Origin of the sequence: Kordia periserrulae, from assembly GCF_003054265.1 — a bacterium.
GTDB classification, from domain to species: domain Bacteria; phylum Bacteroidota; class Bacteroidia; order Flavobacteriales; family Flavobacteriaceae; genus Kordia; species Kordia periserrulae.
In genome coordinates this window covers 57,672-115,342 of record NZ_QBKT01000003.1, presented here as the reverse complement: position 1 = coordinate 115,342, position 57,671 = coordinate 57,672, and the positions used below count along the sequence as shown (strand labels likewise).

At 36.1% G+C, this 57,671-nt stretch carries 57 protein-coding genes and 1 tRNA gene (2 of these 58 cut by a window edge); 34 read left to right on the top strand and 24 right to left on the bottom strand.

Annotation, left to right across the window (positions count from 1 at the left end; translation table 11 throughout):
- Positions 1–165, bottom strand: the 5' portion of a protein-coding gene (locus tag C8N46_RS07390) for a hypothetical protein (protein ID WP_108114248.1). 642 nt of this gene lie to the left of the window's left edge; only the first 165 of its 807 coding nucleotides appear in the window; the start codon lies at positions 163–165; the stop codon falls past the left edge of the window.
- 116 nt (positions 166–281) lie between these two features.
- The gene (locus C8N46_RS07385; RefSeq protein WP_108114247.1) at positions 282–665 is read right to left on the bottom strand and encodes a hypothetical protein; all 384 of its coding nucleotides are present in this window, start codon (positions 663–665) and stop codon (positions 282–284) included.
- A gap of 182 nt (positions 666–847) precedes the next feature.
- Here C8N46_RS07385 and C8N46_RS07380 point away from each other — a divergent pair, with 182 nt between their 5' ends.
- Entirely contained in the window at positions 848–3,034 is a 2,187-nt protein-coding gene (locus C8N46_RS07380; RefSeq protein WP_108114246.1) for an RICIN domain-containing protein, read from the top strand.
- Positions 3,035–3,322: 288 nt separating this feature from the next.
- On the opposite strand, the gene C8N46_RS07375 is transcribed toward C8N46_RS07380, so the two are convergent.
- Positions 3,323–3,397: transfer RNA gene (locus C8N46_RS07375), tRNA-Pro, on the bottom strand.
- Positions 3,398–3,531: 134 nt separating this feature from the next.
- Between C8N46_RS07375 and udk the strand changes: the two genes are divergently transcribed.
- Genes udk through scpA form a run of 4 tightly spaced genes read left to right on the top strand, consistent with a single transcriptional unit; the run spans position 3,532 to position 7,968 of the window.
- Positions 3,532–4,140 (top strand): uridine kinase, encoded by a 609-nt coding sequence (udk, locus tag C8N46_RS07370; protein WP_108114245.1) that lies wholly within the window; start codon positions 3,532–3,534, stop codon positions 4,138–4,140.
- Between the two features lie 46 nt (positions 4,141–4,186).
- Positions 4,187–4,495, top strand: coding sequence for an FtsB family cell division protein (locus tag C8N46_RS07365; RefSeq protein WP_108114244.1), 309 nt, complete (start codon positions 4,187–4,189; stop codon positions 4,493–4,495).
- Positions 4,488–5,849 carry a methylmalonyl-CoA mutase subunit beta gene (locus C8N46_RS07360; protein ID WP_108114243.1) on the top strand — a complete coding sequence of 454 codons (1,362 nt, stop codon included), beginning with the start codon at positions 4,488–4,490 and terminating at the stop codon, positions 5,847–5,849. The genes C8N46_RS07365 and C8N46_RS07360 overlap by 8 nt, the downstream gene beginning before the upstream one ends.
- Positions 5,842–7,968, top strand: a complete 2,127-nt coding sequence (scpA, locus tag C8N46_RS07355; RefSeq protein ID WP_108114242.1) for a methylmalonyl-CoA mutase — start codon at positions 5,842–5,844, stop codon at positions 7,966–7,968. The genes C8N46_RS07360 and scpA overlap by 8 nt, the downstream gene beginning before the upstream one ends.
- Positions 7,969–8,134: 166 nt before the next feature.
- On the opposite strand, the gene C8N46_RS07350 is transcribed toward scpA, so the two are convergent.
- Both C8N46_RS07350 and C8N46_RS07345 read right to left on the bottom strand, forming a co-directional pair.
- Positions 8,135–8,689: a hypothetical protein gene (locus C8N46_RS07350; protein WP_108114241.1), complete on the bottom strand. Its 555-nt coding sequence runs from the start codon at positions 8,687–8,689 to the stop codon at positions 8,135–8,137.
- Between the two features lie 339 nt (positions 8,690–9,028).
- Complete coding sequence (locus tag C8N46_RS07345; RefSeq protein WP_170110071.1) at positions 9,029–9,583, bottom strand: 1-acyl-sn-glycerol-3-phosphate acyltransferase; 555 nt, start codon at positions 9,581–9,583, stop codon at positions 9,029–9,031.
- Positions 9,584–9,937: 354 nt separating this feature from the next.
- On the opposite strand from C8N46_RS07345, the gene C8N46_RS07340 reads away from it, so the two are divergent.
- Positions 9,938–11,143 (top strand): outer membrane beta-barrel protein, encoded by a 1,206-nt coding sequence (locus tag C8N46_RS07340; protein ID WP_158269100.1) that lies wholly within the window; start codon positions 9,938–9,940, stop codon positions 11,141–11,143.
- 93 nt (positions 11,144–11,236) lie between these two features.
- On the opposite strand, the gene C8N46_RS07335 is transcribed toward C8N46_RS07340, so the two are convergent.
- From C8N46_RS07335 to C8N46_RS07305, 7 genes are read right to left on the bottom strand one after another with little or no spacing between them, the layout of a single operon-like run.
- Positions 11,237–12,760 carry a bifunctional GNAT family N-acetyltransferase/carbon-nitrogen hydrolase family protein gene (locus C8N46_RS07335; RefSeq protein ID WP_108114238.1) on the bottom strand — a complete coding sequence of 508 codons (1,524 nt, stop codon included), beginning with the start codon at positions 12,758–12,760 and terminating at the stop codon, positions 11,237–11,239.
- 23 nt (positions 12,761–12,783) lie between these two features.
- Positions 12,784–13,197 carry a VOC family protein gene (locus C8N46_RS07330; RefSeq protein ID WP_108114237.1) on the bottom strand — a complete coding sequence of 138 codons (414 nt, stop codon included), beginning with the start codon at positions 13,195–13,197 and terminating at the stop codon, positions 12,784–12,786.
- Positions 13,163–13,615, bottom strand: a complete 453-nt coding sequence (locus C8N46_RS07325; protein WP_108114236.1) for an NUDIX hydrolase — start codon at positions 13,613–13,615, stop codon at positions 13,163–13,165. The genes C8N46_RS07330 and C8N46_RS07325 overlap by 35 nt, the downstream gene beginning before the upstream one ends.
- Positions 13,616–13,630: 15 nt before the next feature.
- Positions 13,631–13,948, bottom strand: coding sequence for a hypothetical protein (locus C8N46_RS07320; protein ID WP_108114235.1), 318 nt, complete (start codon positions 13,946–13,948; stop codon positions 13,631–13,633).
- Between the two features lie 20 nt (positions 13,949–13,968).
- Positions 13,969–14,946 carry a deoxyhypusine synthase family protein gene (locus C8N46_RS07315; RefSeq protein ID WP_108114234.1) on the bottom strand — a complete coding sequence of 326 codons (978 nt, stop codon included), beginning with the start codon at positions 14,944–14,946 and terminating at the stop codon, positions 13,969–13,971.
- Positions 14,933–15,877, bottom strand: a complete 945-nt coding sequence (speB, locus tag C8N46_RS07310) for an agmatinase (RefSeq protein ID WP_108114233.1) — start codon at positions 15,875–15,877, stop codon at positions 14,933–14,935. Before speB ends, C8N46_RS07315 begins: the two co-directional genes overlap by 14 nt.
- A 51-nt stretch (positions 15,878–15,928) precedes the next feature.
- Positions 15,929–17,389, bottom strand: coding sequence for an arginine decarboxylase (locus C8N46_RS07305; RefSeq protein WP_108114232.1), 1,461 nt, complete (start codon positions 17,387–17,389; stop codon positions 15,929–15,931).
- Between the two features lie 868 nt (positions 17,390–18,257).
- Between C8N46_RS07305 and C8N46_RS07300 the strand changes: the two genes are divergently transcribed.
- The 8 genes from C8N46_RS07300 (at position 18,258) to C8N46_RS07255 (ending at position 25,973) form a co-directional block, all read left to right on the top strand.
- The gene (locus C8N46_RS07300) at positions 18,258–18,560 is read left to right on the top strand and encodes a hypothetical protein (RefSeq protein WP_108114231.1); all 303 of its coding nucleotides are present in this window, start codon (positions 18,258–18,260) and stop codon (positions 18,558–18,560) included.
- A 106-nt stretch (positions 18,561–18,666) separates the two neighbouring features.
- Positions 18,667–20,094, top strand: a complete 1,428-nt coding sequence (locus C8N46_RS07295; protein ID WP_108114230.1) for an ATP-grasp domain-containing protein — start codon at positions 18,667–18,669, stop codon at positions 20,092–20,094.
- Positions 20,094–21,101 (top strand): ATP-grasp domain-containing protein, encoded by a 1,008-nt coding sequence (locus tag C8N46_RS07290; protein WP_108114229.1) that lies wholly within the window; start codon positions 20,094–20,096, stop codon positions 21,099–21,101. Before C8N46_RS07295 ends, C8N46_RS07290 begins: the two co-directional genes overlap by 1 nt.
- The gene (locus tag C8N46_RS07285; protein ID WP_108114228.1) at positions 21,091–22,068 is read left to right on the top strand and encodes a succinylglutamate desuccinylase/aspartoacylase family protein; all 978 of its coding nucleotides are present in this window, start codon (positions 21,091–21,093) and stop codon (positions 22,066–22,068) included. The genes C8N46_RS07290 and C8N46_RS07285 overlap by 11 nt, the downstream gene beginning before the upstream one ends.
- Positions 22,069–22,519: 451 nt before the next feature.
- Positions 22,520–23,902 carry a tetratricopeptide repeat protein gene (locus C8N46_RS07275; protein WP_108114226.1) on the top strand — a complete coding sequence of 461 codons (1,383 nt, stop codon included), beginning with the start codon at positions 22,520–22,522 and terminating at the stop codon, positions 23,900–23,902.
- A 587-nt stretch (positions 23,903–24,489) separates the two neighbouring features.
- Positions 24,490–24,855: a hypothetical protein gene (locus C8N46_RS07265; protein WP_108114224.1), complete on the top strand. Its 366-nt coding sequence runs from the start codon at positions 24,490–24,492 to the stop codon at positions 24,853–24,855.
- 175 nt (positions 24,856–25,030) lie between these two features.
- Positions 25,031–25,219: a hypothetical protein gene (locus C8N46_RS07260; protein WP_108114223.1), complete on the top strand. Its 189-nt coding sequence runs from the start codon at positions 25,031–25,033 to the stop codon at positions 25,217–25,219.
- A gap of 181 nt (positions 25,220–25,400) precedes the next feature.
- The gene (locus C8N46_RS07255) at positions 25,401–25,973 is read left to right on the top strand and encodes a hypothetical protein (protein ID WP_146169753.1); all 573 of its coding nucleotides are present in this window, start codon (positions 25,401–25,403) and stop codon (positions 25,971–25,973) included.
- 270 nt (positions 25,974–26,243) lie between these two features.
- Here C8N46_RS07255 and C8N46_RS07250 read toward each other — a convergent pair whose 3' ends face one another.
- From C8N46_RS07250 to C8N46_RS07230, 5 genes are all read right to left on the bottom strand, one after another.
- Positions 26,244–27,326 (bottom strand): iron-containing alcohol dehydrogenase family protein, encoded by a 1,083-nt coding sequence (locus C8N46_RS07250; RefSeq protein ID WP_108114221.1) that lies wholly within the window; start codon positions 27,324–27,326, stop codon positions 26,244–26,246.
- Between the two features lie 60 nt (positions 27,327–27,386).
- Positions 27,387–28,082, bottom strand: coding sequence for an HAD family hydrolase (locus C8N46_RS07245; RefSeq protein WP_108114220.1), 696 nt, complete (start codon positions 28,080–28,082; stop codon positions 27,387–27,389).
- A complete protein-coding gene (gene kdsB / locus C8N46_RS07240; protein ID WP_211314489.1) occupies positions 28,079–28,792 on the bottom strand; it encodes a 3-deoxy-manno-octulosonate cytidylyltransferase in 714 nt (237 codons plus the stop codon). Before kdsB ends, C8N46_RS07245 begins: the two co-directional genes overlap by 4 nt.
- A 103-nt stretch (positions 28,793–28,895) precedes the next feature.
- Entirely contained in the window at positions 28,896–29,795 is a 900-nt protein-coding gene (locus C8N46_RS07235; protein WP_108114218.1) for an ABC transporter permease family protein, read from the bottom strand.
- A gap of 149 nt (positions 29,796–29,944) precedes the next feature.
- Positions 29,945–31,369: an ATP-dependent DNA helicase gene (locus C8N46_RS07230; RefSeq protein ID WP_108114217.1), complete on the bottom strand. Its 1,425-nt coding sequence runs from the start codon at positions 31,367–31,369 to the stop codon at positions 29,945–29,947.
- 190 nt (positions 31,370–31,559) lie between these two features.
- Here C8N46_RS07230 and C8N46_RS07225 point away from each other — a divergent pair, with 190 nt between their 5' ends.
- From C8N46_RS07225 to C8N46_RS07215, 3 genes are read left to right on the top strand one after another with little or no spacing between them, the layout of a single operon-like run.
- Entirely contained in the window at positions 31,560–32,432 is an 873-nt protein-coding gene (locus C8N46_RS07225; protein WP_108114216.1) for a hypothetical protein, read from the top strand.
- Positions 32,398–33,246 (top strand): DUF3822 family protein, encoded by an 849-nt coding sequence (locus C8N46_RS07220; RefSeq protein ID WP_108114215.1) that lies wholly within the window; start codon positions 32,398–32,400, stop codon positions 33,244–33,246. The genes C8N46_RS07225 and C8N46_RS07220 overlap by 35 nt, the downstream gene beginning before the upstream one ends.
- The gene (locus C8N46_RS07215; RefSeq protein ID WP_108114214.1) at positions 33,247–33,807 is read left to right on the top strand and encodes an RsmD family RNA methyltransferase; all 561 of its coding nucleotides are present in this window, start codon (positions 33,247–33,249) and stop codon (positions 33,805–33,807) included.
- A 26-nt stretch (positions 33,808–33,833) separates the two neighbouring features.
- On the opposite strand, the gene ribH is transcribed toward C8N46_RS07215, so the two are convergent.
- Both ribH and C8N46_RS07205 read right to left on the bottom strand, forming a co-directional pair.
- A complete protein-coding gene (gene ribH / locus C8N46_RS07210) occupies positions 33,834–34,319 on the bottom strand; it encodes a 6,7-dimethyl-8-ribityllumazine synthase (protein WP_108114213.1) in 486 nt (161 codons plus the stop codon).
- Positions 34,320–34,322: 3 nt separating this feature from the next.
- On the bottom strand, positions 34,323–35,144 hold the full coding sequence (locus C8N46_RS07205; protein WP_170110070.1) for a tetratricopeptide repeat protein: 822 nt from the start codon (positions 35,142–35,144) through the stop codon (positions 34,323–34,325).
- A 111-nt stretch (positions 35,145–35,255) separates the two neighbouring features.
- Here C8N46_RS07205 and recF point away from each other — a divergent pair, with 111 nt between their 5' ends.
- Both recF and C8N46_RS07195 read left to right on the top strand, forming a co-directional pair.
- A complete protein-coding gene (gene recF, locus C8N46_RS07200; RefSeq protein WP_108114585.1) occupies positions 35,256–36,335 on the top strand; it encodes a DNA replication/repair protein RecF in 1,080 nt (359 codons plus the stop codon).
- 6 nt (positions 36,336–36,341) lie between these two features.
- Positions 36,342–36,638: a DUF721 domain-containing protein gene (locus tag C8N46_RS07195; protein ID WP_108114211.1), complete on the top strand. Its 297-nt coding sequence runs from the start codon at positions 36,342–36,344 to the stop codon at positions 36,636–36,638.
- Positions 36,639–36,917: 279 nt separating this feature from the next.
- Here the strand turns inward: C8N46_RS07195 and C8N46_RS07190 are convergent, their stop codons facing one another.
- Positions 36,918–37,337, bottom strand: a complete 420-nt coding sequence (locus C8N46_RS07190) for a nucleoside-diphosphate kinase (protein ID WP_046744242.1) — start codon at positions 37,335–37,337, stop codon at positions 36,918–36,920.
- Positions 37,338–37,523: 186 nt separating this feature from the next.
- Here C8N46_RS07190 and C8N46_RS07185 point away from each other — a divergent pair, with 186 nt between their 5' ends.
- The 4 genes from C8N46_RS07185 to C8N46_RS07170 all read left to right on the top strand — a co-directional run bounded on the left by C8N46_RS07185 (position 37,524) and on the right by C8N46_RS07170 (position 40,762).
- Positions 37,524–38,549: a DHH family phosphoesterase gene (locus tag C8N46_RS07185; protein ID WP_108114210.1), complete on the top strand. Its 1,026-nt coding sequence runs from the start codon at positions 37,524–37,526 to the stop codon at positions 38,547–38,549.
- Positions 38,542–39,108, top strand: a complete 567-nt coding sequence (gene gldI / locus C8N46_RS07180; protein ID WP_108114209.1) for a gliding motility-associated peptidyl-prolyl isomerase GldI — start codon at positions 38,542–38,544, stop codon at positions 39,106–39,108. Before C8N46_RS07185 ends, gldI begins: the two co-directional genes overlap by 8 nt.
- A 1-nt stretch (position 39,109) precedes the next feature.
- Positions 39,110–40,360, top strand: a complete 1,251-nt coding sequence (locus C8N46_RS07175; RefSeq protein WP_108114208.1) for a peptidylprolyl isomerase — start codon at positions 39,110–39,112, stop codon at positions 40,358–40,360.
- A gap of 189 nt (positions 40,361–40,549) precedes the next feature.
- Positions 40,550–40,762, top strand: coding sequence for a hypothetical protein (locus C8N46_RS07170; RefSeq protein WP_108114207.1), 213 nt, complete (start codon positions 40,550–40,552; stop codon positions 40,760–40,762).
- Between the two features lie 171 nt (positions 40,763–40,933).
- Here the strand turns inward: C8N46_RS07170 and C8N46_RS07165 are convergent, their stop codons facing one another.
- Positions 40,934–42,397, bottom strand: coding sequence for an aminoacyl-histidine dipeptidase (locus C8N46_RS07165; RefSeq protein WP_108114206.1), 1,464 nt, complete (start codon positions 42,395–42,397; stop codon positions 40,934–40,936).
- Positions 42,398–42,591: 194 nt separating this feature from the next.
- Here C8N46_RS07165 and C8N46_RS07160 point away from each other — a divergent pair, with 194 nt between their 5' ends.
- The 5 genes from C8N46_RS07160 (at position 42,592) to C8N46_RS07140 (ending at position 49,370) form a co-directional block, all read left to right on the top strand.
- Complete coding sequence (locus C8N46_RS07160; RefSeq protein ID WP_108114205.1) at positions 42,592–43,665, top strand: DUF3810 domain-containing protein; 1,074 nt, start codon at positions 42,592–42,594, stop codon at positions 43,663–43,665.
- 109 nt (positions 43,666–43,774) lie between these two features.
- Positions 43,775–44,482 (top strand): hypothetical protein, encoded by a 708-nt coding sequence (locus C8N46_RS07155; protein WP_146169752.1) that lies wholly within the window; start codon positions 43,775–43,777, stop codon positions 44,480–44,482.
- Positions 44,483–44,619: 137 nt separating this feature from the next.
- Entirely contained in the window at positions 44,620–47,598 is a 2,979-nt protein-coding gene (locus C8N46_RS07150) for an amidohydrolase family protein (protein ID WP_170110069.1), read from the top strand.
- A gap of 14 nt (positions 47,599–47,612) precedes the next feature.
- On the top strand, positions 47,613–48,911 hold the full coding sequence (locus C8N46_RS07145; protein ID WP_108114203.1) for an amidohydrolase family protein: 1,299 nt from the start codon (positions 47,613–47,615) through the stop codon (positions 48,909–48,911).
- Between the two features lie 45 nt (positions 48,912–48,956).
- Positions 48,957–49,370: a hypothetical protein gene (locus C8N46_RS07140; protein WP_146169751.1), complete on the top strand. Its 414-nt coding sequence runs from the start codon at positions 48,957–48,959 to the stop codon at positions 49,368–49,370.
- Between the two features lie 88 nt (positions 49,371–49,458).
- Here C8N46_RS07140 and C8N46_RS07135 read toward each other — a convergent pair whose 3' ends face one another.
- Both C8N46_RS07135 and C8N46_RS07130 read right to left on the bottom strand, forming a co-directional pair.
- Positions 49,459–50,271, bottom strand: coding sequence for a DUF6503 family protein (locus tag C8N46_RS07135; protein ID WP_108114201.1), 813 nt, complete (start codon positions 50,269–50,271; stop codon positions 49,459–49,461).
- 99 nt (positions 50,272–50,370) lie between these two features.
- Positions 50,371–51,102, bottom strand: coding sequence for an SGNH/GDSL hydrolase family protein (locus C8N46_RS07130; RefSeq protein WP_108114200.1), 732 nt, complete (start codon positions 51,100–51,102; stop codon positions 50,371–50,373).
- Between the two features lie 126 nt (positions 51,103–51,228).
- Here C8N46_RS07130 and C8N46_RS07125 point away from each other — a divergent pair, with 126 nt between their 5' ends.
- Positions 51,229–52,035: a TrmH family RNA methyltransferase gene (locus C8N46_RS07125; RefSeq protein WP_108114199.1), complete on the top strand. Its 807-nt coding sequence runs from the start codon at positions 51,229–51,231 to the stop codon at positions 52,033–52,035.
- A 145-nt stretch (positions 52,036–52,180) separates the two neighbouring features.
- Positions 52,181–54,394, top strand: coding sequence for a RelA/SpoT family protein (locus C8N46_RS07120; RefSeq protein WP_108114198.1), 2,214 nt, complete (start codon positions 52,181–52,183; stop codon positions 54,392–54,394).
- A gap of 156 nt (positions 54,395–54,550) precedes the next feature.
- Here the strand turns inward: C8N46_RS07120 and C8N46_RS07115 are convergent, their stop codons facing one another.
- Positions 54,551–54,784 (bottom strand): class I lanthipeptide, encoded by a 234-nt coding sequence (locus C8N46_RS07115; protein WP_108114197.1) that lies wholly within the window; start codon positions 54,782–54,784, stop codon positions 54,551–54,553.
- A 405-nt stretch (positions 54,785–55,189) separates the two neighbouring features.
- Here C8N46_RS07115 and C8N46_RS07110 point away from each other — a divergent pair, with 405 nt between their 5' ends.
- From C8N46_RS07110 to mutL, 4 genes are all read left to right on the top strand, one after another.
- Positions 55,190–55,630: a Fur family transcriptional regulator gene (locus C8N46_RS07110; protein ID WP_108114583.1), complete on the top strand. Its 441-nt coding sequence runs from the start codon at positions 55,190–55,192 to the stop codon at positions 55,628–55,630.
- A 29-nt stretch (positions 55,631–55,659) separates the two neighbouring features.
- A complete protein-coding gene (locus tag C8N46_RS07105; protein WP_108114196.1) occupies positions 55,660–56,931 on the top strand; it encodes an adenylosuccinate synthase in 1,272 nt (423 codons plus the stop codon).
- A 275-nt stretch (positions 56,932–57,206) separates the two neighbouring features.
- Positions 57,207–57,464, top strand: coding sequence for a hypothetical protein (locus C8N46_RS07100; protein WP_108114195.1), 258 nt, complete (start codon positions 57,207–57,209; stop codon positions 57,462–57,464).
- A gap of 3 nt (positions 57,465–57,467) precedes the next feature.
- On the top strand, positions 57,468–57,671 hold the start of the coding sequence (mutL, locus tag C8N46_RS07095) for a DNA mismatch repair endonuclease MutL (protein ID WP_108114194.1). The gene runs 1,659 nt beyond the window's last position; the window shows 204 of its 1,863 coding nt (coding positions 1–204); its start codon is at positions 57,468–57,470; the stop codon falls past the right edge of the window.

Below are 57,671 nucleotides of genomic sequence, written 5' to 3'. Positions count from 1 at the left end.
CAGCTCTCTTTTAAAACTTACCATCGTTTCATCTGAAACACCTTTAGAAATTCCTTTTGGCGGCTCGTTTGCAGTTTGTTTTTTGGAAATAGGATTTGCTTTCTTCTTAGATGTAGAAGTGCTTTCAGGCGTAGCACTTGTCGGTTTTGGGTCTGAAGTAGCCATGTAATCAATAGTTTTGGTCAGTTATTCAAACATACAATTTAAAATGCGTATTTGAAAACAAACCTGAAAATCGAGGGTTTGTACGTAGTTTATTTTTTTTGAACATGAAAACTCTTTTACTCTTTTTCGTAGGTTAACGTATTTCCACGATCTAAATAGCTCAATACCATCGTTTCTTCTGAATATTCAAGTAAACCGTAAATCATTTCATCGCCTTCTGCATTTTTCAAATTCAAATACTCAATACCGTCTTTTTCCGTTAATTCATACTCATAAATACTGTTTGAACTCGTTTCTGTCCCCTTGTAAAACATAATAAATTTGCCGTCTTTAATTTGTACACCAGCGTTGGAATCGCTCGTGCTAATCCAGCGTCCGTTGTCTAAACCGACCTTTGTAGTTTGATCCGTTTTGGTATCAGTTTGAGTTTTCTTTGGATTGTTTTCGCAAGCAAATAAAAAAGAAATTACGATAATGATTATTGGAAATTTTAGTTTCATGTAAATAATTATTGGATGAGCAACAAGATATTGATTTTTATCAAATTAAGAGAATGAAATAGCTTTTCAAACATGCTTTTACACGTAGTAAAATCAAGCATTTATCTGAAAATCATAAAATTGGCAATGTTTTTGAAAATATATAATTCTATATTTACAACTCAGAAAAACATTTTTTCCCGATGAAATCACTTTCCCATACTTTAAAACAGTATTGCTTCACGCTATTATTTTGCATCATTTCAACATCAATATATGCACAAAATCCTGTGCAAAAAGGACAATGGTACGTCATTGAAAGTTATGAAAAAGGACGTGTATTACAAGTACAGCCACCGTATGAAAACAATGGTGTTGCTGTAGTTTTGGCACAACAAACCAATCAAAACAACCAGCTTTTTCGCTTTGAAGAAATTGGCAATGGATTTTATATTATTCGTTCCAAAGAGCAAAACAAAGTATTGGATATTCGTGGAGGAAGTCAGGAAAACAATGCAGTTGTACAAGTTTGGAATCAGGCAAATGTGGAAAATCAAAAATTCAAACTCGTCTTGGCTACAGGAGACGGACATTACTACATCACTGCAAAACACAGTAACAAGTCCATTTCCGCTGCAGCGGGATTTCCTGTCGGAAGTACTATTGTTCAAAAATATGCGGACGGACTCGCCAATGCGATGTTTAAATTTATTCCTTATACTCCAAAAAAGGAAAAACCGAAACCAGCACCAAAACCGCAACCTATAGTAAACTCTTCGATTCCAACATTAACTGCGCCTGCAAGCAATTTTATAGTGGAAAATAAAAAAGGAAGTGTGATAACATTTAATTGGAGTCGAGTGGCGAATGCTTCTTCCTATCAAATTATCATCCAGCATGAAAATCAAAAAAATACCCTGCTCAACACAACCGTAAACGCTACCAATTACAGATTCGTCATGAACACAACCATTGATGCAACATTGATAAATGATACTTGGAGATGGTGGGTTAGAGCTAAGGTAGGAAATGAATGGAGCAAATGGAGTCAGTCAAGAATCTTAGATTTTAAACAACCGATTCCATCAACTATTACCTTAATTTACCCGCAATCCAACGCAACACTAGCGAATGGAATTGTAAATACTAACAAAACATACGTATGGAATTTTGATTGGGCAGATGTGCCAAATGCTGAACAATATGAAATTTACATCATACATCCCAACAATAACAAAAAGTCATTTATACAAAATACGCCTGTATCTAACTATCAATTAGTGCAGCGCCAACACCGTACAAACAATGAACTCAACGGTTGGCAATGGAAAGTACGTGTATTTATCAACGGTTCGTACAGCGCATGGTCAACAACGAAAACCTTTAATGTTGCACCAGCCAAAAAACAACAAACTCCTGTAAATCCTACGCCAATAGTAGTTACTAACGATAATTTTATCACACAAAGCAGCTCCAATTTTAACAAAGCTGTCAAAAATAATTTTGCCGTCGAATTGACCAATAAAATTAATAACAGAACCACTTCATTAGGATATAATGTTCAAAAAAATCATTTCAAAATGGGCGAATTTTTCAAAAATTGGCGCATTAAACGTGTGAGAAACGGTATCTATCAATTACAAGTAGAAATTGATGGCAAATTTTGGTCACTAGCTTCCGAAGGAAACCAAAGAGGCGATGTAAAACTTACCGTTGACGATAGAAACGACAATTATCAACTTTGGAAAATCATACAACAAGCAGATGGCTATTATAAAATTGTCAATGTAGGAAACGAAAATGAAACAACGATTTCGGCAGACACACTATTCTACAGTATTAAAAGTCAGGATTTCTTTCTGTCAAGTTGGAAACCAAATAAAACCAATAACGGACGTTGGTATTTTGATGCAAAAAATCCTATAAATGTCAAGCCTAAACCCATAGAAGACAGGATATTTAGAATGAATGCTTCCAACGGCAAACGTGTGTGTTTAAACTATATCATGACTTCAGATGTTACTGGATACAACTCTTTAAACATTTGTGGTAAATACGATGATAATAACACCTTGTTCAAATTTGAAAGAACAACCAACGGAAATTACCTGATCAAAGTAAAGTCCTCCAAGTTGGCAAGAAATGAATGGCATTATTTAACGGGGGACATAGAACTTCAAGAAATTGAACGCTACAAAGACGCGCCCGTAAAAGGCGAATACGGTATGTATTGGCATATCATTTCGAAAGGGAACGGAAATTACACATTTTACAATGTTGACACCAAACGAGCCTTTGAATTTGTACAACGCTCGTATGGATTTCCGCGTGAATTTATAGAATCCAGAAAATTGGCAAATAAGCGAGAACAATATTTTAAGTTGTATTAAAATTTAAATTTGGAAATTTCTTTTTGAAGGAATTTAAGATTATTGGCATGAATCTATTACTTCTAGAAAGTTAAAATTTGTGTGAAAAAATTCATTACTTCTTTAGAAAAAACTTTTAAGCGAGCTAGAAAAATAGGATTACTAGCGTGATCCTGAGATGGGTTCGTTGCAAAGTCTAAGCCCTGCATTTGCTATCGCAAATCAGTTCTTTTTTTATAAAACAAATTAATGAGCAAGCTCAGATTTGTTTTATAAAAAAAGCCCTGCGAAAGCAAGGCTTTGATTTTGTCGGGGTGGCAGGATTCGAACCTGCGACCTCCGCGTCCCAAACGCGGCGCGATAACCGGGCTACGCTACACCCCGAAAAGGTTATCTAAATTTGGATTGCAAATATATGACTTTTCTTGAAACGGAAAAGCAAAAACAATTTATTTTTTGAAAATAATTTTCATCAATAAATTACTTAATTTTGTCCTGCAATTCAAAAGACAAACAATATGCTTATTATTGGTATTGGTGGCGGAACGGGAAGCGGAAAAACAACCGTTGTCAACGAAATTATCAAACAACTTCCCGAAAATGAAGTCGGGATTATTTCTCAAGATTCGTATTACAATGATACGTCACATTTGAGTTACGAAGAACGTACACGTATCAACTTTGATCATCCACGCTCTATTGATTTTAACCTGATTTGTCAACATTTGCGCGAATTGAAAAAAGGAAATCCCATCGATCAACCTGTATATTCGTTTGTAAAACACAATCGTACAGGCGATACGATTCATACCTTGCCCAGAAAAGTAATGATTGTGGAAGGCATTCTGATTCTTACAAATCCAGAATTAAGAGATATGTTCGACATCAAAATTTTTGTCCATGCCGATTCTGACGAACGTCTTATCCGAAGAATCAAACGCGATATTACCCAACGCGGACGCGATATCGACGAAGTTTTGGCACGATACCAAACCACACTCAAACCGATGCACGAACAATTTATTGAGCCTACAAAAGAGTTTGCCGATATCATCATTCCAAACAATCGCTACAATACCGTAGCAGTCGATATTGTTCGTACAATTATTAGTGAGCGATTAGCCTAATATTTAGTACATTTACACATAAAAATTTTGCATCGTGTTCAAAAGCATGAAACTAGAAAAGTTTAAAAACATATACATCATCACCTCTGCCATATTTATTATATGGATGCTCTTTTTGGATGCAAATTCATGGTTTTACACACACAGAGAACTCAATAAGCAAATTGAGCTTTTAAAAGATGAAATTACCACGCTAAAACGCGATATCAAAAAAGACAAAATAAGTATCAAACGTTTTTCTAGCATGGAAGAACTTGAAAATTACGCGCGTGTTCACTACTTTATGAAGAAAGAAAATGAAGAAATTTATATCGTTGAATACGCCGATAGCCTAAAAACATCTGACAATGAATAATTCATTATTTGACGAATTTGATGCAGTTTCTGCTGCACAATGGAAACAAAAAATACAAGTCGATCTCAAAGGAGCCGATTACAACCAAACTCTGGTCACAGCTACGCAAGAAGGCATTGACATTACACCTTTTTACCATCGTGAGAATTTTGGAGATGTACATAAAATCGCTACCAAAACTACCGAATGGAAAGTTACACAACGTATCGTCGTGACTGATGCCAAAGAAGCCAACGAGAAAATAAAAGACACCTTAGAAAGAGGTGCAGAAAGTATTGTGCTATTCATTACAGATGAAAAAATCGAGTTTTCAGATATTATTGTAGATGTCGATACCAACGTGCCGATGCATGTCGAAATGGACTTTTTATCGGTTTCGTATTGTGAAACGATTCACGCTTTCGCGAAAGCAAACGCTGCTAGTATCACGCTTGGAATTGATTTGATAGGAAACCTAGCCTCCACAGGAAATTGGTTTGAAAATCTTACGTCAGATCATGAAGCGTTAGCAAAAATCCTGAAGTTTGATGGTTTTAAAAGTGTGCTATCTGTACGATTGGATGTCTACCAAAACGCAGGTGCAACCATGGTACAACAACTGGCATACGCGCTCGCACACGTGAATGAATATTTGAATCATTACGGTGCTGAAATTACAAATACCATCACGTTTAACGTATCGGTTGGCTCGCATTATTTCTTTGAAATAGCCAAACTAAAAGCATTACGTTTGTTGTGGAATACCTTGGCAAACGAATACAATGTTGCTGCTGAATGTAGCATCATTGCGTCACCTTCTACACGAAACAAAACCTTGTACGATTACAATGTAAATATGTTGCGAACTACGACCGAATGCATGAGTGCCGTGTTAGGTGGAGCCGATTTTGTGTACAATCTTCCGTATGATGCTTTGTACCATCACGCAAACGAATTTGGCGACCGAATTTCTCGAAATCAACTGCGCATTTTAAAAGACGAAAGCTATTTTGACAAAACGGACAATCCCACAGAAGGTGCGTATTATATTGAAAGTATCACACAACAATTAGCCGAAAAAGCATTGGCTCTTTTCAAAGATATTGAAGCAAATGGCGGATTCTTAAAGCAATTGAAAGAAGGTACAATTCAGCGAAAGATAAAAGAAAGTGCTGCCAAAGAGCAAGCATTGTTTAACGAAGGAAAAGAAGTTTTATTAGGAACGAATAAATATCCAAATCCTGAAGACCGCATGAAACACGATTTGGAAATTTCTCCTTTTGCTAAAAAAGAAACGCGAAAAGTACTATTAGCACCTATTTCGCCAAAAAGACTTGCGGAAACGCTAGAAAAAGAACGACTTGACAATGAGTAGAAAAAATATCCAACATATCACACTCGACCAAACTTCGAAAACGTTTGAAAAAGAGCAAACAACGTCTTTCAATACCGCAGAAGACATCAAAATACAATCGTCGTACAGCAAAGCAGCGATTGAAAACCTAGAACATCTGGATTTTGTGGCTGGAATTGCACCTAATCTTCGCGGTCCGTATTCAACGATGTACGTTCGCAGACCTTGGACTATCCGACAATACGCAGGATTTTCAACAGCAGAAGAAAGTAATGCGTTTTACAGAAGAAATTTAGCGGCGGGACAAAAAGGCTTATCCGTAGCGTTCGATTTGGCAACGCATCGCGGATATGACAGCGACCACGAGCGTGTAGTTGGCGATGTTGGAAAAGCAGGCGTTGCAATTGATTCGGTAGAAGATATGAAAATTCTCTTCGACCAAATTCCGCTAGATAAAATGTCGGTTTCCATGACCATGAATGGTGCAGTGTTACCAATTATGGCGTTTTATATCGTTGCTGCAGAAGAACAAGGCGTGAAACCTGAGCAATTAGCAGGAACAATTCAGAATGATATTTTGAAGGAGTTCATGGTGCGAAATACGTACATCTATCCGCCAACACCTTCTATGAAAATCATTTCGGATATTTTTGAATACACTTCGGCAAACATGCCTAAATTCAACAGTATTAGTATTTCTGGCTACCACATGCAAGAAGCTGGTGCCACCTGCGATATTGAACTCGCATACACATTGGCTGACGGTTTGGAATACATACGCAAAGGACTTGCCGCAGGCATGGATATTGACACCTTTGCCCCTCGCCTATCGTTTTTCTGGGCAATTGGAATGAATCACTTTATGGAAATTGCTAAAATGAGAGCCGCACGAATGTTGTGGGCAAAATTGGTAAAACAATTCCATCCGAAAAATCCAAAATCGTTGTCGCTCAGAACACATTGTCAAACGAGTGGTTGGAGTTTAACAGAGCAAGATCCATTTAATAATGTAGCACGAACTTGTATTGAAGCTGCTGCTGCTGCTTTTGGTGGCACGCAAAGTTTGCATACCAATGCCTTGGATGAAGCCATTGCATTGCCTACAGACTTCTCAGCACGAATTGCTCGAAATACGCAAATTTATCTGCAAGAAGAAACCAAAATTACCAAAACGGTAGATCCCTGGGCGGGAAGTTATTATGTGGAAAAACTGACACATGAAATCGCGCACAAAGCCATGAAACTCATCGAAGAAGTGGAAGAATTGGGCGGAATGACCAAAGCAATTGAAGCAGGAATTCCCAAAATGCGCATTGAAGAAGCCGCAGCACGCAAGCAAGCACGCATCGATTCTGGACAGGATGTGATTGTAGGTGTAAACAAATACCGACTCGAAAAGGAAGATCCGTTACATATTTTAGAAGTTGACAATCAAACTGTTCGCAATGCGCAACTGGCACGTTTGGACGAATTGAAGAAAAACAGAAATGCTTCTGAAGTCAACGAAGCATTGGCAAAATTAACAGCCGCAGCAAAATCTGGAACAGAAAATCTCTTAGCATTAGCTGTTGACGCAGCTCGTAAACGTGCGACTTTGGGAGAAATTTCAGATGCCTTAGAAGCTGTTTTTGGCCGATATAAAGCACAAATTAAATCATTTTCAGGCGTGTATAGTAAAGAAATTAAAGACGATAGTTCGTTCCAAAAAGCGAAAGAACTGGCGGCAAAATTTGCTGAAATGGAAGGTCGCCAACCGCGAATCATGATTGCTAAAATGGGACAAGACGGACACGATCGCGGCGCAAAAGTAGTCGCAACAGGCTATGCCGATGTTGGTTTTGATGTAGATATAGGTCCTTTATTCCAAACGCCAGCAGAAGCTGCCAAACAAGCCATGGAAAACGATGTGCATATTTTAGGTGTCTCTTCCTTAGCGGCAGGACATAAAACGCTCGTTCCGCAAGTGATTGAAGAGTTAAAAAAATACGGTCGTGAAGATATTATGGTGATTGTTGGTGGTGTAATTCCACATCAAGATTATGAGTTTTTATTTGATGCTGGCGCCGTAGCTGTTTTTGGTCCTGGCACTAAAATTAGTGAAGCCGCAATTCAGTTACTGGAGATTTTGATTGATGAATAGATTTTTTTTAGAATCAAGATTCTAGAGTCAAGAGTCTAGAGTCAAGAGTCTAGACTTTTGAAAATATTGACTCATAAAAAAAAACAGAAAAATAAAATCTTCTATTTTATTTTTCTGCCCTTTCGTATTTCCATTACTGGAAATTACTTTTTTGTTTTATAATAATTTAGAAAACATCGCTACTAATGTCTGTTTTCGTACATTCTCCTCCATTTTCACATGGAGAACAGTATGGCAATCCTGTGTTACCATTATCGTATTTTACAGCACATCCTAAAGGCTCAGAAGAACATTCGGAAGTAGTACATGTTATTTTACGTGATGCTACTAATGTCGTAGAAGTTCCTGTAGTTGCAAGTTTAGATGAAGTTGTAATGGCTTCTACATAAAATGAAGTACGATACTTTTTTCCTTCAAAAACTAAATTATACGCTTGGTCGGTACTCACAATATATACAAACGTATAATCCTCAGTAATATTGACCTTTTCTTTCATGCTTGCACTCAAAGCTTTCAAGGCTTTTTTGGTATCGATTGTAAGGATTGGTTCCCCATCTTTTAAATATCCTATTTCTTCCCATTCCGTTTCGAAACTAGGTAATTTTGACTTGGTTAAATTGTCATTGTCAACGTCAGAAGTAGCTTGATCGTTTGTACAACCGACTAATAAGAAACTTAGGGCTAGTACAATTACTGATAGGTTTTTAATTATTTTTTTCATGGTTTTTTGGTTATTTTCTGTTCTACTAAAAAGAACATGGTTGGTATTCAACTCACTACGCATTTCAGAATATGCTTAAAGCTCGGAATGCTTTTTAGTTTTACTTGGTGATGAATTCAATTCCACCATTTTTCATACTGTGAGGCGTCAACACACGCATTTTCGACAATTGTATAGCTTTAAGTTTATATAAAAGTACAGTATTCAAATTTGAATACTCCTAAAGCTACAAAACATATACTAATAATCAAACAGTTATGTAAGAATTAACGTTTAAAATTTTAGAGTTTTTCTATAGAAAATTACGAAGTTTTAAGCAACTATATTTGAAAAATGGCTTTACACTGAATATCCAAAACTTTTTTCAGGAATTTTACCGACCACGCCTTCGTAGAATTTATGAATGTAGGCAAAGTCTGCTTTTATATTGTCTGTCGGATAAAATGGTGTACCAATTTTAACTTCTTTTTTACCAAAATCAAAAGCTACGAGCGTAATAGGTACGTTGGCTTCTTTGGCGATATAATAGAATCCTGTACGAAGTTCTGTGACGAGATTTCGAGTTCCTTCTGGCGCTAGCGTGAGGCGAAATTCTTCTTTTTCTTTAAATATGGAAGCAATCGCTTGTACTTTGTTTTGACCTGGCGTTCTGTCAATCGGCGCGCCGCCTGTCCAACGAAAATACCAACCAAACGGAAACTTAAACAGTTCTTTTTTGCCTACATAATTGATTTTTGTTTTTGTGATACTTCTTATCATCAAACCAATATAGAAATCGTGCCAACTCGTATGTGGAGCCACTGCAACAATGCATTTTTTTACTTCTTTTGAAAAAGAGCCATTAATCTTCCAACCTAACAGTTTAAAGTAGATAAATTTGTAGAGCGCACGCATAATTTGGGGATTTAGTTTTTAGGCTATTGATTTTGACGTAAAGGTACGGAAGTTTATAGTATTCAACTATTATATCTCTATAGATTTTTAGAACTACAACATACTTTTTGAAATATTTTTATTACATTTTATTAAAGAATATTTTTATATTTCAATTTTATCTTTTATTATTGTGGTGAATTCAAAACTTAAATGAATTAGAATAACCCACTTTTTCGATGATTGTATCTTCTAAGAATAATCATTTTACATGAAAAATTTCTGTTCATTTTAAGTATTTTTAGCCAAATCTCCCGCTGAATACTAATATTAATTTTTAACAAATACCTACTTATGAACAAACAAACATTGACTATGCTAATTTTATTAATTAGCGCGTATTCTTTTGGGCAAATTTCCTTTGAAAAAGGATATTACATCAACAATTCGGGAGCTAAAATTGATTGCTACATTAAGAACATGGACTGGAAAAACAATCCTACAGAGTTTCAATACAAATTATCCAAAAACTCAGAAAAACAGACCGCTACTATGAATACAGTAAAGTCTTTTGAGATTTTTAATGGCCCCAAATACGAACGCTTTTTCTTAGCAATTGACACTTCCAAACAAGACTTGGATGACATGGATACTTCCGAATCACCAAAATGGGAGAATAAAGAACTTTTTCTAAAAGTAGTATTAGGAGGAAAAGTATCATTATACTCGTATGTGAATGGAAATATGCGAAAGTATTTTATAAAGAAAGATGATGCCGAAGTGGAACAATTGGTGTATAAAAAATACATGGCAACCAATTCGCGAATAGCAGAAAACACAACTTATAAAAAGCAGTTGTGGGATATGCTAACATGCGGAAATCTTACTAAAAAGGCAAAAAACGTTTCGTACACTAAAAACAGTCTTTTGAAAATCATCAAAGCGTATAACAATTGTGAAAATAGCAAAATTGTGAATTATGATGAACGTACGAAAATAGATCCTTGGAATATTTCCATTAAACCAGGAATTAATTTTGCACAAGTTGAAATCAGCAATTCTAATCTTGTAGAATTTGACCCAAAGTTTAAAAATCAAGCGAGTTTTCAATTAGGAGTTGAGCTTGAGTATATATTTGGTTTTAATAGAAATAAATGGTCAATCGTAGCCGAACCAACCTATGTTTCTTCATATAGTGACGAGCAAGAAGTGGTCTATTTTGAAACTACATCAAGCCAACTTTCTACAAATGTGACAATCACAGATTATTCGAATTTGGAAATTCCATTAGGTTTTCGACATTATTCGTTTTTGAGTGATTCTTCTAAATTGTTTTTTAATGCATTTTATATGTTAAATATTAGACTTGATGGAACCACAAACGCAGAACGAAGAGAATTGCTAGATGATGATTTAGATCCAAAAGGGAATTTGGCACTCGGTGTTGGCTTTAAGTATAAAGATACGTTTAGTGTTGAATTTAGGTATAGAGCACCAAGACAATTATATCAAACAAATTCAATATTTGGAACTTTCGATTATAACAGTTTCGCCATTATTTTTGGATATACAATTTTTTAAGAAATCACATCACCCCTTATAATCCCGAGAAAAATCGAACATCACAGACATACTTTTAAATGGTGTTCGATTTTTTATTTTGAAAAGATACACCTATCGTTTTCTTAATTCAAATAAGTCTTTCCTGCGATCTTGAAGGTTTTTCACAGCGCCAAATTGATTGAGTTCACGCAATAAATCGATATCCACATCGGCAATGAGAATCATTTCAGTATTTGGTGTGGCTTCTGCTTTGATTCCGTTGGTTGGAAAGGAGAAATCGCACGGCGTAAATACCATCGATTGTGCAAATTGAATATCCATATTTTGCACTTTTGGTAAGTTTCCAACACTTCCTGCAATGGCAACGTAACATTCGTTTTCAATGGCTCTGGCTTGCGCACAGTTTCGTACGCGTGAATAGCCATTTTGTGTATCTGTCAAAAATGGTACAAATAGAATGTCCATGCCTTCATCCGCTAATAAACGACTAAGTTCTGGAAATTCAGAATCGTAGCAAATTAGCACGCCAATTTTACCGCAATCCGTGTCAAAGGTTTGCAATGAGTTTCCGCCTTGCATTCCCCAAACTTTCGCTTCGTCTGGCGTTACGTGTAGTTTTTCGTAGCGTTCTACGCTTCCGTCACGCTTGCAGAGATAACCGACATTGTATAGAACTCCGTCACGTATTTCTGGCATGCTTCCCGAAATAATGTTGATATTGTACGAAATAGAAAATGCTGAGAATTTTTCCACAATTTCCTCTGTGTGTTTCGCCAATTCACGAATCGCATCAGGTGTAGACATGTGGTTGTTGGTTGCCATTAACGGCGCATTGAAAAACTCTGGAAATAAGGCAAAATCTGAGCGATATCCTGCGACAGCATCGATAAAAAATTCTGCTTGCTGCATCAGTTCTTCCATATCTTTGTACGGACGCATTTGCCACTGAATCAGTCCTAAACGCACAATTTTTTTCTTTGTCGTTGCCTTTTTTGTCGGTTTTTCGTAGTAAATATTATCCCATTCCATCAACACAGCAAATTCGTTGGATGCGGAATCGCCTTTTAGATAGCCTTTTAAGACTTTCGTCGGATGGAAATCGTTGGAAATTTGAAAATTCAATACAGGATCGTCAATCTCCTTGCGTTTTACTTTTTGAATGTATTGCTTCGGACTTAACGAATCGGCATATTGATGATAGTTTGGAATTCTTCCGCCAAAAGCGATTCCTTTTAAATTGCGCTTTTCACACAGTTCTTTTCGGTAATCGTACAAGCGTCTTCCCAATCGCAAACCGCGAAATTCAGGTTTTATAAAGATGTCAATTCCGTACAAAATATCGCCATCATCCGTATGTGCATCAAATGATTTTTTAATAATATCATCATACGTATGCGAGTCTTCTAACGAATCGTAATCAACCAAAATAGACAACGCACAACCTGCAATTTGTCCGTTGATTTTTATCACGACTTGTCCTTCAGAGAATTTTTCAATCAATGCTTCAATTTCAAACTCTTCCCAGTACGCATCAGACATGTTTTTGTATATCTGAATCATCGCTGCTTTCAGTTCTTGATAATCATCTACACTTAAATATGTAAGTTCAATATTTTCAATGTCCTTTGCGTTCATTTGTCTGTAATTGGAGTATGTTGTTAAGTGACGAATATTTCGTCCTCATTTTTAAAGCTTTTAAATTCGATGATAAAACCATTGGGGTCAGTCACGAAAAAAGAGATGTGCTCGCCTACTTTATCTTCTAAAAAAGTAACTTCTGTAGTCACTTCTTCATTTAGCTGCAACAATTTTGTGTAGAGCATTCCCCAAGTATCGGTATCTACAATGATTCCGAAGTGAAATGAAGGTAGAATGTGTCCGCTTAAACGATAATTCTTAAAGTCAAAATTGAACGAGCCTGCACTGGTAAATGTAAGTTGATTGCCGTACAAGTTGATATCGAGCCACGTATCGGTACTTCGTCCAGGACTCGCGCCAAGTGCATTCACATAAAAATTTTTTGTTTTTTGAATGTCGTCACATGGCAATGCTAGGTGGAATGCTGCTTTCATCTTTTGAAGGTTTTGGTTTCTTACTAAAATTACGCTTAAAATATTTTTTGACTGCTTTTTTGTCTTCTTTGTCTAAATACGGCAACGCATCTTTCCAAAAACACCAATACACATCTTTAAATTTTTCCTTTTCACGAACATGAAATAGGTTCGTGGTCAACTTCATGGCAAAATGATGTTTTATTACAATATTTTTATCTTTTGATTGCACGCTTGAAACAACGTGTGAAACCTGATGACGGTCAACCCACAAACCAATTTCTTCTTTTGTTTCGCGTGCCAAGCTTTTTTCCAACGATTCCGAGCGTTTTTTTACGCCGCCCGGAAGCGTTAGTTTTTTGGTGTTGCCCAATTTTTCAACCACCAAAAGCTGTTCTTTGTTGACAGCAATTAAGCGCGATTTATGAATTATCTTCATATAGATGCTACCCTATTAATAATCATCTTCCTCCTCGTCCAGCGTAGGCTCTTGTACTGCATCTGGATCGTCGTTTTCGAAATCAGCATAATCATCTTCGTCGTAGTTTTCCATTGTCTTTTCAAGTTTTACACTCACTTTTACCAAGTATTTAGTGTCTCCCGAAATTACCTCAACAGCTTCTACCGATTCGCCTTTCGCGTTTTTAAATTTGATAATGTTTTCTTCTTCATAACCAAAAGGATATTTTTCTACCAGTAATGCTAAGATTTCAGGCGTTAACTTTTTAAAGTCAACAATAACACGCTTTAGGTTGTTGTTGTTGGTTTTCACGTTTTCTTTTTTTGTTTTATTTATAAGTCTAATAAGTATGCAAATATTAATGGAGCTACAATAGTAGCGTCACTTTCTATGATGAATTTTGGCGTATCAATATCCAATTTTCCCCATGTAATTTTTTCGTTTGGAACTGCTCCTGAATAAGACCCATAACTTGTCGTGGAGTCACTGATTTGACAGAAATAGTTCCAAAACGGCGTATCGGTACGTTCTAAATCTTGATACAACATCGGTACGACACAGATTGGGAAATCGCCAGCAATTCCGCCACCAATTTGGAAGAATCCGATACCGTTTTCTGAGTTTTCCGTGTACCAATCTGCCAAAAACGTCATGTATTCAATTCCTGATTTCATGGTGGTCGCTTTTAATTCGCCTTTCATCACGTACGAAGCAAAGATATTCCCCATTGTACTGTCTTCCCATCCTGGACACACAATTGGCAGGTTTTTTTCCGCTGCAGCGTACATCCAAGAATCTTTTAAATCGATTTCATAGTATTGTTCTAACACGCCCGACAGCAACATTTTGTACATGTATTCATGTGGCAAATAGCGCTCGCCTTTTTCGTCGGCAGCTTTCCAAATATCGTAAATATGACTTTGCAATCTGCGGAAGGCTTCTTCTTCAGGAATGCACGTATCGGTAACACGATTGAGTCCTTTTTCAAGTAAATCCCATTCGTCTTGCGGTGTTAAATCGCGGTAGTTTGGTACGCGTTTGTAATGCGAGTGTGCTACCAAGTTCATGATATCTTCCTCCAAATTGGCACCTGTACACGAGATGATTTGTACTTTGTCTTGACGAATCATTTCTGCGAAGATTTTCCCCAATTCCGCGGTACTCATCGCACCAGCTAAAGAAACTAACATTTTGGAACCTTTTGCCAAATTGTCTTCATACCCTTTAGCGGCATCTACTACAGACGCTGCATTGAAGTGTAAGTAATATTTTTCTATGAATTGAGAAATTGCTCCTTTAGTCTTCGTCATCTTCGTTGTATTTTAAACGGTTAATTCTGCTTTCGTTTTGCGCGTTGTATAAGTTTTCGTTTTCGTCGCCTTCGTTTTGCTCAAAAAACTTGTAGCTCAACATTTTGTAGTAGAGTTTCGCTGCCAGAAAGTCAGAAGATTTGTCGTTCGGATTTGGACATAATTCTACAATATCAAATCCGACCACATTTTTTTCATCGAACACACGTTTTAAAAACTCCAAGGTTTCGTACCAAAATAATCCACCTGGTTCTGGAGTTCCTGTTGATGGCATAATGGAAGAATCGAGTCCGTCTAAATCGAACGTGATATACACAGTATCGCTCATGGCTTCAATTGCGGTGTCCATCCAATAGTCATCGTTTACCATATCGTGTGCAAAAAACACATTGTCTTCGTTCATAACGGTACGTTCAATGGCGTCCATGCTACGAATTCCAACTTGCACTAAGTTTGTGTTTTGATTTGCTTCGTACATGGCGCACGCATGGTTGTATTTGGAACCTTCATATTCTTTGCGTAAATCGGCATGTGCGTCAATTTGCAAAACTGTTAGGTTGTCAAAACATTCGTTAAAAGCACGCATTGCGCCAATAGAAATTGAATGTTCGCCACCAAATAACGTTACAAATTTATTGCGCTTGATGTTGGTTTTTACAGCCTCATGTACTGCTTTTACCATTGCTTCTGGCGATGCATCTTCGGTAATCGTTTCGGCTAAATAAATTCCTTGTTTATAAACTTCACTATCGGTTTCAATATCGTATAGTTCCATATTTTCAGCTGCATGTAAAAATGCTTCTGGTCCTTTGTCAGCTCCTTTTCCCCAGGTACTTGTACCGTCGTACGTAACAGGAATTAAGGTAATTTTCGATTTTTCGAAGCTTGCATACGCATCAGGAATGCCTGCAAATGTTTTTGTGGTTTTCATTTTTTAACTGTTAATAATACTTTTTAAAAGTGTAATTGTATATTGGTTATGTTAATTGATTGTTGTTTCTAGATTCACTTCCTCGTTTGCATTATCTAGCTTATTATTGATAGTGTAATCGTACCCTAAGAGCGATAACAAGTTTTCCGAGGTTTGTTGTTGTGAAAATAATTCTGTCACAATATTTCCATCCGCATCACGATTGATGAGAATGTGTTTGGGTTGTGGAATTAAACAATGTTGCAATCCGCCAAATCCACCAATGGTTTCTTGATACGCGCCTGTGTTGAAAAAGCCAATGTATAGTGGTTTCTCTTTGCTGTATCTTGGCAAGTAAATCGCGTTCATGTGTTGCTCACTATTGTAGTAATCGTCACTATCGCAGGTTAATCCGCCCAACAATACACGTTCGTATTCTTTTTGCCATCCAGTAATTGGAAGCATGATAAAACGTTTATTGATTGCCCATGTATCTGGCATTGTGGTGATGAATGATGAATTGATCATATTCCACTTTTCACGATCGTTCTGTTGTTTTTGGTATAACACTTCGTAAATAGCGCCACCACTTTCACCAACGGTAAAGCTTCCAAATTCTGTAAAAATGTTTGGAACTGGCACTTCCGCTTCTTCACAAGTTTGTTTGATTTGCAGAATGATTTCATCAATCATGTATTCGTAATCGTAATCAAACGCCAACGAGTTTTTGATTGGAAATCCGCCACCAATATTTAAGCTGTTTAACGAAGGACATACTTTTTTAAGGTTAACGTACACTTTCATACATTTTAGCAATTCGTTCCAATAATAGGCCGTATCACGAATTCCTGTATTGATAAAAAAGTGTAACATTTTCAACGTTACTTTTGGATTGTCTTTGATTTCTCTATTGTAAAAAGGTACAATATTTTTGTAGCCAATTCCCAAACGCGACGTATAAAACTCAAATTTTGGTTCTTCCTCCGAAGCAATTCGGATTCCGATATTGTAATTTCCTTTTATTTCTTGACTCAACAAGCTGATTTCCTCATAATTGTCTATGATAGGAATGCAATTGTTATGTCCGTTATTGATTAAACGTCCAATATTTTTAACATACTGGTCGCGTTTGAAACCGTTGCTTATCACAAACGTATCGTCTGTAATTTTTCCTTGCGCTTTTAGGTTTTCTACAATATCAATATCAAACGCAGAAGAGGTTTCTATGTGTATATCGTTTTGCAACGCTTCGTTCAGTACGTGTTTAAAGTGCGAACTTTTGGTACAATAACAATAATTGTAATTACCTTCATAGTTGTGCTTTTGCATGGCATTGGCAAACCATTTTTTTGCATTGTTGATGTTTTCAGATATTTTTGGCAGGTACGTAAATTTTAAAGGTGTACCGTATTGTGCAATGAGTTTTGAAAGGTCAATGCCGTGAAATTGTAATTTGTTGTTTTCATCAAGATTGAATTCTTTTTGAGGGAAATCAAATGTTTGCTCGATGAGATCAATATATTTCGTTTTCAATGTAGTAATGAATTTTTAAATTTAAAGAAAAACTGTGTGCGCTATTAATTAAATTATAATAGCTGGAAAATACAAAATATTTCCTTAAATACGGAAAGCGAATACCGTAAATGGTATAAAAGTGCGCCGTAACAAACACTTGAAAGTATGTTCTATTTCAGAAGTCAGCCTAAGAATTCGGCGTCTGATACGTAAGACTGCTTTTGGAGTAGACTTCTTTATGCTCCTGAGCCCGAATCTGAAAAAAGCATTCATTTTTGTAGGCAATGCGTTCTTATGATGAACTCATTTACAAAGCAAACATACACAAAAAATAAATTCAAAAGGCTTTTTTTATTTTTTTTTATGTTTTTTTCAAAGCAAACTCACAAGACGCTGATATACAAAACATAAGCATTAAAAATACTATCCAATTTCTATAAAAATCATCCTGAATACTATTTTTTAAAAAAAGGAGAAAAAATAATTGTCATATTTATTTTTTAACTACATTCGTCATAGCTTTTAGCTGACATTCATGAGTTATATGTATGATTTCGGGTTGTTGGAAATTAGGAAGTCAAATCCAATAACAGCTTTTAGACCAAGCAACCGAAACTTAAAGCTAACTTCCGTTAAAAACTTCATTTTAAAGTATGTAGACACTACCGTAGTCGTCATATTTGTTCGCGCATAATTCCTTTTATATAAAGGAAGTGTATATGTTCATATTACTTTATCCATTTTAATTTTAAGAGAAAGTATCGTTCTTAAAAACTGTCACATCAACTGTATATGCTGCTAGGCAAGCACATACTAGAGATTTCCGAACTCTACTTGACATACGCTATCGGAAAATCACAAAAATTAATTTAAAAAATATACTATCATGAAAACAATCACAATTATTACCAGCATTCTTATTTTCTTTTTCACGTCTATTAACGAAACCAAAACTATTGAAGCAACGTACGACGGATATGAAGACGGAACATATTATTTTACAGACAGCAACGACGATCTTTATGAATTTCAACAAGTAGAAAAAGCTGTGCTAAAAGAATTCGATTTAATGAGCGATTCTTTTGAAAATAAAAAATTTAAAGTAACTTATAAGTCCGTTGAAGAAGAAGTGGACGGCGAAGAGTACACGAGCTACGTTATCACGGCTTTGACATTAATTAAAGAGTAACACATATCCTCTAGGAAACCATCAATTTTCTAGAGGTATTTTACGGAGTTTTAAAAACAAATTTTTAATCTAATACCAATTAAAATAAAAAATCAAACACAAAAAAATGATTATTCAACCAAATGATTTTGAGCCTACAGATCACTGGTATCCAAAAGCTTTAAACGCTACCATACATCCAATGGTACATTTCTTTTTTAATCTAGACAGAGAACGTATCATTACAAGATACTGTCACATGCATCCATCAGTAAGTCGCGAAAAATTAAGAGATATTCTCAATTATAAATGCAAATACTTCCAATGGGGCGGCGCAGACTTGTTAAACGTAACCTCATCAGGTGGGAAACGACAAATGGTAGTTATTGAAAACAACTCCTGCCCTTCTGGTCAAAAATCCATGCCTTTGTTAGAAGATAATGAAGAACAAGGAAGTTACCGATTGATGATTGAGCGTACTTTTAAGCCCTACATTAAAAAAATTAAAGACGTAAAAGGCGGCTTGGCTGTTGTATATGACAAAAACGAAATTGAGGTGTTTGGATATGCCAAAGTCATTGCCGATGTGATGAATGAACCTGTACATTGCGTGCCTTTTTACAAAGATGACAAAAACCCAAAAGTGTATTTTGAAAACGGAATTATGTACATTAAAGAAGATGACGACAAAAAAGCGTTACCGATGCGCGCCGCTTTTCGTTATTTGACACAAAAACCGTGGAACAGATTACCGCTAAATACCAAAACCAAAATATTAAATCCGACCATAGTATGCTTGGCTGGCGGACGCAATAAAATGGTCGCTGCAAAAGCGTATGATATTTTTAATGGAGAATTGAAAGCTCACGGTTTAAAAATAAATACACCCGAAACCATTTGGGACGTACGCAAAGAGGAAATTCCGTTGTGGGTAAACAAAATGGGCGGACAAGCGGTTATCAAAGTTCCCTATAGCAATGCAGGACAAGGTGTGTACACCATTATCAACGAAAAGGAATTGGACGATTTTATGGAACTTGAATTTGATTACGATTTGTTCATCATTCAAAGTTTGATTGGAAATTCTAATTGGAGTAGCGTCACTTCTTCTGGAAGATTGTATCATGTAGGAATGATTCCGAACCAGAAAAACGAAACCTATATTGCAGACATTCGCTTGATGGTAAGCGCTACAAATAAGGGAATTTTGCCATTAGTAGCCTACGCACGCAGAGCCAAAGCACCTTTAAAAGACCATATTGATGGTGGATCGGACAGCTGGGAAATGTTGGGAACAAACTTGTCGTTTAAAGAAACGGATGGTTCTTGGGGAAGCGATTCCAAACGATTGTTACTCATGGATCGACGCGATTTTAACAAATTAGGTTTAGGTTTGGACGATTTAATCGAAGCGTATATTCAAACCGTATTATCAACCGTTGCAATTGATAAAATGGCGAAAGCCTTAATTAATTCAAAAGGTGTGTTTAAATACGACCTTTTCAAAAGTTTGAACAACGACCAAAGTTTATTAGACGAAATTAAAATTCGTTAATGAAAACATACAATATACTCATCATTACCGATCACACGAATCACAGCGTGCAAAACTCTGTGTACGTGATGGCAAGTGAAATGCCAAACCATGAATTGGTGGCTTCGGTTGACATTACTTCGTTAGGAATTCCGCAAAATCAGTCATTTTTAAAAGATAGAAATGCCTCAACCTTGTGGGTAAATGCTGTTGATTCTTCGTTGAAGTTTACGGAAGATGGTGCTTGTTTTCACAAAAATCTCTCCCAAAAAAGTATTCGAGCATACGACTTTGTTTGGTTGCGATTGCCGCCGCCATTGAGTGCTGCCCAATTGACATTTTTAAAAGACGTTTGCAAACATCAAGTTATTGTTAATAATCCTTCAGGAATTGAAATTGCAGGTACTAAAAAATATTTGCTCAATTTTCCAGAGTTATGCGCGCCAATGCGTTTATGCACTACAGTAGACGACATCATCGATTTTACAGAAAAACATGAGGAAATTGTACTAAAACCTATCAATTCTTACGGTGGAAAAGGCATTGTAAAACTAGATCGCGAAAATGTATGGGAAGGCAACAAATTACTTTCTAAGCTCGACTTTTTTAACGAATTATACAAAAATCCGTTTGAGTATTTGGCAGTAAAGTTTTTAAAAAATGTGCGTGAAGGCGATAAAAGAATTGTAGTTATTAACGGAGAAATTCTTGGCGCCACACTACGCATGCCAGCTACAGATTCGTGGTTGTGCAATATTTCTAGTGGCGGAACTCCTACAGATACCATCATCACACCAGAAGAGTTAGAAATGGTACGTACGGTAAATCCATTCCTAAAAAAATTAGGCATTGCTATGTACGGACTTGACACGCTCACAAACGACGCGGGCAAAAGAATCCTTTCTGAAATTAATGTCACTAGTGTTGGCGGCGTATATCAATTTCACCAAAAAGAAGGTCGTCAGCCCGTGCAAAAAGCAGTAAATGAATTACTAAAATTTTTTATAGAAAAAGCGAATGAAAATTGATCAAAAACAAACACCAATACATGTTGAGGAAATTGACATAAAAAATATTCAAAAGGAATCTATTTCAAGATATTGGCTCAAAATTGCGGAAGACGGACTCGGAAGTCCCGTTAGCATTCCTGTGATTGTTGCTAAAGGAAGCACCGAAGGAAAAGTAGTGGGAATTACCGCCGCAGTTCACGGAAACGAATTGAATGGAATTTCTGTAATTCAAAAACTGTTTAGCGAGTTGAACGTTGCCGAACTTCAAGGAACGATTGTTGGAATTCCTGTGGTAAATGTGCCTTCGTACATTAGAAACCGACGCCGATTTATTGATGATGTCGATTTAAACCATATTATGCCTGGAAAAGAAAAAGGCAATGTGAGTCAGGCATATACGTGGAGTTTTGTACATAAAATTCTCAATCAGTTTGATTATTTAATTGATTTGCACACAGCCAGCAACGGACGCATCAACTCGTATTATGTGCGTGCAGATATGAAAGATGCAACGGTACAAAAAATGGCGATGTTACAAAATGCACAGATTATTGTGCACAATCCGCCAAGTGACGGTACCCTACGTGGAACTGCCAACGAACTAGGAATTCCTGCCATTACGATGGAAGTTGGGAATCCTAATTTGTTCCAAAAAGGCTTGATTCGCGATGGATTGACCGGAATTTACAACTTACTCAGCGTCTTTAATATTCTCGATTGTGAAGTGGAAGAAGCGGAAGAAAAGGCTATTTTATGTAAAAAATCCTATTGGATTTATACTGCTAAAGGTGGCTTACTCACAGTTCATTCCCGCTTGACGGATATTGTAGAAAAAGGAGAGAAAATCGCAACTTTACGCAATATTTTTGGTGATATTACGGAAGAATATTTCGCACCCGAAAAAGGTGTGATTATTGGGAAAAACGTAAATCCCGTTTCGCAAACAGGTGGTCGTATTTTGCATTTGGGAATTTTGGAAAACTAGGTTTTTGATTTACGATTGTTGATTTACGATTGTAGATTGACGATTTTTGATTTTTTTACTGTTATGGAAAGCTAAATCAAGTTTAGCTTGACGATATATATTTACAAAGCATCAAAACCTCAACTACTAACCTACTAAAATACCAAAATACCAAGAGGCGAAGCCGATACCAACATAACAAGCAACGTTTCTTAAGTTGGAAAAGGCAGAAGTTTACGATATGTACAGTATAACTAGAAACATCAAAGTTCCAAAACCTTAGAAATATATACGCATATAACATAAATGAGTATTGAAAACATTAAAATCCTTTGGATGATTTTGACTTTGAATGAGAATAGTGTATTTTTAAAAATAACTAAAATTTTTAATAAATATAAAGGTTTAGTTATAGTAGAAATAACAGGAATTCCTGTTATACATACGTTGGCAGAAATTTTAAAACCAAATTATGGGAATATTTGATTTTCTAAAAAAGAAACCAAAAGATTCAGAAAAACAATTAGAAACAAGTTTTTCTAAGACTACAGAAACTATCAGTAATGATAAATTCAATTCAATGCAGTTTCAACGAGAGGCATGTGCTTTAGCATTGTGGAAAATTGAAGAATCTGATTATAAAAGAGAAAATGCTATTAAGGAATTGGGAAACATTGGTTTAGATAATAATCAAATTCAAATAATTCTTGAGCAAGTTAAACCCTATTTAAATCGTAAATTAGATGAATCATTTGAAAAAAATCTTGGCATTAAAAATAACATTTTTGAAAGTGAAGTGTATCAAGACGAAATTTTAACTAAAGCTGAAAATTGGTATCAACAAAACATTTTAAATTATGAATTGGTCAAGTTTAACCTTTTAAAAGAAGGGTTAAATGTAAATCAAGCTGACAATATCATTTCTAAACTTCGCAAAAAAGTTACTGAAATGGTTGATGATTTTCAATCTAAACTAGATTCCGGTGAAATTTCAGAAATTAAAATTCAACCAAATCCTGAACATAAAAAAGGAAATGTAGATAAAGACCAAATCGATAAATACATTGGTTATGGTGCTTATCAAATGGAAAGAGGAGATTTGGAAAATGCGCTGGAATTATTTGACAAAGCTATCGAATTGGACGAAAAAGCAACATTAGCTTACGCAAACAAGGGAAAATTATTCTCATTGAAAAATGACAATGAAAAAGCATTGCTGTTTACCAACAAAGCACTTGAGTTTGAACCAAACCATAAGCAAATTTTAGATAATAAAGTAGATATAGTTTTTGAACTTTTTCAAGAAAACAAACTCACTGAAGAAGAATTTATTTCATATATAAAAGACATTTTAAAGCATGATTCCGAAAATCCAAACGGCTTAATTTATATCATTCAATACCACTTAAAGCAAAATCAAATTAACGAAGCTTTACAATCTGTCAAAAAATTATTTATAAATTATTATACAGAACAAATAACTATTCAATTAATGCTGAATACTTTGGGACAATTTCCCCAAAAAGAAGCTTTAAAGCAATTTGACATTATTGAAAGTGAATCAAATGAAGATGCCAAATATCAACTTAAATATAATAAAGGTTTGTATTTAAAGGGAATTGGGAAACTAGATGAAGCAATTGAATTATACGAAGATTTGAATAAGATTCAAGAGTTTTCTTGGAACTATTATCAAATGGCAATAATAAAAAATTTGCAAAATAAAACAGACGAAAGTTTAAAGTTTTTAGAATCAACTTTTAGGTTGGAATCTGAATTAAAAGAAGATGCGAAAAACTTTCCTGAATTACAAAACCTTTGGGTGAATCCAAAATTTATTGAATTAACAAAATAAAAACTTCTGCTAACATTGGTAACCGTTGCACAACCCAATAATTCCACAAAAAACAAGGCATTCTTAGCACTTTTAAAAGTGCCTTTCTTTTGAGTTTTCCTGTGGAATCCTAAAATTAACACCGATTAAAACCCAGCTATCGTGACCATATAGTAACTTTATTTTAAAAATGACCAAAGCAAGTGATCTTGCTCCACTTTTTGCATTTTTCGTAATAAATTTCAGGTTCTTTTTCAGGTTGTAAGTAATTGCAGCCAAGTGCACAAATAATCCAAGTCCAAAACAGCTAATAAACGACGATAAAAGTTCTCCTTGGGAATGCAATCACTTAACTGAAAATTGTTGAATAATTTTTATTGATAGATTTTCTTACCTTGCATATAGTAAGATAAGCAATTATTCAATATCTTAGACTTGTGCAACAGGCACAATGTATAACCGCAATTACGGCGGATTCGACTACGTCCGAATCCACTCGGAATTACTAAAGTCTGTACTAAACCGAAAATTAACGCATTTAACCCGTAACTGACGGTTATACGAAACCGTTGTGGCAATTTGAGAAAAATATCGAACAGTAACAAAAAATGAAATTAGAAATACCAAGTTCCTATCCTGATGAAATGACTAATGACGAGATTCAGCAAGTCATCTCTGACTGTGCAAAAAGAACAACAAACGTTACCAAACCAAATGTCAACGTAACTTTAGGTGCAAGTTATTATATTTCAATGATTCAATTAGGACAATCTGAATTGAATAAACGAATTCAATCTGGACTATTAGAATTAATAAAAGAACAGAACAAGAAAAACAAAAAGACAACATTTATAAACTGGACTTTAACTGGACTGACCATTGTTTTAGCTCTTTTAACAATTTATATTGGCCATCAATCATTAGGATTCGCCGAATCTGACCAAAAATCTGACGAAATCTGGCAATCTAAATAAATTGAATTACTAAAATCTCAAAATAAAGAAATTAAGGAGCTAAATCAAAAATTGAGTGAACCAATCAAAAAAGATTCAGTAAGATAAACATATATACAAATCAAAAGTTTGGCTTCATAAAAGCATAAAGGAATTATCAAATAATAGTGGTCATTTTTGGATTAATTATATTTTAATGGACGAGCCAAAAGCTGGTGAAATCATAAAGGTAACGGATGAAATGGCTAAAGATATTGCAGATAAAGAACTTTGGAAAAGAGAATACGGCTCTGGATATTATATAGTTCAAACTGCAGCAAATATGTTCGACCCAAAAATTCATGATGGATTTTCTTTTTGTGTAATGACTTTAAAAGTTGAATAAAGGACGTCGTAAAAAACTGCAAATAACACTTTGTATCTTCAATCGCGAGGTTTAGGAACTGAAACCAAAAGTTTGAGGTTTATTTTCTAACTTTACGATTGAAAAAAATTGGGCAGTGCTTTCTTGGTCGCCACTGAAAGATACACTTCCCATTGGCATTAATTGGCGCAAAAACTATCTGATGAATAAATATTGGCAAATACCAAACACAAAAGATATTGTTTTAATTAGAGACAATTATGTTTATTACGGACAAAGCGAAAAAAAAATAACAGAAATACCTGAATACTTTGACAAAATATCATTAAATAAAATTAAAAAAATTGAGAATAGTGAAAAATCTAAACATCTAAAATTCTATGATAAAAATTCTGTGGAAAAAATATCTATAGAAAGTGAAAAGATTAAAACAGAAATTGTTGACTTTATAAAAGAAAATCTGTCTGAATTTAAGTATTGGAAAGACTTGCCAAGTAATATTGAATATGCCAAAGTACATTATTTCTTTATGGCATTTATTTTGTTTTGTTTTTCTTGCTCAATTTATTTTTATATTGGAATTTCTAACGGAGAAAAATTTCCGCTAACAAATATGAGAGTGGGAATTTTACATTTTTGCTTATATCTAGCTGAATCTGGAATTTTAAAGTTTGTATCTATATATATTATTATTATCGGATTGACAATATACTCTTTGCGAAAAAAATTACGAACGAAAGGATATATAGAGACTCTAAAAAGGAAAAACAACTAATGCCAACAATGGCAACCGTTGCTCAACCCAATAATTCTACAAAAAAATAAAGCATTCTTAGCACTTTTAAGAGTGCCTTTCTTTTGAGTTTTCTTATTGAACCCTAAAATTTGCACCGCTTACAATCCAGCTATAGTGACCAAATAGTGAAAATGTACAAAAAAGTGACCTTTCTGCAGTTTTTGTGATAAATTTAAAGTCAAATTTTGCTGAAATTTGATGATAGGAATTGAGCAAAGCGAACAAAAAAGATAGCTGAACCTGTCGAAGCTACATCTTCTTATACATCGTTTTTAACTTCTCACGTGTGATGATTTCCTGCCAGTTTTTCCCTAATGCATTTTCCCAAAGTGGCACCAACATCAACGCGATATCAATCATTTTGTTGAGTTCTTTGTTGGTCAAATTGGCGCAAATTCCTGTGGGAATGTCGATATCGTGTTTGCGCACCATTTTTTTGAATTCCGAAACACCTTGCGGGTAAAATTCTTCTAAGTGATTGAATACAATACAGTTTCCGATTCCGTGTTTTGTTCCCAACAAATAGGAAAGTCCATAACTCATAGCGTGCGCTACACCAACTTGCGAATACGCAATGCTCATTCCGCCATGCCAAGAAGCCATCATCAGTTTGTCTTCAGAATCTTCATCGCGCACATTTTTTTCTAAGAATACGTTGCGACACAATTCCAAGGCTTTTTCACCATAACTTTGACTAAACGCGTTTAAATACGTTCCTGTGAGCGATTCTATACAGTGAATATAACAATCCATTCCCGTGTAAAACCACTGATTTTGCGGTACGCCACGCGTCAATTCTGGGTCTAACACTACTTGATCAAAAGGCGTGTAATCGGAGTTGATTCCGAGTTTCTTTTCGGGTCCAGTCAAAACGGTAGTTCGTGAAACTTCCGCACCAGTTCCAGAAATGGTCGGAATTCCCACGTGATAAACGGCTTCCGTACTTACCAAATCCCAACCTTGATAATCGGCAGCACTTCCTTCATTGGTCAACATAATCGCCACTGCTTTTGCCATGTCTAATAAAGTTCCTCCGCCAATTCCGATGATTCCTGATGGATTTTCCGTAAAACGCGATTTCAGTTCAGCAACTAATGTATCTACTTGTTCGGTTTTTGGTTCTTCATCCGCAGATATAAAAATAATTTGATCCAAAAATCGCAGTGGAATTCTGTCAATCAACCATGGATTGTTTTCAAAAACATCATCTACCAAAAAGATAAATGGCGCTTTCGTGTTGACGCGTTTTGGGGCTAAAATTTCCTGTATCTGGTTAAAACTTCCTCTTCCGAAGATTACTCTGGGAACCATTGGAAAGTTTTTATAGTGCATAGCTCGTGGGTTTTATATTGTATGTTATACTACCTTCGTTATTGTTTTTTTGAAGTGTTTTTATATGTACTGTAACACTTCCGTGATGTTTTTTACGACATCATATTCATCCGATTCTTCTTGTGGAGACACTTCTTCGTGTTGCCATGTGGTGTGAAATGGTACATGAATTGCCTTTCCTCCTATGTTGATAATTGGCAATACGTCTGAACGCAACGAGTTCCCAATCATTAAAAATTCGCTAACATCAATTTCGAGATGCTCCAACAAATCGGAATAGTTTTTTTCTTTTTTATCGCTCATCACTTCTACATGATGAAAATATTTGGTCAATCCCGATTTTTCTAGTTTTCGCTCTTGGTCAAGTAAATCGCCTTTCGTTAAGACTAATAAACGGTATTTTTTGCTTAATTGTTCTAACACTTCTTCAATGCCATCGAGCAATTCGACAGGCATGTCAATCATTTCTTTTCCTATTTGAAGAATTTCTGCAATGACTTTATTCGATATTTTTCCGTTAGACAATTCAATCGCACTTTCCACCATTGACAATACAAAACCTTTGATGCCGTAACCGTAAATCGGTAGATTTTTCATCTCCATTTTAAACAATTCTTGGTCAATGGTATTTTCCGTTTCATATGCTGAGAGCAACTGTGCAAACTTGTGTTCGGCATCTCTGAAATAGGTTTCATTTACCCAAAGCGTATCATCGGCGTCAAATGCAATGACTTTTACGGTATCGTATTGTATCATTTCCACACTTTTTTGGCGCGTTCTAAATCTTCTGGCGTGTCAATTTCCACACCTTCTACAGTCGTTTCTACCATTTTTATCTTTTTGCCATATTCCAAATAGCGAATGCATTCTATTTTTTCAGTAGCTTCTAGCATTTGCATTGGTAATTTTGCAAAATCGAGCAAAGCTTGTTTTCGGAATGCATAAATTCCTTTGTGCTTATAGTATTTTGCTCCTGCATTTTTATCTCTTGGAAATGGAATTGGCGAACGCGAAAAGTACAGTGCAAAGTTTCGTTGATCTACAATGACTTTTACCGTGTTTGGATTGCTAATTTCGTCCCAATCGGTAATTTCCACCATGAGCGAAGCCAAGTCAATTTCTTTGTTTGGATCTTCATAAAAAACATTGATGACTTTTTCCAGACTGGCTTTTTCCGTGAACGGTTCGTCGCCTTGAACATTTATCACAATATCAGCTTCTACATCTTGCACAGCTTCCGCAATTCGGTCGCTGCCAGATTCATGCGGTTGCTTACTCATGATGACATTTCCACCGTTATTGCTGATTTCTTTTTGAATGATTTCACTATCCGTCACCACATACACTTCTTCAAAAAGACCTGTTGCCAACGTAGCTTCATACGTGCGTGTAATCACCGTTTTACCGTGTAAGTCTTGCATCAACTTTCCTGGAAATCGGGAAGCTGCATATCGTGCGGGAATCATTGCTATTATTTTCAAAAGGAAGAAATTTTTATGATTTCAAAAATACAATTATTTTAATCGTTGCTTGTTTTGGAAACAGATTATTTAGCAAATTCAGCATATTTTATTCACTTTCAGCAATAGGCACTTCTACGGAAGTTCCAATTTTGGCAAGTAATTTTTCGCCAATTTCCTTCGGAACACGAATGAAACTAATCAATGATTTTTCATCGTAGGTGACGTTTCCTTTTTTATCAATTCGCTCTTTCATATTGCTCACACTCAAATAATACTCGTTTCCGTGAGTGCGTTTTTTGTTGTGATATAGTGAAAAAATAGCATGCGAACTGTTCTGCTCGTTTGTGAGTGGACCAATTTCTAAGAACGCTTCGTAGTTTTGTGTTTCTAGTTGTTTTTTGAGAGTATTTTTATCTTCAATAAGCTCAAAAGGTTCAATTTTTGTGATATCTGCCCAATCATTGTCATCTTCTAAAAACGGTTCAACAGCTTTGGAATAGGCAAAAAAGATAGGAGCTCCGATAAAGGCAACTAACTCTATAATCCAAACAACAGTTAAGAAAGTTCCTGAAACGTTGGTTCTGCTACTTCGCCCAATACTCCACGTTCCTTGTTCGTTTATTTTCCAGATAATGTCCCAAACAGCGCCTGGCGCTTCTAGCAATTCTGTATAAGAAATCTCGCTAAAGGCAGAATCATTTAAATGGTAATGTAGCCAAATAATCCAACTAAAGTATAATGCCGCAATTCCTATGATGAGTCCGAAAAGCAACGCCACTATTTTGTTGCGAACTTTTCCCAAACCGACTACAAAACTTGCTACATAGCCCAATCCGAAAGCAATTCCAACCACACAAAGAATATTTAAGTACACGATTGGAATATACAGAACAGCGTACGTATAAATAAAAGTTAGTAGAGGCGCGGCAATGAAAATTGCTAGAAAAAGGTATAAAAAACTAATGGAGTTAACTTTTCCCGAAGGTGTGTAGTATTTGTTATGCATTTTTAAGGTGTTTAGTTTTAGGTATTAGGTGTTGGTTTTTGTTAATTTTTGTTTTTGTAAACTCATTCTTAGAATCTTCTAACTATAAAAGTTAAAAAACGACTGCTTAAAAATAGAAAAAATTATGGAATGTGAGTTTGGGTATCGAATTAGGAACTAAAAAAATCATCCGTAAAACCAATCAGATAGAGCTTTTCTTGGGCACGTGTCATGGCAGTGTACAACCAACGCATGTACTCTTTTCCAACGCCATTGGGCAAATAGGGTTGCTCTATAAAAACCGTTTTCCATTGTCCACCTTGCGATTTGTGACAGGTAATAGCGTAACTAAATTTGACTTGCAATGCATTGAAATATTTGTTGGCTTTTACTTTTAGGAATTTCTTGTATTTGGAAGTTTCACTCGCGTAATCGTTCATGACTTCTTGGTAAAGTCGATTACCGTCTTCATAAGATAATGCGGGCGTTTCGGCGTGAATAGTATCTAATAAGAGAACCGTTTCAAAAGGTTTTTGATTGGGATAATCAACCATACGTATGTTGACTTCCGCAAAGCGAAAACCGTATAATTCTTTAATGGCGAAGATTTCCAAGACTTCAATGATATCGCCGTTTGCGATGAATCCTGCTTCGGAAGTTGGCGGCAACCAAAAATAATTATTTTTTACCACCATGAGATAATCGCCCGAAGCCAATTCGTTTTCGTTGAATAAGATGCGACTGCGTATTTGTTGATTGTAAATGTTGGCTCTTTTGTTGGAACGCACAATGATTGCCATGTCTTCTTTTCCGTTATCGGAATACGATTCGCCAATCGCTTCTTGAATTTCATAACCATCAATCAAACGAACGATATCAGGATAGTTATCTAGCTGAAATTTGTATTCAGCGTAAAATTCGTCGTGCAATTGTTCACGTAAATTAGTCGCGTTGACTAAAATTCCTGAATCGGCATCTTGTCGTACCACTTCGTCCAATTCGATGACGGTGACATTTTTATCGTAATTCAATTCCAACGTTCGCTCATCCAACGCGGGACTGATATCGAGTTTTACGGGCGGTAACTGCGCGGTATCTCCAATTAAGATTAATTTACATTTATGTCCCGAATACACATACATCATTAAATCATCTAACAACGAACCATTTTCAAACAGTTTGGAATCGCTTGGCGCATCGGGAATCATAGAGGCTTCATCTACAATAAAAATCGTATCGCGATGTTTATTGGGTTGCAATACAAAGCTTACGCCGCCACCTTTATCTTTTTTGGGAAAGTAAATTTTTCGATGAATGGTAAAGGCTTCACGCTTGGCATAATTGCTAATTACTTTTGCAGCACGACCTGTAGGCGCCAACAACACCGACTTTTTTTTGGTATGCCACAAATGCGTTACCAACGTACCAATCGTGGTCGTTTTTCCAGTTCCAGCGTAGCCTTTTAATAAAAAAAGTGCATCTGTGTCGTCTCCGAAAATAAATTCGCAAAGTTTGTGCAATACCACATCTTGTTTGAAAGTAACTTCGTGTGGAAATTTATCTTTCAATAATTTATAAAATGTCGTTGCATTCATCAATAATAGAATTAAGGTCTTTTTTGCGGAATCTTGTAGGCGAAAATAGAAAAGTAATTTGAATGATTCTGCATCATTTACTTTTTTATAAATATAACATGCTTTTTTTGGGCAAATACTTTTAGCATTAAAAAAAAATTGTAGATTTGCGTATATTGATGTTCTTAAAACAAAACTATTCTTAATAGAGATGAAACACGCAAAACAAAAATTTAATTTAGTCTTATCATTCGTAATTGCTTTCTTACTCGTTCCAGCATTAGCTGTAGCCCAGAAAAAAGAAGTTGTAGAACCAGGTTCGTTTGAAACCTTGAAAACACCAATTATTTTAGTAGTTGCTTTGGTAGTTGCTATTGGACTTTTATTCTTAATCGAAAAATTAGTTCCTAGAAAAGTAAGACCTATTTTTTCAGTAGTATTTTTGGCTGCTTCAGTATTTTTTGGATACAAAACGTACACATCAATTATGGCTCCAGTGGAGTTTAAGCAAAAAAAGGTAAAGCGTTACACGGCAGTTATCAATAAATTGAAAGATATTAGAGACGCTCAAAACGCACACAAAACCGTTACAGGAAAGTATGCACCAACTTTTGACAGCTTAGAAAGATTTATTGAAAATGCAAAATTTGCTATTATTGAGCGTAGAGATTCAAGTTATACGGAGTTTGACAAAGTGTATAAAATTGACAAATTGAAAGAAGTTGTTATCATTGATACTTTAGATTTTAGACCTGTGAAAGATTCTTTATTCAAAGATTCTGACCGTTATAAAACCATGAAGTATGTACCGTATGCTAAAGAAGAAAATACGACATTCAAAATGGAAATAGGCTCTAAGGAAGTAAACGATAATTATTCAGCTCCTGTATTTAAAGTTTCTGTACCTAAAGAAGTAGTTTTACACGATTTAGATAAAGATTTATTAGATCAAGAAAAGAAAGTTGTTTCAGTTGATGAAATTGACGGTCCAGTAATCTATGTTGGCTCACTTGATAAAGTAAGTGATACTGGAAACTGGCCAACTAGTTATGAAATTGGTAGTGGAAACAAAAAGAAGAAATAACATAGCACCACAAACAAATTTTAATAAATTGTCCATTCAGATATCTCTGAATGGACTTTCTTTTTGTGTGTTACACACAATTAGCAACGAAATTACCGCATTGCGTCATTTTCCGTTTGAAAACGTGACGAATCCAATTCAGCTGGAAAAAGAAATCATCGCCGTTTTTGAACAAGAAGCTTCCCTACTTCATCAAGATTTTGAAAGTGTTACGGTAAGTCACATCAATTCGTTGTCTACTTTTGTTCCAAAACCATTGTTTTCGGACAAACATTTGGCAGATTATTTAAAATACAACAACAAAATCCTGCCAACCGATTATATTACTTTTGATGTCATTACCAATAACGACATGGTGAATGTATATATTCCGTATGTGAATATCAACAACCTGTTTTTTGAGAAATATGGTGCGTTTCATTACAAACATTTTGCGACGATTTTGTTAGAAAACATCTTTCAATTGACGACCGCCAGCGAAGAAGCAACCGTGTATGTACACGTACAAAAAACGCATTTTGAAATTGTTGCCATTCAACAAAAGAAGCTTTTATTTTACAATTCGTTTGAATATGCTTCTTCCGAAGATTTTATTTACTATTTACTGTTCACCCTAGAGCAACTTGAATTAAATACCAACACACTGCAATTGTACTTTTTAGGTGATATTGATAAAAGCGATGTGTTGTATACGGTAACGTACACCTATGTGCGTCATGTGGATTTTTTAGATAAAAAATATACGTTTGACTTCCACGAAAGTGTTGAAAAACCAAAAAATCACCACGACTTTACCTTACTAAACAATTTTTAGATGCGCATTATTTCTGGAAAACATAAAGGACGACGATTGCAAGCACCTAAAAAACTGCCTGTGCGACCGACTACCGATTTAGCAAAGGAATCGCTGTTCAATATTTTGAACAATCATTACTACTTTCACGAAATTAGTGTATTGGATTTGTTTTCGGGCACCGGAAATATTAGCTATGAATTTGCTTCGCGCGGAACAGAAACCATTACTGCTGTAGATGGCGATTATGGTTGTGTGAGTTTTATTAAGAAAACCGCAGCGCAGTTGGAATTAGACATAACCGCAATTAAAAGTGATGTTTTTAAGTTTTTAGATAAAACTTATATCAAAGCGGATATTATTTTTGCGGATCCGCCGTATGCGTTTACCTATGCGCAATTTGAACAAATAGCTAACACTGTTTTTGAGCGTAATTTGTTATTGGAAGATGGTTTCTTGATTATAGAACACGCCAAGGAGACCAACTTGGAACATGTGGCTCATTTTAGCTTTTCGAAAAATTACGGTGGCTCTGTATTTAGCTTCTTTGAACTTCCAGAAGCATCTAGCGAAGAAGAATAAACCAATTCATAATTCTGAATTCTGAATTAAAACGTACGTAACGCTGCCATTTTAATCGCTGCAACGGCTGCTTCAATTCCTTTGTTTCCGTGTTTTCCGCCAGAACGGTCAATGGCTTGTTGAAGCGTATTATCTGTCAACACACAAAAAATCACAGGAATATCCGATTGTACATTCAAATCTTTAATGCCATGCGCCGTCGCGCTACATACAAAATCAAAATGCTTGGTTTCTCCTTGAATCACACTTCCAATGGCAATAATAGCGTCTACTTCTTGCCTTTTTTGCATGTGTTTAGCTCCGTAGACCAATTCGTAACTTCCAGGAACATTCCAACGAATGATATTATCGTCTGTAACTCCATTCTCTTTCAAAGCAGCTACAGCGCCTTCAAAAAGTCCTTCGGTGATGTTTTCATTCCATTCAGAAACAACAATCCCAAATCGAAAGTCTTTCGCATTTGGGATTGTTGCTTTATCGTAAGTAGATAAATTTTTATTTACAGTTGCCATATTTTACTTGCTCAACGCTTCTGCTTTTCCAATATATACATCTAGCAATTTACCATCAGCAGTTGTCTTGAAAGAAGCATATTCGTCTTCAATTCTTTTAAAGTATTCCAATGCTTTTGCTGGCTGTGGCGTTTCCATATTCAACGCTGTGATTCCCGCTTTCAATAAGTAAATTGGCGTTGTGGCTTCGTTTGTGCTATGCTTGAATGCTTTTTCGTAATAATCCAATGCATCATCTAACTGTCCTAACTGTACAAATGCATCTCCAATAGCGCCTTTTGCTTTCGCACCAATAATCACATCATCAGAAGAAAACTCTTGTAAATGCTTGATAGCATCTTCGTATTTGTTCAAATTCAAATATGCGATTCCAGCACTGTAATTTGCCAAGTTTGCAGCATTTGTTCCTCCGTATTCAGAGATGATTTTTAAGTATCCGTACTTTCCTTCTCCTCCATTCAATGCAAGATTGAATAACGAATCTCTCGTAGCAATTCCTGCTACTAAGTTTTGCGACAAATCAACATTCAATGCTTCGTTAAAGTATGAATTTGCTTGATATACTTCGTTTGCAGCTTCTACCTCTTTTGGTGCAGCAAATATTTTTGTATAAATTAAGTATCCTAATAGAACTACAGCAATGGCTCCAATTCCAATAAAGATGAACTTTTGATTTTTGGCTACCCATTCTTCAGTCTTGGAAGCTTTTTCGTCGAGCGTATTAAATACCTCTGCTGTTGTACTTTCAATTTCTTCTGCAGAAACTTCCTTTTCTTTCTCTACTTTGGTTTTTACTTTATATCCTCTTTTCTTGTAAGTTGCCATATATTGAATATTAATGTGCGCAAAAATAAAATTTTTAAGTAGAATTAAAAGCTTATTTATTTGATATTTTTCAATATTTTGCATTTTTATTGTAATGACGCTTCTATTTTCATGTTTCTAAAGAAATTATCGCTTATTAATTACAAGAATTTTGACACGAATTCTTTCGATTTTAACCAAAAAATAAACTGTCTTGTCGGGAATAATGGTGTGGGAAAAACCAATGTCTTGGACGCTATTTATCATTTATCTTTTGGGAAAAGTTACTTCAATCCTGTAGCGACACAAAACATAAAACACGGAGAAGATTTTTTTGTGATTGATGGCATGTATGAAAAAGCCGCAAGAGAAGAAAATATTATTTGTTCGCTAAAAAAAGGACAAAAAAAAATGGTGAAACGCAACGGAAAAACCTATGACAAACTCTCAGAACATATTGGTTTTATTCCGCTCGTTATTATTTCTCCTGCCGATCGCGATTTGATTATTGAAGGAAGCGACACGCGCCGAAAGTTTATGGACAGTGTTATTTCGCAATCTAACAAAGCGTATTTGCAAAATTTGATAAATTACAATAAAGTACTATCGCAGCGAAATTCGCTTTTAAAATATTTTGCGCTCAACAGTACGTTTGACGGTGACACGTTAGGTATTTACAACGACCAATTGCACGAATTGGGTTCAAAAATTTATGCCGAACGCCGAAAGTTTTTAGAAGCATTTCTGCCTATTTTTTTAACGCGATACAACGCCATTTCCAACGAAAAGGAAATTGTAAACATCAGCTATAAAAGTCAATTGCACGAAAAAGATTTTCGAACCTTATTAGATGAAAATTTAGCCAAAGACAAGGTTTTACAATACACAAGTGTGGGCACACATAAAGATGATTTGTTATTTACGATTGAAACCTATCCGATTAAAAAATTTGGAAGTCAGGGACAGCAAAAATCATTTTTGATAGCATTAAAACTCGCGCAATTTGATTTTATTAAAAATTTGGCAAATGTGACGCCTATTTTATTATTAGATGATATCTTTGACAAACTAGACGAGCAACGTGTATCGCAAATCATGTCGCTAGTCAATCATGAAGATTTTGGACAAATTTTCATCAGCGACACGCATGCAGAACGCACCGAAAGCATCATCAAAGAAATTCATCAAACCTACGAGATTTTTAAACTGTAATTCGTTTTGAAAAAAAGACATACCGAACATAGAGCTATTAGTGAAGTATTGAAAGATTTTATTTCCGAAAATCGTTTGGAAGATGGTTTGGACAAAATTGACGCGCGTGATGCTTGGTTACAATTGATGGGAAATGGCATCAATACCTACACGACCAACGTAGTGTTAAAAAACGACACGCTATATGTATCCTTATCTTCCGCAGCATACAGAGAAGAATTGAGTTACGGAAAAGATAAAATTATCAAAATGCTGAATGAAAATCTAGGCAAAGAATTGATTAAAAATTTGGTACTTCGATAGACTACATAGACTTGTTAGATTACTTAGACTTGTTAGATTACTTAGATTTTTAGACTCTTTAGAAATTCTAGTTTTATATGGATTCCTGCCTTACTTCGGCAGACTCGGCACAAGTCGCAGGAATGACAATAGTATAAAAAATGCTAGCGCGAGTCTGAGACTCGCGCTAGCAAAATATGTTTTAAAATAAGTCTAAAAGCGAAGCGCTCTAACAGGCAAGCCGTGTCTAAAACTCTAAAAGCGTTCACACTGAGCTTGTCGAAGTGAAGCGTATCTAACTTAAAATATCTCTCTTCCAGCAAAGTGAAAAGCACCTTCAATAGCAGCATTTTCGTCACTATCAGAACCATGTACTGCATTTTCTCCGATAGAAGTTGCGTATAAATTTCTAATAGTTCCTTCTGCTGCTTCTGCAGGGTTTGTTGCTCCAATCAACGTTCTGAAGTCGCTTACTGCGTTTTCTTTTTCTAAAATTGCCGCAACAATTGGTCCTCTTGTCATAAATTCAACCAACTCTCCAAAGAATGGTCTTTCTTTGTGAATTGCGTAAAACTCTTCTGCATCACGCTTGCTTAACTGTGTTAACTTCATTGCAACGATGTTAAAACCTGAAGCAGTAATTTTTTCTAAAATAGCTCCGATGTGTCCATTTTCTACAGCATCAGGCTTAATCATGGTAAAAGTTCTTTTTCCAGCCATTATAGTATGTATAATATGTTATAAATTCTCAATATGAAAAATCATCTTCTGATTTTCGGTGCAAAAGTACACAAATACAATTTATATGCAAGGCTATTTTAGTATATTAGCCAGCTATGAAATGAGAAGACCTACAATCTTCATCGTTTTTAGACAATTTACGACCGAATTACAGAATTGAAACGCATGAACGAAGTTGAGATACAAGGCGTGCAAACGCTCCTAAAAACACCGAAAAATTGTGTCATTATTCCACATAAAAATCCCGATGGCGATGCTATTGGTTCCACGCTCGCGCTTTGGCATTACTTAAAAAACAAAAATCACAACGCTGTGATTGTGGCGCCAAATGATTACCCTGAGTTTTTAAAATGGATGCCTGGTGAAACCGACATTATAAAGTTTGATACACAAAAAGAACACGCCGAAAAACTCTTAAACGACGCGCATGTTATTTTTACGTTAGATTTTAATGATTTGAGTCGAATTGGTGACATGGAAACTGCCGTAGCAAGTTCAGAAGCTACTTTTGTCATGATTGATCACCATCAGCAACCATCAAATTATGCTCAATACATGTATTCCGATACGAGCATGAGTTCAACCTGTGAAATGGTGTATAATTTTATTTCCTTTTTGGGAGATGCTGAAGCTATTTCTCCAGAAATGGCAACCTGTATGTACACAGGAATCATGACTGACACAGGCTCATTTCGCTTCAAAGCTACCACAAGTACCACACATAGAATCATTGCCGATTTGATTGATAAAGGTGCGGAAAATGCTGCCATTCACAATGCTATTTACGACACTAATAACTTAAGTCGCTTGCAATTGCTAGGTTGCGCTTTAAAGAATTTGGTAGTTTTAAAAGAATTTAATACTGTATATATAACTATCAGCAAAGAGGAATTGCAACAATACGACTTTAAAAAAGGTGACACAGAAGGTTTTGTAAATTATGGATTATCGTTAAAAGGCATTAAATTTGCTGTGATTTTTATAGAAAGTCTCCAAGAACCGTACGTAAAAATATCGTTGCGTTCGAAAGGCGATTTCTCTGTGAATGAATTTGCACGTGCGCACTTTAATGGTGGCGGACATACCAATGCAGCTGGTGGACGAAGTGAAGAATCATTAGAAGCTACCGTTGAACGATTCACCAATTTATTGGCAGAATACAAAGAAAAATTAAACGAAAACTATGCTTAAAAAAATTGCGCTTCTCAGCATTCTCAGTTTGCTTGTCGTTTCTTGCGGAGAACCACAGGCAAGAAAACCTATAAGCAGAAGTACAGGCTCTTTTTTAAAAGAATCGGTAGAACGAAACAAAGCGTTAATCGCAAAAGAAGAAGCGAATATTCAAAAATACATTCTTCAAGATACTACAAATGCGTACATCGCATCCAAAAATGGCTTTTGGTATTTTTACAACACAAAAATTAATCAAGAATTATATCTTCCCAAAAAAGGAGACACCTTAACGTATGAATATAACATTTCAAAAATGACGACAGGTGAAGCTATTTACAAAAAAGAAGAAATTGGCATTCAACAATATGTGGTTGACAAACAACAAATTTTCCCAGGACTGCGTCATGGTTTGCAATTACTAAAAAAAGGAGAAACTGCCACATTTTTATTTCCATCGCATGTTGCGTATGGATATCACGGTGATAATAAACGAATTGGAACCAACGTTCCTATTAAATCTACTATAACTTTACTTGATATTAAAAAAGACAACAAAAACCTAGAAACAGAAAATTAACATGAGATTATTTACCACAACAATTACCCTATTTCTTGCCATTGTTACGTTAGGATTTACTTCGTGTAAAAACGAGCCAAAATCGGATACCGCTAGCAATATAGCTCAGCAAGATGATAAAAACGGAATTTTTGCAGAAATCAAAACGACCAAAGGTACCATGCTGGCACGATTGTTTTACAAAAAAGTACCTGTGACGGTTGCTAATTTTATTGCTTTGGCAGAAGGAACTCACCCAAAACTTCCTGAAGACAAAAAAGGAAAACCATATTATAACGGTATATCTTTTCACAGAGTCATGGATAAATTTATGATTCAAGGTGGTGACCCAACAGCTACAGGAACTGGAAATCCAGGATATCGTTTTGCAAGCGAATTTGACAAAGATTTAAAACACGACAAACCAGGTGTTTTATCGATGGCGAATTCTGGAGGAATTAATACCAACGGAAGTCAATTCTTTATTACAGAAGTTCCCTATCCAAGCTTGGACTTTGTTGATGCTAATGGCGCTCCAAAACCATGTAATAGACCACGTGTAAGCTGTCATTCCGTGTTTGGACAACTAATCAAAGGAATCGAAGTACAAGACAGCATTTCTAACGTTCAAGTTGATGCTGCTAAAAAACCTTTGGAAGACGTGATTATGACCGAAGTAAACATTATCCGTGTGGGCGAAGAGGCAAAAGCTTTTGATGCCGTAAAAGTATTTACAGAGCAAGAGCCAACATTGGTAGAAAAATACCAAGCGTTGACAAAGGAAATAACAGAAGAATACAACAAGAAAGCTAAAGAAGAAGCTAAAGAAGCTATTGACGATTTTATAGAGAAATATCAAGATATGGGAGAATTGTACAAATCTCCAACAGGTATGGTAATGGTAACTACACAAAAAAGTACTACTGGTGAAAAACCAACCTCATCTAACTACGTAAAAGTAAACTGCACAGGAATGTTTACGAACGGAAAAGTTTTTTACACAACTTACAAAGAGGTGGCGCAAGAAGCTGGTATTTATAATCAGGCAGCCGAAGCGCAAGGTGCGTATGTACCTTTTCCAACTATTTACAATGAAAGTGCTACATTAGTTCCTGCATTTAAAGAAGCCTTATTACGTATGAAAGTTGGAGAAAAAACAAAAGTATTTGTGCCTTCGTATTTGGGATACGGTTCTAGAAATTACGGTCCGATTCCTGCAAACTCTAACTTAGTTTTTGATATAGAATTGGTAGAAATCGACACGACAAGATAATATCATCAAACATCATATAATTGACAAAAGCTCTTCGTACCGAAGAGCTTTTTGCTTTTATTTAGGTTGACCTAGTGTTTTTCACACCTGCTTTTCAAGAAAAACACGGTCTGCTTTTCGTTGCTTTTCCTGTTTTGAGAAATTTATCCTTAAAAGATATTTGCACCGAAACAAAAAATAATATTTCACATGAAAAAACAAACAAGAAGTTTAGGGTTAAAAAAGCAGACGATTTCTGCATTAGAAGCAAGATTTGTAAATGGTGGCGCACCAACAACGCATACTATGATGACTATGGATAAAGGATGCATTAGTCAAGATCCTTGCGCTCCAGTTCCACAAGATCCAAGACCGCAATCTGGTCAAACAAGATGTACGCCTTGTAGCGATATTTGTGGATAAGCTTTAAGTTTTATCGCTAAAAAACTGTCTTAGAAGTATCTTAAATTTCGTCATTCTGAACTCGATTCAGAATCTCATCAAACTGATTTCTCACTGTTATGGGAAACCGAATCAAGTTCGGTTTGACGCTAGATATTCCTCTAAGACAGTTTCTATTGTTTTGTAAACGACTTACTTCTTCGGAATATTCTTTAAAATCTCCAATACGTAGTTCCAATATTTTTGTGCAGAAGAAATACTCGCGCGCTCGTCTGGCGAATGTGCGCCGCGAATGTTGGGACCAAAACTAATCATTTCCATGTCTGGATAATTGGTTCCTAAAATGCCACATTCCAATCCTGCGTGACAAGCCGCTACATGTGGTTCTTCACCGTTGTTTAATTCTTTGTACAAATTGACCATAACTGGCAAAATAGAAGCATTCATATTTGGCGCCCAACCTGGATACGAACCTGAAAATTCCACTTCGCAACCTGAAAGTTCAAAAGCGGCACGCAATTTTGTAGCTAAATCCATTTTTCCACTTTCAATAGAAGAACGTGTTAAGCATAAAATTTCAATTTCTCCATCTTTTATAATGACACGTGCAATATTGTTGGAGGTTTCTACCAAATCTTCAATATCTGGACTCATACGAAATACGCCGTTATGCGCTGCATACAACGAACGTGTAATACCCTCTTGCACACCTAATTCCATTACACCATTTGGTGTTTCGGTTGCCGTACACGAAATTTCTAACTCTTTTTCAATACTTTCAAATTCTTTTTTAATCGTATCAATTTGGGTTTGCATTTCAAACATAAACGCTTCTTGGTGTACAGCATCAATCACAACGGTAGCTACACTTTCTCTCGGAATGGCGTTTCGCAGACTTCCACCATCAATTTCCACAATACGCAATCCGAAGTTTTCAAAACCATCAAACAATAAGCGATTCATCAATACATTAGCATTTCCAAAACCTTTGTGAATGTCCATTCCGCTATGTCCGCCTTGCAATCCGCTAATTTTAATCGAATATGCGACTACATTTTCAGGTGTATCTTCTACCACATACGAGCGCGTTGCCGTAACATCAATTCCTCCTGCACAACCAATTCCGATTTCGTCATCTTCTTCCGTATCGAGATTTAATAAAATTTCTCCTTCCAACAAACCACCTTTCAAGCCCATCGCACCTGTCATCCCAGTTTCTTCATCTATCGTAAACAACGCTTCAATCGCAGGATGCGCAATATCGTTGCTTTCTAGCACTGCCATAATCGTAGCAACGCCAAGTCCGTTATCGGCTCCCAAAGTCGTTCCTTTTGCCTTTACCCAATCGCCTTCCACAACCATTTCAATACCTTGCGTATCAAAATCAAACACGGTATCAGAATTCTTTTGATGAACCATATCCAAATGCGACTGCATCACAATGGCTTTTCTGTCTTCCATTCCCGCCGTAGCAGGTTTTTTAATAATGACATTTCCAACTTCATCTACAAACGTTTCCAAACCTAAATCTTCGCCAAACTGTTTCATAAAAGCAATAACGCGCTCTTCCTTTTTGGAAGGTCGTGGTACAGCGTTCAAATCGGCAAATTTATTCCAAAGTGCTTTCGGCTCTAGTGTTCTTATTTCTTGACTCATTCTATATTTTTTTGGATTGAATAATTGCTTACAAAGTTAAATTTTTGCGACCACTTATGACAACCATTTGCCAAATACCTTTAAAAATTAGCGACATTATGACGAAAATATCACGCAAGACGTAGCAATAATGATTTAGTTTTTTTACATTCGCTTTAAATCATTTTCCCGAATGACGTTCAAATGTATTGCTTATGACCAAGAGAACTAAGATTTTAATTGCACTTTCTTTTCCTTTACAATTTGTTCTAATTAAAATACTTGGCTACTTTCCTGAGTTTGTAGAAACGTATTACAGCAACGGATTGTATCCTTATGTTTCAAAACTTTTCCGAATTATTTTTGGCTGGATTCCATTTTCAATGGGCGATATTTTTTATACGATTGCCATTATCTTAATCATTCGCTATATTTACAAAAATACTCGAAAAATTCGTACAGAATACAAACGAATTTTGATGGATATATACATCACAATTACCATTGTGTATTTTGCTTTTCACCTATTATGGGGAATGAATTATTATCGTTTGCCTCTCTATAAATCGCTCGAATTAGACCGAAAATACAGCACAGAAGAACTCGTCAATTTCACCGAAAGAGTCATCGCAAAAGCCAATGCCATACAGTTTCAAATTACACAAAACGATACTGTAAAAGTGGAAGTTCCATACACAACTTCTGAAATTTTTGAGAAAACGAAAAACGGGTACGACAATTTTAGCGCAATACAACCTAAGTTTACTTTCACGCATCAAAGTTTAAAAACCTCTATTTATAGCGGGTTTTTGACAATTATGGGATTTAGCGGTTACATCAATCCATTTACCAACGAAGCGCAAATCAATGGTAAAATTCCTGTGTATAAATTTCCGGTAACGGCAAGTCACGAGAAAGCACACCAAATAGGCTTTTCTGCGGAAAACGAAGCGAATTTTATCGGTTGCATGACCGCATTGCACAACGATGATATTTATTTTAAATACGGTGCGTATAATTTTATGACGTGGCATTGCTTGAAAGAAGTTTTCAACCGAGACAAAGACGAATACGAACGTTTAAAAGCAACTGTAAATGCTGGAATTCATAAAAATTACGAAGAAGTCCGCGCATTTTGGGAGGCACATAAAAATCCGCTGAAGCCGATGTTCAAGTTTACGTTTGACCAATTTCTAAAAGCCAACAATCAATCCAAAGGAATTTTGAGTTATAGCTATGTGGTTTCGTTGTTGGTAAACTACGACAAAAAACATCATATTGTTCCGTAACGTACTAAAAATGTGTTTTTTGCGTTGTGCATATATGTATAAATTGATTCTTTTTGCACTTATTTTGAGTTGTTTCGCTTGCGCAGATTCGACTCCGAAACCTATAAAAGTGACGGCTGTAACAGGGAATTCTGAACAAAAAACTGAAATTCTTCCACCTTCCAATACGATTGATTCTACTAAGTTAGGCATCAACTTTACGCCAAAAGGAAGCTATACTAGCATAAAACAAACCATTGCGGCAGATCGTTCCTATTTTGCAACACAATTGCAACAAAACAAACAAAAAGCCATCGATTCTGCGGCAGCGTATGTATATGATAAATTGCTCAACGAAATTGTGCCACATTGGTACGGAACTCCTTGGGATTTTAATGGACATACCAACACGCCAAACGATGGAGAAATTGCCTGCGGCTATTTTGTTTCTACAACGCTAAAACACATGGGATTCCGACTCAATCGTTACAAAATGGCGCAACAAGCAGGTTTGAACGAAGCTTTAACGCTTCAAGCAAAAAACGATTTAAAAATCTATCGAAACATTTCACAAGAACAACTCAAAAAGAACATAAACGAAGTCTATAAAGATGGCATCTATTTCGTAGGATTGAGCAATCATGTTGGATATGTACTTATCAAACATAGCGAACTGTATTTTTTACATGCCAGTTACTGCGATGACAAAGTTGTCATTGAAAAAGCGGCAACTTCTCCGTGTTTTCAAAGTGATATTTATGTTTTCGCTGAAATTTCAACCAATAAAAACCTCCTCCAAAAGTGGATTCAACAAACGACAATTCCGGTTCAGCAATAAGAAAATTCTAACCAAAACACCCAAAATCGTTAAACTAAAGTGGTAAAACGTTAAAAAAACCTTAATACGATTCAAAAAGCACATTCTAGCCTTATCTTTAACTTTTAACTAATTAACCTAAAATTTAAAGTAAAGCAATGAAAAATTCGTATTTGCTGCTGTTACTCTTTTTCTGTAGTTTCTCTGTCATCGCACAGGATTATTTTCCTAAAAACGATGGCGTGAAAACAGAAAGTCACATCATAACAGCGTTTACCAATGCCAAAATTTACGTTACACCTACGCAAGTAATTGAAAACGGAACACTGCTCATCCAAGATGGAAAAGTACTCCAAGCAGGAAGCAATGTTTCCATTCCAAAAAGTGCAACCGTTGTAGATTTAGCAGGAAAAAGTATCTATCCATCCTTTATTGATCCATTTTCAGATTTCGGAATTCAAGCTCCGAAAAGAAATGCTGGAAGCTGGCGATCTGCACCTCAATACGATGCAGAACGCAAAGGATATTATTGGAACGACCATATTCGCCCAGACGTAAATCCTATAGCCGATTTTACGTTTGACAATAAAAAAGCTACGGATTTACTAAAAGCTGGTTTTGGTACGGTAAACACACACATGCACGACGGAATTGTTCGTGGAAACGGACTGTTAGTCGCGCTCAACACAAAAGCAGACAACAGTATTCGAGTTTTAGACAATCGTTCTGCTCAGTATTTATCATACAAAAAAAGCAACACATCCAAGCAAGCCTATCCAACTTCGTTGATGGGAAGCATGGCGTTGCTTCGTCAAATGTATCACGATGCAGATTGGTACGCAAAAGGAAATGCAAAACGTACAGATTTAGCTTTAGAAGCTTTATTAAAAAACAAAAACTTAGTACAAATATTTCATTCAGGTAACAAGCACAACAGCATCAAAACAGACGCTATTGGTGACGAATTCGGCATTCAATATGTATTGGTTGGTGACGGAACAGAATACGAAAACATCAACGCGATGAAAGCAACCAACGCGTCGTTTATCATTCCGCTCGACTTTCCTAAAGCGTACGATGTTTCCAATCCGTATGCCGCAAGTGTGGTAGAATTGGAAGCGATGAAGCATTGGAATCAAGCACCATCCAATCCGAAAATGCTGGCTGACAAAGGAATTCAGTTTAGTTTTACAATGCATGACAGCAAATCGGGAAGCGAATTTATGTCCAACATACAAAAAGCTATTTCCTATGGTTTAGACAAAACCAAAGCCTTGGAAGCTTTAACCACAGTTCCTGCAAAAATCTTACAACAAGAAGATAAAGTAGGAACGCTTCAAAACGGTCGCCAAGCAAACTTTATCATCACTTCGGGTGATATTTTTGATAAGAAAACAGTGATTTACGAAAACTGGGTACAAGGAAACCAACATGTATTTAAAGACAAATCGCAAAAAGACTTACGCGGAAAATACACCTTTAATGTTGCAGGAACGCAATACGATGTAGACATTGCAGGAACGCCTGAAAAACTGAAAGCAACCGTAATGAAAGATTCTACAACGTTAGGTTCAAAAATTTCATTCTCAGACGATTGGCTACAGTTACATTTTACGACACCTGATACGACAAAAACTGAATTTGTTCGTTTAACAGCACCTGTACAAAATGTCACATATTTCTCAGGAAGAGCATTATTAGCAAATGGTTCGGAAACCACATTTAACGCAACACAAAAAGAAGCGAAAAAGGCTGACGGCGGTAAAAAATCTGGAAAAGATTCCGAAAAGGAAACTCCAAAAATGCTGCCTATCTCCTATCCAAATGGTGCGTATGGAATGGCTTCATTACCACAACAAGAAGACGTATTATTCAAAAATGCAACCGTTTGGACGAATGAAAAAGAAGGTATTCTTAAAAATACAGACGTTTTAGTAAAAGATGGAAAAATTGCACGTATTGGTCAAAATCTAAATGCGCGTGGCGCAAAAGTGATTGATGCTACAGGAAAACACTTAACGGCTGGAATTATTGACGAACATTCACATATTGCAGCATTTGCTATTAACGAAGCGGGACATAACTCTACCGCAGAAGTCAATATGGCAGATGTGGTAAACCCAGAAGATGTAGACATTTACAGAAACTTAGCTGGTGGTGTAACTACGATTCAACTCTTACACGGTTCTGCAAACCCAATCGGTGGACGTTCTGCGATTTTAAGTTTGCGTTGGGGACGCTCAGCAGATGAAATGTTGTTTAAAGGCGCGCCTGGATTTATCAAATTTGCTTTGGGTGAAAATGTAAAACAGAGCAATTGGGGCGATACAGAAACGACACGTTTCCCACAAACGCGTATGGGAGTTGAGCAAGTATTTACCGACTATTTCCAACGTGCGAAGGAATACGAAGCACAGAAAAAAAGCGGAAACTATCGTTATGATATTGAAATGGAAACCATTTTAGAAATCATCAATAAAGAGCGTTTCGTTTCTTGTCACTCGTATGTACAAAGTGAAATCAACATGTTGATGAAAGTAGCTGAAAAATACGGTTTCAATATCAATACATTTACACACATCTTAGAAGGTTACAAAGTAGCGGACAAAATGGAGAAGCACGGTGTTGGTGGATCTACTTTCTCTGACTGGTGGGCGTACAAATACGAAGTAAATGATGCGATTCCTTACAACGCCGCTATTATGCATTCGCAAGGTGTTGTGGTTGCTATCAATTCTGATGACGGTGAAATGTCGCGCAGATTGAATCAAGAAGCCGCTAAAACTGTAAAATACGGTGGTGTTTCGGAAGAAGAAGCTTGGAAATTTGTCACGCTCAATCCTGCGAAATTATTACACATTGACGATAAAGTAGGAAGCATCAAGACTGGAAAACAGGCTGATTTAGTCTTGTGGACAAATCATCCAATGTCAATTTACGCGAAAGCACAAACGACCATGATTGAAGGAACAGTGTATTTTGACCTAGAACGCGATGCGCAATTGCGTAAAAACATTCAAAATCAGCGTTCTGAATTGATGAACATGATGTTGTTAGAGAAAAACAAAGGCATGAAAACACTAGCGCCTAAGAAAAAAGAGAAAGTACATCACCACTGTGATACTGTTGAATTTTAAAAACCATAACTGAAATGAAAAAATATATCTATATATACGTTTTATGCGTAACTGTGTTATTCGGAACATTCGGTTATGCACAACAAACACCAGCACCAAAGCAGTCGGAAGCAATTTCCATCGTCGGAGCTACGGCACACATTGGAAATGGTAAAGTGATTGACAATGCAACTATTGTTTTTGAAAATGGAAAGATAATTCGAATCGGCTCTGCCGCATCTACGCGTACAAGCGGCAAAAGAATTGATGCCAAAGGAAAGCATGTGTATCCTGGATTTATCTCACCAAATTCTACCTTAGGTTTGGTTGAAATTGATGCGGTAAGAGCTACGCGTGACCAAGATGAAACGGGTGCATTTAATCCGCACATTCGCAGTTTAATTGCATATAATGCAGAATCAAAAGTAGTAGAAAGTTGCAGACCTAACGGAATTTTAATTGCGCAAATTACACCTCGTGGTGGACGTGTTTCTGGAACTTCTTCCATCGTACAACTAGATGCTTGGAATTGGGAAGATGCAGCTGTAAAAGTTGATGACGCAATTCATATCAATTGGCCAAATAACTTTACAATAGGTCGTTGGTGGCTTGGCGAAGAAAGAGGCTTGCGCCCTAATAAAAATTATCCAGAGCAAGTACAGCAAATTCAAGATGTTTTTAATGAATCAAAAAGTTATTTAAACGGTTCCAGAAGTCCTAAAAACTTACCTTACGAAGCTATGAATGGACTTATGAACGGAACACAAAAACTGTTTGTACATGTAGATACGGAAAAAGGAATTTTGGATGCTATCAATTTTGGAAAGAAGAACAATGTAAAAATTGTGATTGTTGGTGGGTATCAAGCACATAAAGTAGCTTCTACCTTACGTCAAAACAACGTTCCAGTGCTGCTCCACAGAACACATTATGTTCCTGAAATGGATGATGAAGATTATGATTTATCCTATAAAAAAGCAAAAATCTTAACAGATGCTGGTGTGTTGGTAGGATTGGAAAATAGCGGACAAATGGAGCGCATGAACACACGAAATTTGCCTTTTTTAGCAGGAACTGCCGCAGCTCATGGATTGGACAAAGAAAAAGCATTACAATTAATCACTTCCAACACCGCAAAAATCTTAGGGATTGATGCACAATTAGGAACCTTAGAAGTTGGCAAAGATGCGACACTTTTCATCAGTGAAGGCGATGCCTTAGACATGCGTGGCAACATTTTAACACATGCGTTCATCAACGGACGTGAATTGAGTTTGGAAACACATCAAACGGAATTGTGGAAGCGTTATATGAAAAAATACGAAGGAAAATAGTAACTTTAGGTATCAAAATGCTACTCACGTAAAAAATACAATGGTATGAATATATTGCAAAAATGTGTTGTAGGAATGTTCCTTTTAGGCGTCTTACACGTTTCAGCACAAGAAACAGAAAGTTCTCAAAACAGTACTACGAATAGTGAAATAGAAAACTATCAATTGCCTACGTTTTCTGAATTATCCTTAACGATTGCCAATGAATATTCGCAAGTGCACAATCGCTTGCCAAACTTATCAAACATTGGTGAACATGTAGAAAAAAGTATTCGAAGAGGCATGTTGGACGAACATAGCATTTCAACAACATTTCGCAATTTGAACACTGAATATTCGATATTGCCAAACATCACACAAAAACGTTTTCAATTGCGTGACAATCTAAACACCATCATGTTTAATGGTTTTGACGCGAATGTGTTGCACCTTATGGGCGCATGGAAAGGCGGACAGTAATCATTAGTTACGAAGTATACTAACAGAAGCTGTTTGTTAAGTTTTTACTTTTACAAACAGCTTCTTTCTTTTCTTTTTCAAAATATCTTTATCCTTTCGGAACGATTTCAGCACCTTCTGGACGTTCGTACATTTGGTCGTCCATCTTTTTATCCATTACTGCGACATTGGTAAATGTTACAGAATTTCTAGCATCCGTAACCTTTCCGTTTTCGTTGGTTTTGTACCAAGTCAAGACTCTTGGAAGCACCAAACCATTTACTTTTTGCCAATCTTCGTAACGAATATAGCTTATCTTATTGCTTGGTTTACCATTAAAATACGTGACTGTGTATCCTAACCATTCCATTTGATAGGTTTCTGGATTGTAATAAATAAAATAATTATCCTCTGGAGAATCGCCTACATTATCACCATACGAAATCTTAAAACCTGGAAACAACACATTTTCAAACGCTAAGCTTTCAGTTTTTGAATACGTAATGCCGTCATCGCCCAACACAAAAGGCATCGCATAAAAATAGAAATACAAATTATGATAAAAACGCGCGTTGCTTCGAAAAGCGGTAGAATCTTTTTGCGACAGCCAAACATCTTCTCCATCAAAACCAATTGTAAAACCTTTTCCTTGTAAACGCGTTTTGCGCGAATGCAAATCGGTAATGTGTTTTTCAATATTATCTGGCTTTACCATTTCATACACTAAGGTTTGTGCGGCGTTCCATTTGTCAATTCCTCCATGCGCATCAAATACTTTTTGTAATTTCTCTGGATAATTTTTTGTAACAACTTCAGTCGCTGTTTGTGTAGTTTCCTTTTCGGGAGATTTCTCCTTTTTTTCGCTATTCTTACAAGCTACTATCAAGATGAAACTCAATAGTACGAACGTAATTTTTTTCATGAATGAATTGTTTTATGTTTTCTTAGGTCGAATTGTTTTCAATATCATTACAAAATACATACATAGTTTGCGCAAATGTAAGCGCTAAAGTACTGTAGCTTATTGCAATTTATCAATCGCTACAGGCAACAAACGTTCTACAAACAATGAATACGCTAGTTCAGAAAGGTGTAAATTATCTTCCGCTACCAAAGCTGTATTTTCCAAACCTTGACGTGTAATATCCGTAATATTTACAAAGGAAATTCCGTTTGCATCGCAATAATCATTCGCAAAGGCATTGTATTGATCTATTTCTGCAGAAGTTACTGCTGGATTCCCAAACGCTTGTCCGAAAGGCGTATATGCATAATCGGGAATAGAAACTACTATAACATTGTCAGCATCTCCGTTAGCAAGCGTGATTGCTTTTGTTACCAACGCTGGAAATTCAGTTTCATACAATGAAAATGGACGTCCTTGAAACTGATTGTTTACCCCAATTAATAACGTAACCAAATCATAGTTGTTGGATAAATTTTCACTCTCAATAGCATTCAAAAGATTGGTAGTGGTCCAACCTGTTTGCGCTACGACTTGAACACTAAAAATATCTACCGGAAAAGTTTCGGCAAGTCCCTCTTTCAATTGCTCTGGAAAACGACAGGTTTCACACACACTTTGTCCTATCGTATAACTATCACCTAAAGATAACATTTGATAAGATGTGGGTTCAACAGGCTCTTCATTTGATACATCGGGCATAACACTTGGCATATCTGGCAGTCCGTCATCTGAAGTACAACTAAAGAAACCAATGGAAAGCAACACTACTAAAAATCTAATTTTCATACTCGTTTTCAACTTTTTACACAAAAATACGACATTACAATGTTAAAAGGAATAATCTCAAAAAAGAGATACGAATCAACAGTATTTCAATTGTTATACAACAAATCTCTTTTCTATCTTTGCAGTATGTACAAACAAATAACGAGCACGCAAAATTCGACAGTAAAATATATTTTGCAACTGCAAGAAAAATCACGAAGTCGTAAAAAAGAAGGGAAATTTATATTGGAAGGCTTTCGCGAATTAACACTCGCACTTGAAGGACAGTATACAATTGATACCATTTTTTTCTTTCCTGAGATTTGTACGCACGAAAGTGTACAAAAATTACTCAAAAAAGCAACAAACGCGCCCGATTGTATCGAAATCTCCAAAGAAGTCTATCAAAAAATCGCGTATCGTACCAGTACGGAAGGTATATTAACCATTGTACATACCAAAACACATACACTTGAACATATAAGGTTTCACAATGAAAATCCGTTGATTTTAATAGCCGAAGCGCCTGAAAAGCCTGGAAACATCGGCGCATTGCTCAGAACTGCGGATGCGGCAAATATTGACGCTGTTTTCATTGCCAATCCGAAAACCGACTTATACAATCCGAATATTGTACGTTCTAGCGTGGGTTGTGTGTTTACGACGCAAATTGCTACCGGAAGTACTTCCGAAATCATTTCGTTTCTTCAAAAGAAAAACATTGCTATTTATTGTGCGGCTTTAACGGCTTCGGAAGAGTATCACGTTCAAAACTTCCAAAAAGCAACTGCAGTTGTCGTTGGAACAGAAGCAACAGGTTTGAGCGATGAATGGTTGCAAAACTCAACCCAAAACATCATCATTCCGATGCAAGGAAAAATAGATTCCATGAATGTATCCGTCGCTGCCGCCATCGTTATTTTTGAAGCCAAGCGACAGCGAAATTTTTCATAAAAACAACTTCAAAAACTCGTTTTCAACACCAAATATATCAACTACCAGCTACTTGTAATAGAAGGAAAATAGTAACTTAAAATTTTTATTTTTTAATTCTTACAACAACTTGTTTGTTACATTTCTTTATAGTAATTTTAATTATATGACAGAAATTGAGATTGAAAAAGAAAATGCGGCTATTGCCAAACAGTACAAGGAACTGTTGCGCATCAGTTATCAAGAACTTACCGATGACGATAAGAAAATCATTCGGAAGGCTTTTGATATTGCCGTAGATGCGCATAAAGATCAACGCAGAAAAAGTGGAGAAGCCTACATTTTTCATCCAATTGCTGTGGCGAAAATTGTAGCTTCTGAAATTGGAATGGACGCTACTTCTATCGCCTCTGCCCTACTACACGACGTGGTAGAAGATACCGAATACACGCTAGAAGACATTGAACAAGAATTTGGTGTGGCGGTTGCCCGAATTGTGGACGGACTTACCAAAATTTCACATCTTAAAAAAGATAAAGACGTTTCGCTGCAGGCGGAAAATTTCCGTAAAATGCTGCTAACGATTAATGATGACGTCCGTGTAATCATCATCAAAATTGCCGATCGTTTGCACAATATGCAGACAATGGATTCCATGCCTTCGCACAAGCAAGTGAAAATTGCGTCGGAAACCTTGTACATTTACGCGCCTTTGGCACACCGTATTGGTCTTTACAATATCAAAACGGAACTAGAAGATTTAGGCTTAAAGTACACGGAACCTGATGTTTTTAATGACATTCAAAATAAAATTGAAGAAAGCAAAGAAGAACAACAAGAATACATTGACAACTTCTCTTCTATCATAAAAAATTCGCTCGATAAAGAAGACTTTAAATACGAAATCAAAGGTCGTTTTAAATCTATTTTTTCCATTCGTAGAAAAATGGTCAAACAAGGTGTGACGTTTGATGAAGTGTACGATAAATTTGCCATCCGAATTATCTATGAAACGGAAGATTTAAACAATGAAAAGTTCATTGCGTGGAAAATTTATTCGATAGTTACAGACCATTTTAGACCGAATCCTGTGCGTTTACGTGATTGGATTTCCTCTCCAAAATCGACAGGATACGAAGCCTTGCACATTACTGTTATGGGACCGAAAGGTCGCTGGGTAGAAGTGCAAATTCGCTCGCAGCGCATGCACGAAATCGCGGAAAAAGGCTATGCGGCACATTTTAAATACAAGCAAGGTGAGCAAAAAGAGCAAGGACTCGAACCTTGGCTGAACAAACTGCAAGAAGCGCTGGAAAATCAAACGGCAAATGCGGTAGATTTTGTAGAAGAATTCAAGTTGAATTTATATGCAAAAGAAATCTTCGTTTTTACACCTACGGGCGATTTAAAATCGTTGCCAAAAGGTGCTACACCATTGGATTTTGCCTTTAGCATTCACACCGAAGTTGGTTGCCATACACGTGGCGCAAAAGTGAATGGAAAACTAGTCCCGCTAAGTCACGAATTGAAAAGTGGTGATCAAGTGGAAATTATCACTTCCGAAAAGTCAAAACCGAATGCCAACTGGCTTGATTATGCCACCACTTCCAGAGCGCGCTCTAAAATAAAATCTTCGTTACGTGAAGAAAAGAAAGAAATTGCGGAAGAAGGAAAAGAAATTCTACGTCGAAAATTAAAGCAATTAAAAATTACGCTCGACGAGAATTCCATCAACGAATTGGTAAATCATTTTAAGCTAAAAACAAGTTTAGATTTGTTTTATCGTGTTGGAATTGGAACGATTGACAACCAAAAATTAAAAGATTTCGCAGCGCAACGCAGCAATAGTATTTTTAAATTCTTCAAAAATAAAATTCGAAGAGGACCATCGGCTCCGCCAGAAGAAATTAACGAGCCTGAAGTGTCTAACCAGTTTGACATGTTGGTGTTTGGGAAAGAAGAAGAAAAACTCAATTACAAATTGGCAAATTGTTGTAACCCAATTCCTGGCGATCCTGTTTTTGGATTTGTTACAGTGAATGAAGGCATTAAAGTACATAAAAAAGATTGCCCAAATGCGGTGAGTTTACAAGCCAACTACGCATACCGAATCATGACCGCAAAATGGATAGATTCTACGCAAGAAGAGTTTACCGTATTGTTACAACTCACAGGAATTGACAACATGGGACTCGTTAATGAAGTTACCAAGGTCATTTCCAACAACATGCATGTAAACATTAGAAACATCAGTTTTGAAACCAACGACGGAATTTTCACGGGAAGAATTATGGTGATTGTTAAAAACAACTCCATTTTAAAACGCCTCATTGCCAAACTCGAAAAGATAAACGGTATTGAAAAAGTGACGCGAGGATAATTCTTTAACGCATCTACTTTATAAAAAAATAACCACGTATCAAATCGAGCGTAGTCTAGAAGTTTCTTACTAATTACATAACTTCATAGAAATCTCGACTGCGCTCGATTTGACATTTATAATTCATTATTTCTTACTAAACGGACTATTTTTATCTTAACATTTATCAGTATTGCAATCCTCTGGAACTCTAGTCGTCGTAGGACATTGCATACTACACTTGCACGTTGCAATGATTGTACAAGCATCATGTCTAGTTTGAAGCGTTTCAATAATGGTTTGAATAGGAATGATTGTAATATCCGTTCCGCCGTGAAGCATGCTTGCGTCTAAATTTGAAATGACACTTTTGTGTAATTGGAGCTTTTGGTTGAAATCTTTTTTCTTCATATCTAAATTATTTTAAAGGTTTTACTTATGCTTGTTGAATGATACGAACGAAAAAAGATACAATTTCAATATTCTCAAGAAATATCACAACTGATAGCTTTTTAGAAGTGAACTGCTTTTTTTCATTCCATACAAAACAATAAAAGTTCATCGCATTGCATTGAAAAAACGCAAATGCCGAAATGTTTCATATAAAGTTTTAGGAGAATGCACGTTTCTGATAATCAGAAATATACTTACTAAAAGTACATTTTTTAGAATGAAAAAACAAACAAAATCAAAGAAGGAAACCAAAAATTGATTCCGCTGCATAAGCGCAACAAAATTACCAAGCGGAATATGCCCTAAAATTTGAAAAATAAGTGTAAATTTGCCTTTTAATCTTCAGCCAAGATGCAACAAAACATGGAGGAAAATAATCAAGAAATTGTCAAAAACGTTTTTACGAAGTTTTTAGAAGACAACGGTCATCGAAAAACGCCTGAACGCTTTGCAATTCTACAAGAAATATATGATAGTGAAGAACATTTCGATATAGAATCGCTCTACATCAAAATGAAAAATAAAAACTATCGTGTGAGTAGAGCTACACTGTACAACACCATAGAACTTTTATTGGATAGCAATTTGGTGCGCAAACATCAATTTGGACAAAATCAGGCACATTACGAAAAGTCCTATTTTGACAAACAACACGATCATGTAATTTTGACAGATTCTGGTGAAGTAATGGAGTTCTGCGATCCTAGAATTCAAATTATCAAAAAAACCATTGAAGAAATTTTTGATATCGACATTCACAATCACTCACTCTATTTCTACGCAACAAAGAAGGATAAAAAATAAACACAACAACACACTAATCACACAATATAATGGCAGTAGATTTACTACTCGGACTTCAATGGGGAGACGAAGGCAAAGGAAAAATTGTTGACGTACTTACCGCAAACTACGATATTATTGCACGTTTTCAAGGTGGCCCAAATGCGGGACACACCTTAGAATTTGATGGCATTAAACATGTTTTACGTACCATTCCTTCTGGAATTTTTCACGAAACCGCCACCAACGTTATCGGAAATGGCGTTGTAATTGATCCGGTGGTTTTCAAGAAAGAATTGGACGGTTTGGCGCAGTTCAATATTGACATTCAGAAAAAACTCATCATTTCCAGAAAAGCACACCTTATTTTACCAACACATCGCTTGTTAGATGCAGCTTCGGAAGCTTCGAAAGGAAAAGCGAAAATTGGTTCTACTTTGAAAGGAATTGGTCCAACATACATGGACAAAACGGGGAGAAACGGAATTCGTGTGGGCGATTTGGAATTGGACAACTGGAAAGAAAAATATCGCACGTTGACCAATAAGCACGAAGCAATGATTAACTTCTACAACGTAGATGTTCAGTACGATTTGCAAGAATTGGAAGAAGAGTTTTTTGAAGCCGTAGACGTTTTAAAAACATTGCAATTTATTGACAGCGAAGAATATTTACACCAAGCACAAAAAAGCGGAAAAACGATTTTGGCAGAAGGCGCGCAAGGTTCGTTATTAGATATTGACTTTGGAACCTATCCATTTGTAACGTCTTCCAACACTACAGCGGCCGGCGCTTGTACAGGATTGGGCGTTGCTCCAAACAAAGTAAAAGACGTATTTGGAATTTTTAAAGCATACACTACGCGCGTTGGTTCAGGACCGTTTCCAACAGAATTATTTGATGAAGTTGGTTCAGAAATGGCACGTATCGGACATGAATTTGGCGCCGTAACAGGACGACCAAGACGTTGCGGTTGGCTCGATTTGGTAGCGTTGAAATACGCGTGTCAAGTCAATGGAGTTACACAATTGATGATGATGAAAGGCGATGTACTTTCCGGATTTAAAACCTTAAAAGTATGTACTGCATACACATACAAAGGCGAAACCATTTCGCACTTGCCGTACAACATCGAAGAAGAAAACGTAACACCTATTTACACTGAATTCAAAGGCTGGAAAGAAGATTTAACCAAAATGACGACGCCATCACAGTTTCCAAAAGAACTCAATGATTATATAGATTTCTTGGAAAAAGAGCTCGAAATTCCAATCAAAATTGTGTCAGTTGGACCTGATAGAACACAAACGATTCATAGGTAATTATGAAAACAATTATAATTTAAAAACTATTTTGTCACTTCAAGCGCAGTCGAGAAGTATTTGAAAAACATACATATTCTTAAAAATCTCGACTGCGCTCGATTTGACATTTTCTATAAATATCAAATTCTTATTCAAAAATAATCTTGACAGCTTCCAATTCGGAAGCTTTTTTAATTTCCCCAAACTGCCATTTTAACAATTTTTATAGCTTTAGGAATGGTTTTTGTTCAGTTTTTCGGTAACTTTGAATATGAACTACAAAAGCGATTTTTATGTTAGGCGGATTCTTCAGAAAAAGAAAAAATAGAACTTTTAATTACACACCTCAGTTTTACAAACCTGAAGAAGATCGTTCGTTGCCCGATAGAAGTTTCGCTAAGTACAGAAGAGCTTGGGAAGATGCAGGTGAAGCAAGCAGAACTCGTAAAAACTATGAGGTTTCTGTCCGCTTAATTATCATATTTTTGGTACTTGTTTTTATTGCTTTGTACATTCTAGACTTTGACCTATCAATATTTTATAGCAAGTAATTTATGGCAGATATCATAAAGCTTTTACCCGATCATGTGGCAAATCAAATTGCAGCAGGAGAAGTCGTTCAGCGACCAGCATCGGTAGTAAAAGAACTACTTGAAAATGCAATTGATGCAAACGCAACCGAAATAAAACTCATTGTTAAAGAAGCTGGGAAAACGCTGATTCACGTTATTGATAACGGTTTTGGAATGAGCGAAACC

Excerpts from the sequence above, each read along its gene's own strand:
- C8N46_RS07385 (WP_108114247.1), bottom strand. The coding sequence starts at position 665 with ATGAAACTAAAATTTCCAATAATCATTATCGTAATTTCTTTTTTATTT.
- C8N46_RS07380 (WP_108114246.1), top strand. The coding sequence starts at position 848 with ATGAAATCACTTTCCCATACTTTAAAACAGTATTGCTTCACGCTATTA.
- udk (WP_108114245.1), top strand. The coding sequence starts at position 3,532 with ATGCTTATTATTGGTATTGGTGGCGGAACGGGAAGCGGAAAAACAACC.
- C8N46_RS07365 (WP_108114244.1), top strand. The coding sequence starts at position 4,187 with ATGAAACTAGAAAAGTTTAAAAACATATACATCATCACCTCTGCCATA.
- C8N46_RS07360 (WP_108114243.1), top strand. The coding sequence starts at position 4,488 with ATGAATAATTCATTATTTGACGAATTTGATGCAGTTTCTGCTGCACAA.
- scpA (WP_108114242.1), top strand. The coding sequence starts at position 5,842 with ATGAGTAGAAAAAATATCCAACATATCACACTCGACCAAACTTCGAAA.
- C8N46_RS07350 (WP_108114241.1), bottom strand. The coding sequence starts at position 8,689 with ATGAAAAAAATAATTAAAAACCTATCAGTAATTGTACTAGCCCTAAGT.
- C8N46_RS07345 (WP_170110071.1), bottom strand. The coding sequence starts at position 9,583 with ATGCGTGCGCTCTACAAATTTATCTACTTTAAACTGTTAGGTTGGAAG.
- C8N46_RS07340 (WP_158269100.1), top strand. The coding sequence starts at position 9,938 with ATGCTAATTTTATTAATTAGCGCGTATTCTTTTGGGCAAATTTCCTTT.
- C8N46_RS07335 (WP_108114238.1), bottom strand. The coding sequence starts at position 12,760 with ATGAACGCAAAGGACATTGAAAATATTGAACTTACATATTTAAGTGTA.
- C8N46_RS07330 (WP_108114237.1), bottom strand. The coding sequence starts at position 13,197 with ATGAAAGCAGCATTCCACCTAGCATTGCCATGTGACGACATTCAAAAA.
- C8N46_RS07325 (WP_108114236.1), bottom strand. The coding sequence starts at position 13,615 with ATGAAGATAATTCATAAATCGCGCTTAATTGCTGTCAACAAAGAACAG.
- C8N46_RS07315 (WP_108114234.1), bottom strand. The coding sequence starts at position 14,946 with ATGACGAAGACTAAAGGAGCAATTTCTCAATTCATAGAAAAATATTAC.
- speB (WP_108114233.1), bottom strand. The coding sequence starts at position 15,877 with ATGAAAACCACAAAAACATTTGCAGGCATTCCTGATGCGTATGCAAGC.
- C8N46_RS07300 (WP_108114231.1), top strand. The coding sequence starts at position 18,258 with ATGAAAACAATCACAATTATTACCAGCATTCTTATTTTCTTTTTCACG.
- C8N46_RS07295 (WP_108114230.1), top strand. The coding sequence starts at position 18,667 with ATGATTATTCAACCAAATGATTTTGAGCCTACAGATCACTGGTATCCA.
- C8N46_RS07290 (WP_108114229.1), top strand. The coding sequence starts at position 20,094 with ATGAAAACATACAATATACTCATCATTACCGATCACACGAATCACAGC.
- C8N46_RS07285 (WP_108114228.1), top strand. The coding sequence starts at position 21,091 with ATGAAAATTGATCAAAAACAAACACCAATACATGTTGAGGAAATTGAC.
- C8N46_RS07275 (WP_108114226.1), top strand. The coding sequence starts at position 22,520 with ATGGGAATATTTGATTTTCTAAAAAAGAAACCAAAAGATTCAGAAAAA.
- C8N46_RS07265 (WP_108114224.1), top strand. The coding sequence starts at position 24,490 with ATGAAATTAGAAATACCAAGTTCCTATCCTGATGAAATGACTAATGAC.
- C8N46_RS07260 (WP_108114223.1), top strand. The coding sequence starts at position 25,031 with ATGGACGAGCCAAAAGCTGGTGAAATCATAAAGGTAACGGATGAAATG.
- C8N46_RS07255 (WP_146169753.1), top strand. The coding sequence starts at position 25,401 with ATGAATAAATATTGGCAAATACCAAACACAAAAGATATTGTTTTAATT.
- C8N46_RS07250 (WP_108114221.1), bottom strand. The coding sequence starts at position 27,326 with ATGCACTATAAAAACTTTCCAATGGTTCCCAGAGTAATCTTCGGAAGA.
- C8N46_RS07245 (WP_108114220.1), bottom strand. The coding sequence starts at position 28,082 with ATGATACAATACGATACCGTAAAAGTCATTGCATTTGACGCCGATGAT.
- kdsB (WP_211314489.1), bottom strand. The coding sequence starts at position 28,792 with ATGATTCCCGCACGATATGCAGCTTCCCGATTTCCAGGAAAGTTGATG.
- C8N46_RS07235 (WP_108114218.1), bottom strand. The coding sequence starts at position 29,795 with ATGCATAACAAATACTACACACCTTCGGGAAAAGTTAACTCCATTAGT.
- C8N46_RS07230 (WP_108114217.1), bottom strand. The coding sequence starts at position 31,369 with ATGAATGCAACGACATTTTATAAATTATTGAAAGATAAATTTCCACAC.
- C8N46_RS07225 (WP_108114216.1), top strand. The coding sequence starts at position 31,560 with ATGAAACACGCAAAACAAAAATTTAATTTAGTCTTATCATTCGTAATT.
- C8N46_RS07220 (WP_108114215.1), top strand. The coding sequence starts at position 32,398 with ATGAAATTGGTAGTGGAAACAAAAAGAAGAAATAACATAGCACCACAA.
- C8N46_RS07215 (WP_108114214.1), top strand. The coding sequence starts at position 33,247 with ATGCGCATTATTTCTGGAAAACATAAAGGACGACGATTGCAAGCACCT.
- ribH (WP_108114213.1), bottom strand. The coding sequence starts at position 34,319 with ATGGCAACTGTAAATAAAAATTTATCTACTTACGATAAAGCAACAATC.
- C8N46_RS07205 (WP_170110070.1), bottom strand. The coding sequence starts at position 35,144 with ATGGCAACTTACAAGAAAAGAGGATATAAAGTAAAAACCAAAGTAGAG.
- recF (WP_108114585.1), top strand. The coding sequence starts at position 35,256 with ATGTTTCTAAAGAAATTATCGCTTATTAATTACAAGAATTTTGACACG.
- C8N46_RS07190 (WP_046744242.1), bottom strand. The coding sequence starts at position 37,337 with ATGGCTGGAAAAAGAACTTTTACCATGATTAAGCCTGATGCTGTAGAA.
- C8N46_RS07185 (WP_108114210.1), top strand. The coding sequence starts at position 37,524 with ATGAACGAAGTTGAGATACAAGGCGTGCAAACGCTCCTAAAAACACCG.
- gldI (WP_108114209.1), top strand. The coding sequence starts at position 38,542 with ATGCTTAAAAAAATTGCGCTTCTCAGCATTCTCAGTTTGCTTGTCGTT.
- C8N46_RS07175 (WP_108114208.1), top strand. The coding sequence starts at position 39,110 with ATGAGATTATTTACCACAACAATTACCCTATTTCTTGCCATTGTTACG.
- C8N46_RS07170 (WP_108114207.1), top strand. The coding sequence starts at position 40,550 with ATGAAAAAACAAACAAGAAGTTTAGGGTTAAAAAAGCAGACGATTTCT.
- C8N46_RS07165 (WP_108114206.1), bottom strand. The coding sequence starts at position 42,397 with ATGAGTCAAGAAATAAGAACACTAGAGCCGAAAGCACTTTGGAATAAA.
- C8N46_RS07160 (WP_108114205.1), top strand. The coding sequence starts at position 42,592 with ATGACCAAGAGAACTAAGATTTTAATTGCACTTTCTTTTCCTTTACAA.
- C8N46_RS07150 (WP_170110069.1), top strand. The coding sequence starts at position 44,620 with ATGAAAAATTCGTATTTGCTGCTGTTACTCTTTTTCTGTAGTTTCTCT.
- C8N46_RS07145 (WP_108114203.1), top strand. The coding sequence starts at position 47,613 with ATGAAAAAATATATCTATATATACGTTTTATGCGTAACTGTGTTATTC.
- C8N46_RS07140 (WP_146169751.1), top strand. The coding sequence starts at position 48,957 with ATGAATATATTGCAAAAATGTGTTGTAGGAATGTTCCTTTTAGGCGTC.
- C8N46_RS07135 (WP_108114201.1), bottom strand. The coding sequence starts at position 50,271 with ATGAAAAAAATTACGTTCGTACTATTGAGTTTCATCTTGATAGTAGCT.
- C8N46_RS07130 (WP_108114200.1), bottom strand. The coding sequence starts at position 51,102 with ATGAAAATTAGATTTTTAGTAGTGTTGCTTTCCATTGGTTTCTTTAGT.
- C8N46_RS07125 (WP_108114199.1), top strand. The coding sequence starts at position 51,229 with ATGTACAAACAAATAACGAGCACGCAAAATTCGACAGTAAAATATATT.
- C8N46_RS07120 (WP_108114198.1), top strand. The coding sequence starts at position 52,181 with ATGACAGAAATTGAGATTGAAAAAGAAAATGCGGCTATTGCCAAACAG.
- C8N46_RS07115 (WP_108114197.1), bottom strand. The coding sequence starts at position 54,784 with ATGAAGAAAAAAGATTTCAACCAAAAGCTCCAATTACACAAAAGTGTC.
- C8N46_RS07110 (WP_108114583.1), top strand. The coding sequence starts at position 55,190 with ATGGAGGAAAATAATCAAGAAATTGTCAAAAACGTTTTTACGAAGTTT.
- C8N46_RS07105 (WP_108114196.1), top strand. The coding sequence starts at position 55,660 with ATGGCAGTAGATTTACTACTCGGACTTCAATGGGGAGACGAAGGCAAA.
- C8N46_RS07100 (WP_108114195.1), top strand. The coding sequence starts at position 57,207 with ATGTTAGGCGGATTCTTCAGAAAAAGAAAAAATAGAACTTTTAATTAC.